Source organism: Psychrobacter piechaudii, from assembly GCF_900162825.1.
Classification (GTDB): domain Bacteria; phylum Pseudomonadota; class Gammaproteobacteria; order Pseudomonadales; family Moraxellaceae; genus Psychrobacter; species Psychrobacter piechaudii.
The window spans coordinates 1-48,086 of sequence record NZ_FUGE01000144.1; the positions used below are offsets into that span (position 1 = coordinate 1).

Sequence of the window (48,086 nt, forward strand, 5' to 3'; positions counted from 1 at the left end):
CGATGCAGGATGGTTTGAGCTTAAACGACAACTGGAATACAAATGCAAGTATGCAGGTTGTCAGCTTGAGATCGTAAATGAGAGCTACACTACCCAGACCTGCTCGTACTGCCTTGAAATAAGTGACAGTAGTCCGAAAGGTAGGGCAGGTCTTGGAATAAGAGGATGGACTTGTGCTGAGTGTGGCACATGGCATGATAGAGATATCAATGCTGCTAAGAACATCCTTGCGGTCGGGCTTGACCGTCTAGCTGTAGGAATCCCCTCGGTTTAGCGAGGGGAGGAGGTCAATGCAAGCGGGAAGGGATGTAGAGATAATACAGACTTACAGAAGATGGTGCGCTTGGCGGGAATCGAACCCACGACCCTCGGCTTCGGAAACCGATACTCTATCCAACTGAGCTACAAGCGCATATTTTGGCAATATTGAGTGAATTTCAGCTATCTAACTCAAAAATAATCTTTTTAATTGTTAACGATAACCGCACTCAAGCTCGCTAGTCTAGCAAAATCCATTAAAAAAACCAATGTTATCACGCTTAATAAATGACAAAGCCTACGAAAATTTGATACATTAGGCATCATTCGTAATAATTGGGTAACTTAATTAGGCTAAAAACTGCCTTTTGTCGTAAGAGTCACCATTGAAACATGGCTTTTAACCCCCTTTTCCCATTATAATATTAGGGATAAGAATTTATTACTGGTTTTATATTAAAAAGTTAAAACAATTCACTCAATCATACACGACATCTTGGGATTGCTTATATTTAGCGATAATCACCCAGAGAAGTCGCTCTAAAAAGAGATTGTGACGCATGAAAAAAATCGTGATGTTATCCGCCGCCGCCATCCTTGGTCTATCAGGCATTTCTTTAAGCCAAGCTGAAGACGCTGCTGCTCCAGCTGCGCAAACCACTGAAGCGGCTACTGCGACTACTGCGACTACTGATGCTAAAGCAGAAACCACAGATGCAGCAGCAGGTGAACAAGCTACTGATGAAGCTGCTGCTGATGCGACAGCTACTGATGGTGCGGCTACTGATGCAGCTGCTGCCGATGGAGAAGCTGCTGCTGCCCCTGCAGAGCCAGTGGAAGAAGAGCCTATTCCTGAGGAAACTCCTCAAGTTAAAAAGTTAATCGCTTTATATCCAAAACTTGTTGAACGTATTCAGCCTTACGGTAAAGTTTGCTTTGACGGTGATGACAACTGTGACATCACTTTAACTGCCTCAAGTGCCGGTGTTGAAGGTCAAGTTCGTGATGGTAAAGCGGTTTATGAAGCCATTTGTCAAACTTGTCATGGCAGCGGTGTATTAGGTGCGCCTAAGTTTGGTGATGCAGGTGCATGGGGTCCTCGTATCGCACAAGGTACGAACACGCTATATGATCACGCTATCAACGGCCTAAATGCTATGCCAGCCCGTGGTGGTGCAGATATCCCAGATGAAGAAGTTCAAAACGCTGTTGATTATATGGTTGAACAGTCTAGCTAATCTCTGAAGACTGAACAACTTTTATAACGGCTATTTGCGATAACCCAAGCTGATTAGCGCTCTATTACAGCCCTAATTGAAGCTTGGGTTAGGACCTTCTAACGCTAATAGCGTATAACGAAGACGCTTACTGTAAAGTGAGCGTCTTTTGTTGTTTCAATGATTGATTGAAATTATCAATGCCTATGTTTGCCTCAAGGTGGGTTTAAGAATAGATTTTCGGCACCATATATAGCCATTATCATCCCCACTATAAAAGCTAATGAAGATGTGAGTTTATGACTAATACAACGCCTGCATTACAGATTAATAATCTATCTAAAGTCTATGGCAATGGTTTTACTGCCTTAAAGAACGTGAATTTAACTGTACCTCAAGGCGGTTTTTTTGCTTTGCTAGGGCCTAATGGTGCTGGTAAATCAACCATGATCGGCATTATTAGTTCGTTATTTAAACCTACTGAAGGTAGCGTTAAAATATTTGGTACTGATTTATTACAAAACCCTTCAATTGCCAAGCAATACTTAGGTATCGTCCCGCAAGAATTTAACTTTAACCAGTTTGAGAAGGTTGAAGATATCTTAATTACTCAAGCGGGTTACTTCGGCATTGCTGCGAAAGAAGCTAGACCCAGAGCCAAAAAATTGCTGACCGCTTTAGGGCTTTGGGACAAACGTAATAATAAAGCCCGTGAACTCTCAGGGGGTATGAAGCGTCGGTTAATGATTGCCCGAGCACTAATCCATAAGCCCAAGCTTCTTATTTTGGATGAACCGACTGCAGGGGTGGATATTGAGCTGCGACGCTCAATGTGGGAGTTCATGCAGCAAATTAATGAGGAAGAAAAAACCACCATTATTCTGACCACTCATTACCTAGAAGAAGCAGAGCAATTGTGTCGCTATATCGCCATTTTAGACCATGGTGAAATCCGTGTTAACACTGAAATGAAAGAGCTACTAACCCAGCTGTCTATTGAGACCTTTATATTAGATTTCAAAAAGCCCGTGTCAGGTGAGGTGTCTATTAGCGGTATCACCTCTTATTCACAGCCTGATAATCAAACCCTTGAGGTTACCTTAACGGAAGGCGAGTCCTTAAACGGGGTGTTCCAACAATTAACACAGCAAGGCATCGAAGTATCAAGTATGCGCAATAAAGCCAACCGCTTGGAAGAACTATTTATGCGTCTGGTAGAACAAGGTATCCAAAGCAAAGATAGTATGAAGGAGGCTGGACTATGAGCAACATCAATAATCAACCTGTTAACAACGCCACAAATAATGACGGCTTAACTTTTGCTCAAAAATGGATTGCCTTTCGCACTATCTTGATAAAAGAAATTCGTCGTATTTTACGCATTTGGCCGCAAACCCTGCTGCCACCTGTGATTACCATGAGTTTGTATTTTATTATTTTCGGTAAAATGATTGGCTCGCGTGTGGGAGAAATGGGCGGTGTGCCTTACATGCAGTTCATTGTACCGGGTCTAATTATGATGTCGGTCATTACCAACAGTTACTCCAACGTGGTCTCAAGCTTCTTTAGTGCCAAATTTACTTCCAGTATTGAAGAGCTCTTGGTGTCTCCGGTTTCTAAACACTCCATATTAATTGGCTATATTGGAGGCGGCGTATTTCGGGGACTTATGATTGCGATTATTGTCTCTATTGTGGCTCGGTTCTTTACTGAGTTAGGGATCGAACACTTCTTTGTTATGGTGTTTACAGTATTAGGAACTTCTATTTTATTCTCATTGGGCGGATTTATTAACGCAGTATTTGCCCGCTCATTTGATGATATTTCGATTATTCCAAGCTTTGTGCTGACCCCGTTGACTTATTTGGGTGGGGTGTTTTATTCATTAGAGAACTTATCCCCATTTTGGCAAAACATATCGTTATTGAACCCGATTGTTTATATGGTTAACTCATTCCGCTACGGCATCTTGGGTTATTCTGATGTGAATGTCTGGTACTCAATGGCCGCAATATTCGTATTCTGTGCGATTTTTTATGCCATTGCTTATCGTCTACTGGATAACGGCTCACGCTTAAGACTGTAAACTTTTAATTTTATATTTAAGATAGGACTTACTTATGAGTATTCATGGTGTACTAGGGGAGAGCACCAGCTACCCAAAAACTTATCAACCAGATACTTTGTATGCAATCCCACGCTCAATGGGCCGTAACGAAATTAATTGGCAAGAGGATAAGTTACAGGTTGGGGTAGACTGGTGGCATGCCTTTGAAATGTCTTGGCTGAACTCCCAAGGCATTTCACAGATGGCGATTGCCCGCTTTGGTATACCCGCCAGCTCGCCCAACATCGTTGAGTCCAAATCCCTTAAGCTGTATCTAAATAGTTTAAACTTTACTGAATTTGACAGCTGGGAAACCGTTGAGCAAACCATAGCAAAAGACTTGGCGGCTTGTGTTGGAGCCGAAGTTCAAGTCTCACTGTTTGGTCTGGATGCCATTAGCTCTGGTAGGGAAGCTGACACAGGATTTTTAATTGCTCATCCTCAAGGCAAATGTATCGATCAGGCATTAGATAACTTACCAGGTAAAGTTGAGCTGGTTGAGCATCCTGATGCTAGCCTACTGGCAGAGGATGTAGACGTTAGTGCATCGCTTGATCAAGCAGAGAAACAGTATCAACTGTACTCAAACTTGCTACGCAGTAATTGTCCAGTGACCAATCAGCCGGACTGGGGGACTTTAGCGATAGATATCACCACCTCACAAAACATTGATGAAGCGAAATTATTAACCTACATTCTTAGCTTCCGTCAGCACAACGGCTTTCATGAGCAGTGTGTAGAGCAAATATTTGCTGATTTAAGCCAAAGATATAGTCCTTCAAAGCTGATGGTTCGTGCTTGGTATACTCGTCGTGGCGGCATTGACATTAACCCTTGCCGCGTTAGTGATAGTAGCTTACTGCCGCAACCTAGCCGTCTAGTACGTCAATAGGAGCGGTCTACCTTATAGAGTTTACTAAAGCTAAAAGAGGTCTGAAAAACAGCTAAGCTTATTGAGCTTTATCAGCGTATTTAAATACTAAACCTAAGAGCAATTTCGCTCTTGGGTTTTTTTATGTCCAAAAATTTATCATTTAATTCCAATTGATTAATTTAGGTATGGTGTCTCATGAATTAAATTTAGTTGACATAACTGGCAAAACAACGGATTATAGAATTATGATTAGTCGGTTAACCTTCTCTACCGAGTTAGTTAACTAAAAAGTAGCAACTATTGTTGGATTACCATTCACTTTAGGGTGGCTTCTTTTGATGTGATGAATTAGACAGTTTGCTTTTACTGTTATTAGTTCAGGGACTTATCGGTCTACAGCGACTAAGTAATCATTCTGAATAGCAGTCATAGCCTTATGATAGCTTCAGTTTGATGGGTATAATTTTTTATACTTTTTAACCCGATTTGTATGTTTCAATAGTGGCATTTAATCATGCAGCTTTGAGTCAATAGCACACCAATCTTGTTAAATTCTTAAAAATGCTCTTATTGGTCTTATAAGACATTGCTTTGTTAAGCGTCGTTTCGTCACCGTATTTTTAAGTTCCCATATCACATGGCTGATGCCTGTTGGTATTTTTTGTCGTGTCTGTAGGGTTATTTAATTTTATGGATATGAGCTGTAAATTATGAATAAAATGAAAGTTTGAATAGAGTTAAAAGTAGGTCAAGAATCTTTTAACAGACTATTTAAAGTATTAGGTGCATACCGTGAGTATGCTTTGCTGACCAGCAACTTTTATAATAAAAGCCTTATCACATCCCGCAATAAAATAGGTGATGACAGTGACTCAAACAACCCAAAGCCCTAATATGACAGGGCATACCCAAACCGCACACGCTGCCATTAACTTTGGTAAAAAGCGTGAACTTCTAGAAAATGGCGATGGGCCAATCATGCTCTCTGGCGGTGAAATGCTTGTCCAGTCATTAATTGACGAGGGCGTCGAGTATATTTTTGGTTATCCAGGTGGTGCCGTCCTACATATTTATGATGCTATCTTTAAACAAGATGCTATTGAACATATCTTAGTGCGTCATGAGCAAGCGGCGGGTCACATGGCAGATGCTTATTCACGTCGCACTGGCAAAACAGGCGTGGTACTAGCGACTTCAGGTCCTGGTGCAACCAACACGGTAACGGCCATCGCTACTGCGTTTATGGATTCAATTCCAATGGTCATTATTTCAGGTCAGGTACCTAAGCACCTAATTGGTGATGATGCCTTCCAAGAAACAGACATGGTTGGGGTTTCTCGTCCTATCGTTAAACACAGCTTCCAAGTACGCCATGCCAGTGAAATTCCTGAAATCATCAAAAAAGCATTTTATATCGCTCAGTCTGGCCGTCCAGGTCCAGTCGTTATTGATATTCCAAAAGACACCACTGCACCGCACGAGAAGTTTGAATATAACTATCCAGAGTCTGTAAATCTACGCTCTTATCAGCCTTCAGTAAAAGGTCATAGTGGTCAGATTAAAAAAGCGATTGAAACTCTATTAGCAGCCAAGCGCCCAATTTTATATTCAGGGGGCGGCGTTATCTTGGGTAATGCTCATGAAGAGTTAACCAAGTTAGCACGTCAATTGAACCTGCCAGTTACCAATACGCTAATGGGGTTAGGGGCTTTCCCAGGCTCTGATCGTCAGTTCGTAGGTATGCTAGGCATGCATGGCACTTATGAAGCCAACATGACCATGCATCATGCCGATGTTATTTTGGCAGTGGGTGCGCGTTTTGATGACCGCGTAACCAATGATGTGAAAAAATTCTGTCCAAGTGCCACCATCATTCATATCGACATTGATCCTGCGTCAATTTCGAAGACCATTAATGCCGATATACCAATCGTAGGTGATGTGAAATCAGTATTAACGGATATGCTTCAGCTGCTTGAGGGTGATGATAAACAGTTGGATCAGCCTGCCTTGCTAGACTGGTGGTCACAGATTAATGAATGGCGTAAGCGTCATGGTCTACGTTATGACACCAGTACTGACAATGGTATGAAGCCGCAAGCGGTTGTTGAAAAGCTATATGAAGTGACCAATGGTAATGCGATTATTACCAGTGACGTGGGTCAGCACCAGATGTTTGCTGCGCTTTACTACAAATATAATGAGCCTCGCCAGTGGTTGAACTCAGGTGGTTTGGGCACCATGGGTGTTGGCTTGCCGTATGCAATGGCAGTCAAATTGGTAGAGCCTGAGCGTGATGTGGTCTGTATCACCGGTGAAGGGTCGATTCAGATGAACATTCAAGAGCTGTCTACTTGTTTCCAGTATGGATTGCCAGTTAAGATTTTATGCCTAAACAATGCTCAGTTGGGTATGGTTAAACAGTGGCAGGATATGCTGTATGAAGGTCGTCATGCCTCTTCTTACATGGAGTCACTACCAGACTTCGTTAAGCTTGCAGAGAGTTATGGCCACGTTGGTATCAAAATTACTGATCCAGCCAAGTTAGATGAGCAACTGGCTGAAGCAATGGCAATGAAAGACAAACTTGTATTTATCGATGTTTACGTGGATCGTAATGAACACGTATATCCAATGCAAGTTGCAGGGCAGTCTATGCGCGATATGTGGTTATCTAAGGGGGAGCGTACCTAATGCAACACTTAATCTCTGTACTAATGGAAAACGAAGCTGGGTCGCTATCACGTCTGGTTGGGTTGTTTTCACAGCGTGGTTACAACATCGAAACCCTAAACGTAGCCCCTACTGAAGACGAAACGATTTCGCGTTTGACATTGACTACCAACGCCAGTGCCGACAAAATTGAACAGATCACTAAGCATTTGCACAAGCTAATTGAAGTGGTTAAAGTAATTGACTTGACAGATAATGCTCACGTAGAGCGTGAACTGATGTTGATTAAAGTACGAGCTACCGGCAGCGCTCGCGCGGAAGTTAAGCGCAGTGCAGATATATTCCGTGCTCAAATCGTAGATGTCACTTCAAGCCTTTATACCATTCAAATTGTTGGTGATGAGGCTAAGCTTGACGGCTTTATCGAAGTTATCGGCCGTGACCGTATCTTAGAAGTGGTCCGTTCAGGTGTGATTGGTATCTTACGTGGTGAGCGTACCCTTAGCCTATAGTTTTGTTTAGCAGTAGTTTTATTTGGTAAATTTGTTTTGTAATGGCTCAAGCTCTTGTCGATTTCAGTTTAAATGGTTATTTGCAAAGGCTTGAGCTAATCTGAAAGTTGTAAAATTAACAAGTTGAATTTCAACACCACCCTCTATTTTCAAAACTATTTGAAAGTATTTAAAAGGACTAAATTATGAACGTTTATTACGATAAAGATTGTGACTTATCAATCATCCAGGGCAAAAAAGTAGCTATTATTGGTTATGGTTCGCAAGGTCACGCCCATGCGCTTAACCTTCAAGACTCAGGGGTTGATGTAACTGTAGGTCTACGGGCGGATTCAGGCTCATGGAAAAAAGCTGAGAATGCTGGCCTAAAAGTAGCCGAAGTTGCAGAAGCGGTACAAGCTGCTGAAGTGGTTATGATTCTAACTCCAGATGAGTTCCAAAAATCTTTATACGAAGACGTTATTGAGCCAAACATTAAGGAAGGCGCCACTCTAGCATTTGCTCATGGTTTCTCTATCCACTATAACCAAGTAGTGCCACGTAAAGATTTAGACGTTATTATGGTTGCTCCAAAAGCGCCAGGTCACACAGTACGTTCTGAGTTCGTTAAAGGCGGTGGTATCCCTGATCTAATCGCTATTTATCAAGATGCTTCAGGTCAAGCTAAGCAAGTGGCTTTATCTTACGCAGCTGGTGTTGGTGGTGGTCGTTCAGGTATTATCGAAACTACTTTCAAAGATGAAACTGAAACTGACTTATTTGGTGAGCAAGCTGTCCTTTGTGGTGGTGCAGTAGAGCTGGTTAAAATGGGCTTTGAAACCCTAACTGAAGCAGGTTATGCTCCAGAAATGGCTTACTTTGAGTGCTTACATGAGCTGAAGCTTATCGTAGACTTAATGTATGAGGGCGGTATTGCTGATATGAACTATTCAATCAGTAACAACGCTGAATACGGTGAATATGTAACCGGTCCTGAAGTGATCAACGAGCAGTCACGTGAAGCGATGCGCAATGCTCTAAAACGCATTCAGTCTGGTGAGTATGCGAAGATGTTCATCAACGAAGGCGCTACTAACTATCCTTCAATGACCGCTCGTCGTCGTAACAACGCCGATCATGAAATCGAGAAAACTGGTGCTAAGCTACGTGCTATGATGCCTTGGATTGGTGGTAACAAAATCATCGATAAAGAAAAGAACTAATTTAGTTTTATTTGTTAGTTAAAAGTGCTGGCTAGGCTTAGATAGCTGTCATCACAGTTTATGTGATAAGCTGTGATGAAATAAGCAGGCCAGCATTGATTAAAGCTCATGTGTCTTAGACGCATGAGCTTTTTTAATGCTAGATTTTTTGATGCTTGGTTTTTGAGGTTAGGCGACGACCCCTTGAAGCAGTCAAAAAAATCGCTATATAGACTCTAATGTCTAAATTACTAAAAATCGAACAGAAAACAAAAAAGGAACGACTTAGATTATGGATACCCAGTGGCTTGCTAATATTAATCTTCCCTCAATTTATATAGCGCTGAGTGCAGGGGTGGCACTGTTAATCTGGATAGAGGGGCAGATGCTGAAAAAAACTGAGGGTAAGCTGCCAAAGTCAAAGTTTTTCCAGGTGAGCTCGGTAGTGGATACTTTATGGTTATTTGTCTCTATTGCGGTCGTTTACCTATTAGATTTTAAGTCTATTGAGATGACAGTGCCGGTAGCCTACTGGATTTATGCCCTATCTGGCTGGGTGTATGGCAGTCGCTTATTGAAACGCTCTGGATTGCCGGCCAGCCCGGAAGAGTTGGTTATACCTAAGCCCTATATAGCTTTCAGCCAGTCATTTTCGACGACCTTCTTTGCTTTATGTGTCTTTGTATTACTGTTTTCTAAGCCAATTAGTTAGTTAAAATTTACATTTTTTACATCAAACCAACCAAAACTACAGATATTGTTAGGACAAGACGTTTAAAGCTGTTATACTATCCCATAGTAAGTAAGTTACTTTTTGAATGAATAGCACAGCTACTGATTCAAACATGACTGCATTTAAACGTAGAAATGTAACCTAAGTGGCTATTTATTAGAGTGATGATTAGTCAACATTCTAATCAATACTACTCGATTTACGTTTTCTACCGGCTCGTTATCTACCCACTAGAGTAGAGCAAGTCTGTTAAAAGCATCATGACTATAGTTAAATCAATTTTATATTAGGAAAAGTTATGTCAGAACGTGTACAAGGTACTGTTAAGTGGTTCAACGAAGCTAAAGGTTTTGGTTTCATCGCACAAGACGATGGTGGTCAAGACGTATTTGCTCATTACAGTGCTATTCAAGGCAGCGGTTTCAAAACCCTAGCCGAAGGTCAAAAAGTTACTTTCGTATTAGGCCAAGGCCAAAAAGGTCCACAAGCTGAACAAATCGAATCAGCTGAATAATTTATTGTAGGCTTTGACCTACAAATAAGCGTGAATCGCCTAGAAAGGTGATAATGCTATAAAAAGACAACCAGTGGTTGTCTTTTTTTTGGCTAAAATTTATTATTTGATACTTGGATGGCCTAAAACAAACTAAAATAATAGGCAATATTGGTATTACTAGAGACGAAAAAAAAGAATTCTAGGTTAAAATAAATAAATATTGAAAAAATTTATGACCCTTTATTCACGGCAACGGCTTGACCTAATGGGGTTGGTCACGCAATATAAGAGTCGTTTGATAATAAATGTTTATTTGTATCCTGCTAAAACCAAAAAAATGGTTGTTCAATACAATCTTGGGTTTAGTAGAACTGATAAGGAGTGAATTAACGGGCCTAAATAGGGAATTAAATCTGTTAATTAAATCCTACAAATTGTTATATATATTGGCTCCTATATTGGCTAAGATGTATAAGAATTAATTTTTCGGTGCGAGATAAGATATACTTTGCACTGGGTTTGAAATCGTAAGTTTAATTATTCATAACATTAATAAACGAGGAACGTATGAAAGCATTAGTCGCTGTTAAGCGTGTGATTGACTATAACGTAAAAGTTCGCGTTAAAGCTGACAATTCTGGCGTTGATCTAAGCAACACAAAAATGTCTATCAACCCATTTTGTGAAATCGCTGTTGAAGAAGCAGTGCGCCTAAAAGAAGCAGGCGTGGTGGATGAAGTTATTGTTGCTTCTATCGGCCCTAAAGAAGCTCAAGAACAAATTCGTGCTGCTCTAGCACTAGGTGCTGACCGTGGTATTTTGGTTCAGACTGATGACAAAGCATACCCTCTACAAGTTGCTAAAATTCTTAAAGGTATTGCTGAGCAAGAAGGTACTGATCTTATTCTTCTTGGTAAACAAGCTATCGACGATGACAACAACCAAACCGGTCAGATGCTTGCTGCACTAATGGGTATCGGCCAAGGTACTTTTGCTTCAGAAGTTAAAGTAGAAGGCGATAAAGTAAACGTTACTCGTGAGATTGACGGTGGTCTTCAGACTGTTGCGCTACCATTGCCTGCAGTAATCACTACTGACTTACGTCTAAACGAACCACGTTATGCAAAACTTCCAAACATCATGAAAGCTAAGAAAAAGCCACTAGATGAGAAAACACCAGCAGATTTCGGTGTAGACATGGCTTCTAAGCAAGAAATTGTGAAAGTAACTCCACCAGCTGAGCGTTCTGCAGGTGTTAAAGTTGGTTCAGTGGATGAGCTAATTGACAAACTAAAAAATGAAGCAAAAGTTCTTTAATTCTTGAACTTAACTTCTAATAAATTTGATTAGTGTTGTTGGTTATCAGCCTGTCATAAAATGAATTAGAGTCAGTTACAGCTAATAGGGCAGGCGATAAAGAACAGTTACCAAATCACAATCTTCTATAATTATTTGAAAGGATAATAATCTCATGGCAATTTTAGTATATGCAGAACATGATAATGCCGAGTTAAAAAAGGCAACTCTAAGCACAGTTACCGCTGCAACTCAAATGGGTGGCGACGTTCATGTATTAGTAGCCGGTTCTGGTTGTAAGCCAGTAGCTGAGCAAGCTGCCAAAGTAGCAGGCGTTAGCAAAGTAATCTGTGTTGATAACCCAGCATACGAGTATCAATTGGCTGAAAACGTAGCTTTATTGGTTAAAGATCTTGCTGGCGATTATAGCCATATCGTTGCTCCAGCAACTTCAAATGGCAAGAACTTCTTACCACGCGTAGCGGCTTTATTAGACGTGAGCATGATCACTGACGTGATGCAAGTTATCGATGCCAACACCTTTGAGCGTCCTATCTATGCTGGTAACGCCTTAGCGACTGTTAAGACTTCTGAAGATAAAGTACTAGTTACTGTACGTGCTACTGCATTTGATGCTGCAGCTGCGGAAGGTGGATCAGCTTCTATCGAAGAGCTAGACAACGCTCAAGATGCTGGTAAATCAAGCTTCGTTGGTGAAGAGTTGGCTAAGTCTGACCGTCCTGAACTAACTTCTGCTGAAATCGTAGTATCTGGTGGCCGTGCATTAACAAACGGTGAAAACTTCACTAAATACATTGAGCCATTAGCAGACAAACTAGGCGCTGCTATCGGTGCTTCACGTGCCGCAGTTGACGCAGGTTATGTGCCTAACGATATGCAGGTTGGTCAAACTGGTAAAATCGTTGCACCAAGCCTATATATCGCTGCCGGTATCTCTGGTGCTATTCAGCATTTAGCAGGTATGAAAGATTCTAAAGTTATCGTTGCTATCAACAACGATCCAGAAGCACCAATCGCAACAGTTGCTGATTACTTCTTAGAAGCCGACCTGTTCGACGCACTACCAGAATTAACTAGCAAGCTGTAATTTCTTTACGGTAAGATAGTTTTTTAGTAGTTAAAAGCCTTCAACCCTAGGTTGAAGGCTTTTTTGATGCTTTTATAAAATCGTTTCTTTATCCTCTAGTCATAAGTATTTAAAGGATTTGCCCCCATGAGATATTATGAAATCCCTAATCTCTGCCAAATTACCACTGCAGACTGTGATCAGCATTTACTACGCCAAGTTGCTGAAATTGAGCAAATGATTCAATCAGATAATTGGAGTGAGCAACAGATTAGTGAGCTACTACAGCAAGATATTAATCAGTGTTGGGGTGTATTAGAAACTGACTTATCTCAGACTTCTGAAGAAAAAATAGTGGCTTATTGCATCATTAGTACCGTATTTGAGGTGGCGGAAGTATTACGGATAGGCACTCATCCCGAGTATCAACGTCAAGGTTTGGCTGCTTGTCTGCTACAAGCTTTAATTAAAGCTATGACACATAAGAAGTTAGAAAGAATCTTATTAGAGGTAAGGCAAGATAATGTGGCTGCTATCGCTCTGTATAAAAAAATGGGCTTTGAAGTGATTCATGTTCGCAAAGGCTATTACTCTATGCCCTCAAAGGAGGGAGAAGGGGAGGCCAAATGTGATGCACTGATTATGCAATATGAGCTAACAGCCTAATAACGAGCAAAGTTTTATTTATATCGTTTTGTTTATATCGGAAAATTTATAATCAGAAAAACTTTGCAGGTGAGGTATTAATTAAATTCAATACCTCATTGTGATCTGGTGTTTGTGAGAAATAAGTCCAGTGGTTGTTTATTAATAATTCAATCGGGGTGTAATCAGTTTTGTAGTTCATCTTTTTGACAGTAGGAATCCAAAAGCCCAGATATACGTAATCTAAGCCTAAGCTCTTAGCAGCCTCGATCTGTTTTAGAATACAGAGCACCCCAAGACTGCGAGAGTTATAACTGGAGTCAGGGTCAAAAAAAGTATAGATGCTGGATAATCCATCACTTAGTCGGTCGGTTACGGCCACAGCAATGAGTTTGTTATTGGGCTCTCTTACCTCCATAAATAAAGTATCCGTTGGACTGTCTACCAAAAACTGCTCGAAAGTATGTAAGCTGGGCGGGTACATATCTCCATCAGCATGGCGCCCAGAGATGTATTTTTGGTACAAAGAATAGTGTTCTTGCGTGGCTTGGGTAGCAGCAACAAATTTAACGCTTACTTCGCTGTTACGATTGAGTACTTTTCGATAGCGCCGAGAGGGCAGGAACTCTTTCACGACCACCCGACTGTAGATACACTGAGCACAGTTTTGACAGTTCGGTCGATAAAAAGCATTGCTACTGCGTCGAAAACCTTGAGTGCTTAGCTGAGTATATAGCTCAGAATCGATACTTTGATTCGGCTCTAGCAGCAAAAAAGTCAGCTGAGATACCTGGTAGGGAAGGTAGCTACACAGGCTTGGAGGAGAGAGATTAAAGCGGATGGGTTGCTCTAAACTCCCTTGATGTATTGTATTTTCACGGGTGACACTATTGTCTGCGTAAGGATACATTTTAGTTAATCCTTGCGGTTAGGGTGGGTAGCACTAAAGAAGGGAGCAGAAGCGGCATTGGGTGTCTGGCTAAGTATTGGCGCAGTTGTGTGCGCTAGCTGGTTAACTAAATATCGCTTGTCAGAAAATAACTGCCAATCTAAGCTGGGGCGGGATACCCAGTTATTTAACTTAGCTAAAAAAAGCTGTCTTGGCATAATACCTGCACCTAGGCTTTGTAAATGGGGATTAGGCAGCTGACAATCTATTAGCTCAACGTCCGTATGTTGGCAAAAATTATTTAATGCCCAAAAGGCAACTTTTGAGGCATTACTTTGACGATGAAACATCGACTCGCCAAAATAGATTTGACCGATTTTTAAGCCATATAGACCGCCAATCAAATTCTTATCCTCCCAAACCTCAAAGCTGTGTGCATAACCCAGCTTATGAAGCTCGGTATAAGCTTGTATCATCTCCTGATGAATCCAAGTATCTTCAGCATAACTACGGGGAAGGCTACAAGCATGAATAACTTCTTCAAAGGCACTGTTGACACTCCAGTGCCAGGAGCTGGCTTTGGCTAAGCGCTTTAAAGACTTGCTAGGAATAAAAGAGCTGGGGTCAAGCACACAACGCGGCTCAGGAGACCACCAAGCAATTGGTTCATCTTCATTAGACCAAGGAAAAAGCCCTTGCGAGTAAGCGGATAGCAGGGTTTCAGGGGACAGGTCAGCACCAATAGCCACTAGCCCTAAACCTTCAGGATCTGCCACATCAGGCTTTGGGAATAGGTAGTTACAGTTAAATAAAGCAGAGGTAATAGGTGAGTCTTGTCTACTTTGTGAAGGGAAGTTTGAGTCGCTTTGATAGTCTGAGGTCAAAAAGTTTATCCCATATCAAAAAAAGTAAATTAGTAAGTTATATCCGCTAAGATAGCACGATAGGGCCACGATTTATTAAGTATATCAATTGCATACGCATTGGCAATGATTACGATTTATTATTAACGTAAAAAAAGTGCCAATCAATATCTGATCAGCACTTTTGTGATTTCAGCTTAACTCATTATGTCATTATGGAAGATAAATTATGAGTTATCAGCTATGAGCTTAGGCTTGGTCGTCTGCAGTTAAAGTCGAGGCGTAAGTATGATCTTTGGCATTGGCTTCACCAACTGAGTCAAGATATTTCTCTGCATCTAATGCCGCCATACAGCCGGTACCTGCTGAGGTAATGGCTTGACGATAGACGTGATCTGCCACATCACCCGCCGCAAATACCCCTTCAATGCTGGTTCGAGTGGCATTGCCTTGAGTACCACTGTTAACGATCAAGTAGCCGTCTTTCATGTCTAATTGACCAGCAAACATATCCGTGTTGGGCTTATGGCCAATGGCCACAAACACACCCATCACGTCCAGCTGCTTAGTGCTGCCGTCTTGGGTTGACTCGATGATTAAACCGTTCACTCCCATATCATCACCCACCACTTCTTTTACTTGGTGGTTCCATTCAATGGTGATGTTGCCATTTTTGGCTTTTTCAAATAGCTTGTCTTGCAATATTTTTTCAGAGCGTAGGCTGTCACGGCGGTGAACTAAAATCACTTCTTTAGCAATATTTGATAGGTATAACGCCTCTTCAACGGCTGTGTTACCCCCACCGATAACCGCAACTTTTTGGTTTTTGTAGAAGAAACCGTCACAAGTGGCACAAGCCGATACCCCTAAGCCTTTAAATTTAGTTTCTGATTCAAGACCTAAATACTGAGCAGAAGCGCCGGTGGCGATGATTAGCGCATCACAGGTATAAGTACCGGCATTACCTTCTAGCTTGAAAGGACGCTCAGTCAGAGTTACGGAATTGATGTGATCATTGACGATTTCAGTGCCAAAGCGTTCGGCGTGTTCTTTCATGCGGACCATTAAATCGGGACCAGTCAAACCATGAGCATCACCTGGCCAGTTATCAACCTCTGTTGTTGTTGTAAGCTGTCCGCCGACTTGCATACCAGAGATAATTACTGGATTTAAGTTGGCTCGCGCTGCATAGACTGCCGCTGAATATCCAGCAGGGCCTGACCCTAAAATAATTAATTTTTCGTGGCGAGCAGCATTGGTGTCTTGTGTCATGTTTTTTCCTTATGTTTTGGCATATTTTATCAGAGGGCATCAGTTGAATAAGGGCGCAAATCACTGTGTTAATGCCCCTTTTTATCGACGTCTGTATTTATAAGAATGGGGGCATTTGTTTACAATAGCAAATGAGTTTAAGTTATCATGTTTATTTATATGATAAATAAGCCAGTCAAGGCTCGAAAATACAATGCAATTTGCTATTATAGTGGATTATACAGGCTAGGCTAATATTTTTGCCAAATGGCACCTATTCACAAACCACGAACGTCTACCTGTCACCATAGTTAAGTTTCAAATGTTGGGAAAAATTAATGATAACGGCACATCATCTTTACACGCTTAAAAAAATCGTTTTTACCTTGCTTGCCGTCCTCTTGTCTGCATTCTTGTTCGTTATCTTGGTTACTTACACCCCCAATGATCCCAGCTGGTCGCGTATCAGTAGTGACATGGGGCAGGTGAGTAATATGGGCGGCTCTGTTGGCGCTTGGCTGTCAGATTTGCTATATACCTTCTTGGGCTGGCCAGCTTGGTGGTTAATGGCGTTTTTGGCTTATGAGGCGATATGTCTTTGGTGGAGCCGGGAACAAGCATTTGGTCCTTTACGAGCCATAGCTTATGTGTTCTTGGTATTGGCCAGCTGTGGGCTTACCGCTATCACTCCACAGCTTTTAGATTATAGTACCGATAATGGTGCCCGTTTTGGCGGTATTTTAGGAGCAGAGGTTGCTACGCGCTTAGCAAGTCTGCTGACTATCTATGGAGCAGCAACATTTCTGTTGGCCTTTAGCCTAATAACCATTACCTTTGCTTTTGATATTCATTGGAAGCGGGTATTCAAACAGATCTTTAGTCTGTCATGGCTTGGTAGTGGTATACAGCGAGACTCTGCAGAGAAAGAGGAGCTTATTGAGGACAGCCCGGCTTTAACTGAAGAGGAATTACTGGCTTTACAACAAGCACTAAATGAAACCGAGGACTCTCAGACAGAATCGCCTTTATTTCAACAGCTAAAGTTATCCTTGCCAGAGAGTTCTGATGAGCAGGAAGCTGATGCTCACTCACAGCAGTCAGAAGCTACTCAGAAATCGGATCCCGCCTTAAGCAATGTATTGGATGATTTCTTAGTCAACTCAGGATTGACTGAGAGCATCTTGGCATTACGTGAGCAAGAGGCGCAGCAGGAGCAAGCTGAATCAGAAAGACAGCAAAAAGCTCAAGCTGGTCAGCAGCCCTCTATGACTGCAGCTGGCGCGAAAAAGCAAGAACCTAGCTTTGCGTGGAATGATCAAGAGGTGATTAATGAGCTGCTTGATGAACAAGCTTTGCCAGAGGCTGTGGCCAATAACCCTGAAACCTCAACTTCTGCTGCAGTACAAACACAAACCTTAGAAGAACAGTCTACCGAGTCAGTTGATGAAACCTCTGCTAAAGAGGCAGTTGGAAGTGAGTCAATGGTTGTAGAAGAAGCAGAGGATGACTTTGCAGATTCTCTAGCCACTGAGTTTGAGCCACAACAGTCAGAGGTTGCAGCAGCTATAGAAGCGGAAGATGTAGAGCAGCAACAGCCAAAACCAACTGCAACTGACACTGCTGATGTTGAGCAAGCTGATTTTGACGTTGTGGATGAGCCGGTAGTACAGGAAGAGTGGAGCAGCCAAGAAGACGAAGCTCTGCTTGATGAGGAAATAGATTTAACCCCGACCAACACCCCACCTTCTAATCCAAAAAAGCCGCATGAGCCTAGTAATGAGGACAGTCCAACTCGAGTGACGCCAACCATACGCTTTGCTACCCCAGAGGGTGATGCGAGCAATCACATCGAAGATATGGTACCTGATAGTGACGATGAAATAGACGAGCAGAGCGAGGTCAGCTTTCCTGAGATTCATGATGATTCGGCATTTGCCTCTAGCAGTCGTGCCATGCAGACCGCTAAGTATCGTGAAGGCTTATCGCCGATTCCAGAGCTGTCTATTTTGGATACGCCAGATCCAGATCGTAAGCCCAGCTATACCGAAGCTGAACTAAAGCAATTATCTGAACTGTTGGAAATTAAACTACAAGAGTTTAACGTAAAAGCAGAAGTGGTAAACGCCATTCCTGGGCCTGTGGTCACGCGGTTTGAAGTGGATTTAGCACCTGGGGTAAAAGCCAGTAAGGTGACCGGTATCTCACGAGATTTGGCCCGTTCGTTATCTATGGCCTCATTGCGTGTGGTAGAGGTTATTCCAGGTAAGCCTTACATTGGTATCGAAGTACCCAATAAAAAACGTGAAATGGTGCGTTTGGTTGAGTTGCTACAAACCGAAGATTATAAGAATCCTAAAGCACAAATCAGTATGGCCATGGGTAAGGATATTGGCGGTAAGCCTATTATCACTGACCTAGCACGTGCACCGCATATGCTTGTAGCTGGTACCACAGGTTCAGGTAAGTCAGTATTGGTTAACGCCATGCTGTTATCTATGCTGCTGAAATACAAACCGTCAGAGCTGCGTTTAATTTTAATTGACCCTAAGCAGCTTGAATTGGCCAACTACAATGATATTCCTCACCTACTGACCCCTGTGGTAACCGATATGAATGAGGCTGCCAGTAGCTTGGCTTGGTGTGTGGCTGAAATGGAGCGCCGTTATCAGTTAATGAGCTTGCTCAAAGTGCGTAAGTTAAGTGAGTTTAACAAAAAAGTCATCACTGCCGAAAAGGCAGGTAGACCAATGTTAGACCCTCTATGGCGTCCTAATGATAGTGTTAGCATCGATAAAGCACCTAAGCTTAAGACCCTACCGATGATTGTTATCGTAGCCGACGAATTCGCTGATATGATTATGCAGGTAGGTAAGCAGGCAGAAGAGCTGATCACTCGTTTGGCACAGAAGTCTCGTGCGGCCGGTATTCACTTAATGCTAGCCACTCAGCGCCCATCGGTAGATGTGATCACGGGTTTGATTAAAGCCAATATTCCAGTTCGAGCGGCCTTACGGGTTAACTCAAAAGTGGACTCTCGCACTATCTTAGATGCGGGCGGTGCTGAGGATATGCTGGGTAACGGTGATATGCTGTTCTTAGGCCCAGGTCAAATTGAGCCGGACCGTGTGCATGGTGCCTATGTCAGTGACGAAGAGGTTAACCGAGTTTGTGATGCTTGGCGTGAGCGAGGGGCTCCCGATTATATTGATAATATGGCAAGTAACTTCGATTTAACCAGCCCTAGTAGTAGTGGCGCTGGAAATACCTCTGGAGAGGATGATGCGCTTTATGATGAAGCAGTGGCTTTTGTCATGGAGACTCGAAAAGTATCAGCTTCGAGTATCCAGCGTAAATTTAGTATTGGTTATAACCGCGCTGCCCGCATTGTTGACTCTATGGAAGAAGCAGGTTTGGTAAGCTCTATGGGTAAAAGTGGTAAGCGTGAACTATTAATGTAGTAATTTAAAACAAATGTAGTTTATTAAAAAAAGGGGCTTCGGCTCCTTTTTTTATGGCAACTATCCAGATCATTTAATAGCCCCTTAACACTCCTTTTAACAGGTATTAAACTCTTTACATAATTAAATTTAAGTTAATAGTATGGATCATTGATTAAGATAATATTCATTATATAATAGCCTCATTAAAACAAGATACCGCTATAAAAATGAGGATTACCTATGAATACTATCGTACATAAAGCCAATACCCGTGGTGATGCAAATCATGGTTGGTTAAAAAGCAAACACACTTTTAGCTTTGCAAACTACTATAATCCTGAGCGTATGGGGTTTGGTGCCTTACGTGTCATTAATGATGACCATGTAGAAGGGGAATGGGCTTTGGTACTCACCCTCACCGTGATATGGAAATCATCTCAATTCCAACGGCAGGTAAATTGGCTCACAAAGACACTATTGGCACCAGTGGTATCATTGAAAGTGGCGAGATCCAGGTGATGTCAGCGGGGACAGGGATTGCTCATAGTGAAATGAATGGCAATGCGGATGTACCGGTTAAATTTTTTCAAATTTGGGTCATGCCAAACAAACAAGGGGTTGAGCCTCGTTATCAACAGTTAAAAATAGCAGATATGTTGAAGCCCAATGAATTTGGCCAAATCTTATCGCCAAACCCAGATGATGCTGGGGTATGGATTCACTAAGATGCGTGGTTCCATATGGGCAACCTTGATAAAGGGGTGAGTGCTAGCTATGAATTAAAAGGCAACCAACACGGTGTTTATGCCTTTGTCATCGAAGGTAAGATCAAAGTGGGGGATGAGGTATTAGATACTCGGGATGGTATGGGTATCATCGACACCACAGGCTTTGAAGTAGAAGCTTTAGAAGACTCTCGTGTTCTACTTATGGAAGTTCCTATGTAATCCCAGCAGCTAAACACGAGCCAACAAAAAAGCTAAACTTTCGGGTTTGGCTTTTTTGTTGGCTTTCATATAAGCTATCTACTTATGAATCCACACAACTGAGCAAGGAAGGCTATGTTTAAAGAATATCCACAATATGATGCCATCGGATTGGCAGAGCTTATCCAGTCAGGCGATATCAGTGCTAAAGAAGCCTTAGAAGCTGCCATCTATCAAGCCAATAGTTTAAATCCTAAGCTAAACGCTATTATCCACCGCTTTGATGAGCGAGCATTTAATGCTGCTCAGCAAGGTTTACTGCAGGGAATTTTTACCGGCGTCCCCTATCTACTAAAAGATTTAAACTACTTGTTTGCGGATGAGCCTATCAAGATGGGCAGTCGCAGTGTGCATATCGTGCCGGAGCAAGACAGCGAGATAGTGAAGCGGATGCGAGCAACAGGGGTTAACACCTTTGGTAAAACCAATACTCCAGAGTTTGGACTAATTATTACCACAGAGCCCAAGTTCTTTGGCCCCACTCATAACCCATTTAAAAAAGGCTATAGCAGTGGTGGCTCCTCCGGGGGTAGTGCGGCTGCAGTAAGTGCTGGTATTGTGCCTATGGCAGGTGGCGGCGATGGGGGTGGTTCAATTCGTTTCCCTTCTGCTTGGTGCGGCGTGTTTGGGTTAAAGCCTAGCCGCGGCCGTAACCCTAGTGGCCCTATCTATGCTGAGGGCTGGGAAGGGGCAGTGGCAGATCATGTGATTACTCGTAGTGTGCGTGACAGCGCTGCCATGTTAGACGCTACGGCTGGTAGAGAGGTCGGTGCTCCTTTTGTGACCGACGCCTCTAATAAAGGCCAGTTTTTAGAAGCCACCAAGACTCCGTGTAAACCATTAAAAATTGCTCTAATGGCAGAGCCATTGTTTCCGGGCGCTAAAGTAGATAAAGAGGTGTTGGCTGTATTAGAAAAAACAGGGCGACAGCTTGAAGATATGGGGCATAAAGTAGAATACGCTGCGCCAAAGATTGATAGTGATCGTATGTGGCGAGATTTCTTCACAGTAGTTTGCGCCCATACTGCCTATTTTGTAGAAGACTTATCTTTGCGTTACGGACCACAACAAGTGTCGAACTTAGAACCACAGACTCGTAATATGGCTATGATAGGGCGCTCACTAAGCGTGGTAGATCTGCTTAAAGCCAAGCAAGGCTGGCACGACGTACAGTATCAGACCGGACTTATTCTTGAAGAGTATGACATGATTGTGTGCCCGACAGTGCCAACTACTGCCGTCAAACACGGGGTGCTCCCTCCTAGCCGTATTGATGAACTACTGCTAAACGTAAGTGGCGTTATTGAAAAAGGAATTAATCTGGGCAAATGGATTTATAACTCAAGTTTGGTTGAGAAGCTAAGCTCACCTGTATTAAGCAAAATGGCCTTTACCACATTGGGTAATATCACAGGATTACCGGCGATGTCTGTTCCCTTAGGGATGAGCAATAAAGGCTTACCGATTGGGATGCAATTTATTGGACGTATGAATGATGAAGCAAGGCTTTTTGCTTTAGCAGCGGACTTTGAGCGGGCAGGATTATTTACCGATCCGGCTATTTAGTATGCTCTAAGTTAATTTTTTAAGCTAGCCAATATAAAAACAGCCTATTACGATAATGTAATAGGCTCCTTTTTATAGAGGGTTTAATAGGGCAATGATATAAATAAGTATGAGATTTTGTTCTGACTCTAAACTACCTCGCCACAAGCCTTACCACTGGCCCAAGCCCACTGAAAATTGTAGCCACCAAGCCAGCCTGTCACATCAAGCACTTCACCGATAAAATACAGGTTTGGTTGTAGCTTACTCTCAAAGGTTTTTGACGATACTTCATCAGTATTTACGCCACCCCGAGTGACCTCGGCAGTGCGATAGCCTTCGGTGCCAGAGGGCTTTATGGTCCAGTTGTTTATTTTATCGCCAATAGCTATTAAAGCTTCATCTTTAATATTTGCCAGCTCTTTGTCCTTAAAGTCTGACCAGTGCAGATTTTGTAACGCTAATAGCAGTTTTTTTGGGAAATATTCAGACAAGACGCTACGAATTAACTGTTTTGGATGCTGAGCTTTGGCCTGTTGTAATAACTCACCGATATCCACATTAGGCACCAAGTTAATATGAATCGCTTCACCCACTTGCCAGTAATTGGAGAGCTGTAACATCGCCGGCCCTGATAAGCCTCGGTGCGTAAACAACATAGGTCTAGGAAACGAAATCCGCTCATTAAAGGCAACGACATCTAAGCTAATACCGGCCAGTGAAGCAATCATGTCACCGACTTTATCGGTAAAGGTAAAGGGCACTAAGCCGGCTGAAGTAGGGATAATTTGATGCTCGAACTGCTGCGCTACCTCATAGCCAAATCCAGTAGCGCCCATAGTAGGAATAGACAAGCCACCGGTGGCTATAACTAGAGAGTGGCAATAAATCGCGCCTTTTGAGGTTTCAACAATAAAGCCTTGTTGGTCACTATCTTGTGACAAAGACTTAATAGCAATAATATCAGTTTTTAATTGGACTTTAGCGCCAGCTTCAGAGCATTCATCAAGCAATAGGTTTAGGATGTCTTTTGACGAGTCATCACAGAACAGTTGGCCATAATCACGCTCATGATAGGGGACACCATGCTTCTCAACCAGCCCAATAAACTCCCAAGGGTTATAACGGGTTAAGGCTGATTTACAGAAATGGCCGTTGTCACCGATAAAATTCTCAGGCTCCACCACATAATTGGTAAAGTTACAGCGACCACCGCCGGACATGAGGATTTTCTTCCCTGCTTTATTGGCATGATCAACGACCAATACCGAACGACCTCGTTGAGCTGCTGTCATTGCACAGTATAAGCCTGACGCTCCAGCCCCTATGATAAGAACATCAACGCTAGACTTAGCTGAGGAGGTAGGTGAGCTTGTGCTTAAGTCTTTGCCACAAGGCTTAATAGAAGGGGGATTAGAGTCAGAATTTTGGGTCATGGAATCAGCTTTTGTAATAATAATTGAGGGTGGATGAGTGGCTTAATAAGCCGTCAGTTCAGCCATTTAGTAGTGGGAAAACAGGAATGAGATAGGCTAATAAATTGCTTGTTAGAATTAAAAAATCATAACTTTTTTAGGAGTTTACACCAAATAGTAGTTTACAACTGTATCAAAATCTAGTAAAACTATGAGGGTACTACAGTCATAGGGAAAGGACTGAGTGAACGCATAGCATCTTGTATTAGATGAGGTTTATTTAGACTTCTAAGCACGTCACGGGCTATGGTCTTAATTAAACCCTTTCACATATTCTCTACGGTATTTAATCTCCCCCTCTTTGTCTTCTTCCCTATCCTATTTTATCATGATAACAGCCCAGAATTTCTTTGCTGTTATGGTTATCAGTGACTACTGGTGATTTCCAGGATGGATTCACATTAAAAAAAGGACTTTATATTATGAAAAAATTTCCAACCAGCTCTGAATTTGCAGCACAAGCCAATACCAACCCAGAAAAATATGCCCAGTTATATCAACAGTCTATTGAATCTGATGAAAGCAATGAGGCTTTTTGGGCCAAGCGGGCGGAGTTGGTTGATTGGATAAAAAAACCCACAAAAATTAAAGACATTAATTACGATCTTGATGATTTTAGAATCAAGTGGTTTGAGGATGGTGAATTAAACGTTTCAGTCAACTGTCTAGACCGTCATTTGGTTGATAATCCTTATAAGCCAGCCATTATCTGGGAAGGGGATCACCCTTCATTACACAAAATCATCTCTTTTAAAGAGCTGCACTCAGAAGTGTGTCGCTTGGGCAATGCCATGCGCAAGATGGGCGTGGGTAAGGGTGATCGAGTAGCGCTGTATTTGCCTATGGTGCCAGAAGCGGTGGTATCTATGTTGGCCTGTGCTCGAATTGGGGCAGTGCATACGGTAGTATTCGGTGGCTTCTCAGCTGAAAGTTTGGCCAGTCGTATTGTCGACAGCCAAGCGAAGTTGGTGATTACTGCTGATGAAGGGGTGCGCGGTAACCGATACAGCCCACTGAAAACCAATGTAGATAGAGCACTGGATGTTGATGGCACCGAGTGTGTTGAAAAGGTCATTGTGGTGCATCGTACTGGTAACTCAGTGCCTATGAGTGGTCGACGCGATGTTTGGTATCACACGGTTATTGATAACTCAAATGAGGATTGCCCTCCTGAGACCATGAATGCTGAAGATCCGTTGTTTTTATTGTATACCTCGGGCTCTACCGGTAAGCCAAAAGGGGTAGTCCACAGCACAGGGGGCTACCTAACGTATGCGCTTTCTACCTTTAGAGATGTGTTTGATGTCAAAGAAGATGACGTCTTTTGGTGTACAGCGGATGTGGGCTGGATTACAGGTCACAGCTATGTCACCTATGGGCCATTAGCTAATGGCACTACTACGGTTATGTTTGAAGGGGTTCCGCAGTACCCCACATGGGCCCGTATCGGTCAAATCATTGATAAGCACGACGTTAGTATTTTGTACACTGCACCGACAGCCATTCGGGCAATGATGAAAGAGGGCGATGCTTTTGTTCGTGAGTCAAACCGAGAAAGCTTACGTTTGTTAGGTACTGTGGGCGAGCCCATTAACCCTGAGGCTTGGGACTGGTATCATAGTGTCGTTGGTGAAGGACGTTGTCCTATCGTCGATACTTGGTGGCAAACTGAGACAGGCGGTATCTTAATGGCGCCTCTGCCAAACTCAGTGGATATGAAGCCGGGAGCCGCTATGAACCCTCTATATGGCATTAAGCCAGTTATTGTTGACTCTGATGGGGTTGAACTGGAAGATGCAGCAGCGGGCAACCTCATTATCAGCGATGGTTGGCCAGGTCAGATGCGAACCATTTATGGCGATCATAAGCGTTTCTTAGAGACCTACTATACCACCTATCCTGGTAGCTATTTCACTGGCGACGGGGCAATGCGTGATGAAGACGGTCATTATTGGATTACTGGTCGTGTGGATGATGTACTGAACGTGTCTGGTCACCGTATTGGCACGGCAGAGATTGAGAGTGCCTTGGTATCACACCCTGCTGCTGCTGAAACGGCCATTGTGGGTATGCCGCACGAGTTAAAAGGTCAAGGCATCTGTGCTTATGTCATCTTAAGACATGGTGAGGAAGATAGCGAAAGATTACGCGGTGAATTAAATCGCCATGTACGGGCAGAGATTGGACCTATTGCCAACCTAGACGCCATTTATGTTGTGGATGCTTTACCAAAAACTCGGTCAGGGAAGATTATGCGCCGTATCCTGCGTAAGCTGGCGGCAGGCGAGTTTGATGGTCTAGGCGATACTTCAACATTGGCTGAAGCGAGTGTGGTAGATGACTTAATCAAAACCGTAAAGTCCGCTTAGTGTCTTAACTTTCTAGCTTCTTATCTAAAGGGATTGGAAATAGAGAGGTGAATGTTAACGCCTTAAGTTAAGGTTGTAGGTATTTTCACTTCTTTAATAAATTTAAAACCACTGACTTATTGGGTCAGTGGTTTTTTTACACAATTAATAGGTCATAGCCTGTATCATTGGCTTAGAATTTGCCACACATTATCTGCTTGATATTCTCCTTCATCTTAAAAAAATACATTTAACTTATGACTATAAATCACGATACTTCAGTAGGGGCCGATGGCTCAGCGCACGACAGCAATTCAGCGACTCCTTCAGCCACAGCGACTAAAGTTGCTATTATTGGCGCTGGGATGACGGGGCTGATGTCTGCTCACTTATTAGAGCAAGCTTTTGCTAATTGTGGACAAGCACTAGATATCTCCATTTTTGAGAAATCAGCTGGGGTAGGGCGTTTAGCTACTCGTTATAAAAAACCAGATCCCCATAGCGAGCAACAGTGGCAATTTGATTTTGGCGCTCAGTTTTTCACTGCCAAATCAGAGGCTTTCCAAGCCTACTTACAGCCTTGGCTAGAGCAGGGTGTTATCAGGTATTGGCTTGCCACAACAGCAACGGCCAAAATTACAGGGCCAAAGCCAGACATTGAGCTAACCGGACATTGGGACAATGAGCAGCCGCGATATATTGCTAGTCCAAAAATGACCAGCTTTGGTCGAGCTTTAGCGGCTGAGTTTAAACATACTAAGCTTCATTATAGAACCCGAGTGGCACCCTTACGCTCTGATAACTCAGTCAATAAAAACTCAACTGACACAGCAGCTCAGACTACTTTATGGGATGATAAAGGCAATGAGCTAGGTAGGTTTGATTGGGTGGTATGTACCGCACCACAGGCTCAAGCCATCGAGCTTTTTGAGCAAGCCGACTTTGCTTTGCTCGATAAACTTAAGCTTCCAAAAATGCTGGCTTGTTATAGCTTGATGTTAGGCTGGGAGCAAGAGTCTACTTTACCCTCAGCTTTGAAAAAGGCCCATTGGGAAGTGCTTGAGGTGACGCAGGCAAACTCACCCCTTGGCCGTATATTCATTGAGCATCATAAGCCAGGTCGTGAAGCTATCTTGCCCAGTGTTACTATTCATGCCAGCAATGAGTGGTCTGAATCAAAGGTAGACGAAGCGATAGAGGAAGTTCAGCAACAGCTGCTCCAGGCAGCACAGCAACTGTTGGGCTGGGAGCATAGTACGGCCCCACAGTGGATAGACTGTCATCGTTGGCGTTATGCTGCTACGGCTCAGATAGAGAATGGTACTCCTTCACAATCTAGCTATGTTGATAGTAGTAAACAGTGGTTAGTGACGGGCGACTGGTGTGATGAAGGGAGGATAGAAAGCTGCTTTAAAGCCGCAACGCAAGTGGTAGAGACAATTGCCCCTTAAATAACAAAAAGTGCTTTAAAAAAATAACTCATGCTAAATCAGGTTTAAAAAAAGGCGAGGATATTTGATTATCCTCGCCTTTTTTAGAAGTGTTGATAAATAACAATTATTGGTCTTGATTGCGGCGCCATTCAATTAAGTCAATAACGTCTTGCTGAATGCCCGCTTTAAGTGCTTCTAAGCTTTCGTATTTACGTTCATCGTGTAAATAATGTAAGAATCTAACTTGCAGAGTTTTGTCATATAAATTACCGGAAAACTCTGGGAAAAAAACCTCAAGACGCCATTCATGAGGCTTATCTACTGAAGGACGGATACCGATATTAGCAGTGCCAAATAAACTATTCGGACGTAGCCCAGCAACGCCAACCTTCCTATCGTTAGCAAGGCTTGAAAAAGCATCTGCAATAACTTCTCCAGCTTCATCTAGTATCACCACGTCTACACCATAAACCCCGTGCAAAGCAGGACGCACCCTATTTAACTCGATATTGGCGGTCGGGAAGTCTAAAGTACGTCCGATTTTATCGCCTCCGACGACTTTACCGGTGATCGTATAGTCACGATCGAGTAGGCGGCTGACCGTATTCAGATCGCCTTGCGCCAATAGCTCACGAATTCTGGTCGAGCTGATGCGTTTGTCTTCAAGCGACGAGCTGTCCTCAACCCCTGCGGCATGGGTATCGGTAATGGTATGCAGATTGGTAACAGGCAACCCATAATTACGTAAAAACTCACTGTCTCCGGTACGATCATGGCCAAACTTAAAGTCATCACCCAACACCAGTGACTTCACATTCAGATGATGAACCAATATGTCTGCAAACTCAGAAGCTGACAAAGAGCGAAAAGCTTCATCAAATTTAGCGACAACGACCGTATCTATGCCGAACTTAGCCAGTAAAGTTAGTTTTTCATCTTGAGAGGTTAAGCGAGCAGGGGCAGATGAAGGGTCAGATTTTAGCTGAGCGAAGTATTCACGCGGCTGAGGCTCAAAGATCATGACCATAGTCTGCAGCTGCTGCTCGCTAGCACTTTGCTGCAGCTGTTTTAACATGGCTTGATGGCCTAAGTGCACCCCATCGAAGTTACCAATGGTTAATACGCTGTCAGCAGTTAGACTACTGCGGCTCTTGCCAGCAAGAATTGTGGCCAAATCTAAAAAAATTGTTTTCATAAAGCCTTATCGATAAGCACAAGGGTAGTTGTCAGCTACTTTCAAAGTAAGTAATAACCGGATAAATCATTAAACCGGTAATTTAGATAAATAAAAAATATAGCACAATAATGCAGATTGCAAATGGCCTTAAAAGGCGACTACTTTATAGATAACTTGTCTTCATTATAATGTAAAATTACAGTCTCTGAGACTCGAAATCAGCTCAATGCATTGTAATGAGAAAATAACACTATGGTTAGTTCCCTCAAGTTAGCTTCTAAAAATGTAACCTCACCTTTAAACCAGCATAGTATTCGTTTGGCTCAGCCCTCTGACTTACCCGATATTGTGAATATTTACAATCAAAGTATCGCTGGTAAAGCCTCGACAGCCGACTTAGAGTCAGTGACTATTGCCGATAGACAGGACTGGTTTGATGAGCATCTGACTCGACCCAATCGCCCTATTTATGTTGTGACCAATACTCAAGGTAGCATTATGGCTTGGGGCAGCTTTAGTGATGTCAAAAATCGGATAGCTTACCATATCAGTAGTGAGATTAGTATTTATGTCGCGGCACAATTCCAAGGCTTAGGTTTGGGCAGTTTGTTGCTGCAATGGATGTTAAGCCAAGCGCCACAACTGGGCATCCAAAATATCTTGGCGCTTATATTTGGCCATAATAAGCCAAGCCTAGCCTTATTCCAAAAGTTTGGCTTTGAGCTTTGGGGAAGATTCCCTAAGGTTTGTGACATGCAAGGTTTCACTGCCGATCTAGTCATACTGGGTAAAGCGTTATAGTCTTCTTATTAAAGACCATAACGCTTTTGGGTAAACCAAGACAGCTTACTTTTTATAAGGGTTATCATCTTCGGTAATGATAGGCTCATCCTTATCATGAGACAGAATGCCCAGTAGTCCCCCTTTCCTTTTGGACTTATGAATAGCTTTGTCTGTCTTATTATCTAGGTTAGCACCGGACTTTAGGTCAGCATCAGGAGGGATAGTCGCCTCTTTTCTTTGGTTATCCTCAACCACTTCGGCATCCGGGTCGTAAGCCTCTGCATCAAGGTTGTTGTCATCGGGTTTTAACGGGTCACTATTTTTTGCCTGTGTCTTTTTATCAGAGTCATCAAACATAGACTTGTTTGTCTCAACACCTTGACGCGGCAGGCTGTTTTCAAAGATATCTGCAAGAGGAATATCTAACTCATTTTTGGCATGTTGCTCAGTGTCTTTGAAGCGCTGAATTAATAAGCTTAACCAAGGCGTGTCCATATTGGCACTCATATCATCTAACTCATCTTTGATGGGCAGTGGATAGGGAAGAGTGCGGTAAAAATCCCACAAGGTAATATTATCTAAGTCTCTTTTTAGGACATAATTACCTTTTTCAGTAATGGTAACTAAGTTGCTGTCTAATAGGTAATTGAGATAGGTAAACCACTTAGGCAACTCTTTACGACCCAATACGCTACGTAGCTCCTCTTCACTGGTTGAGTTGCCATCTTGATAGCGATCATAAATCAGGTTCAGCATGTCTAATAGGCTGAGTAGCGGGTGACGAGGATAGACCTCTTTGGTCGCAAAGATAGTTAGGGTATAGCTTATCTCAACCCCAAGTAAGATTAGGTTCCAAGACAAATAAATCCATAATAGGAAAATAGGTAGGGCAGCAAAGGCACCATAAATCGCTTCATAACTGGTGAAGTTACTCATAATGATACCGAATGAGTACTTCAGTAATTCAAAAGTAACCGCCACAAAGACACCGGCTATTGCTGCATTTTTTAAAGGCACTTTGGCTTTGGGAATAAACCAGTACATGCCAATGAAACCTGCGATAGTTATCGCGAATGACACCAATTGAATCCAGAAGTTCCAGTCAATTCCATAACCGCCAATTTGCTGGTTTAAAAAGCTTAAGCTTTGAACCGTACTTGATACGATAAAAGCTGTCCCCAATACCAATGGACCTAGGGTTATAATGGTCCAGTAACGAACAATACTTTTTATGCCCCCTGAGCGATCTTCTACCCGCCAAATCTCATTAAAAGCACGTTCAATGGTGGTTAAGGTCATGATACTGGTGACAAATAACGCCATGGCACCAATCGCTGTTAAGTTACTCGACTTTTCGGCGAAGCTATCAAGATACTGTGATACTTGTAGCCCTGACTGTGGCAACAGGTTACTATAAATAATATTAGATATTTGATCGCGCACAGATTCTAAAGCCGGTATTGATGACAAAATCATCAATAAAACCGTTAAAATAGGCACGATAGATAATAGCGTGGTGTAAGTCAAAGAGGCCGCTTTTTGTTGGCCATTGTCGTTAATGAAGTTGCGAATCAAAAAGCGCAAGAAGTTAAACCAAGATTTGTCGTAAAATGGCAGCTTTTTTAACAGGTTTTCCATATTAGAATCGTTGTGTTAGGTTATCGAAAAGTAGAGTGGCTTATTGTATAAAGGTGGCATAGTTTATCAAATATTGATAATCAAAATGTGAAGAAAGTTTGTACCTAACTGATATGATACTGCTAATACACCAATTTCGGACTAAAATTTTTTCAAATTCAGTTTTAAAGCTTCAGCTATGGCAAAATGACTTCATGAAATGATCTACACTGGTTTTAGTGGTTTTCGTTCAGCGCCTATTGCCTTTAAGCTACCTTGTAATAGAAATTTTAAATATTTGGAAGTAACGTTTTATGACAATTGATAATGGCTCTAGCCAATCTATGGCAGACAACTATGTGTTGGTATTGTACTACTCACAATATGGGACGACTAAAGAGATGGCCTACGCCATTGCTCAAGGGATTGAGGAGGCAGGTATGACCGCGCGCATCCGTACGGTACCTAAGGTGGCTGCAGAGATTACAGTGGCTAAGCCGGCAATCCCAGATGAAGGTGATTTGTATTGCACCATGTCTGATCTAAAAAATTGTTCAGGTCTTGCCCTAGGCAGCCCTACCCATTTCGGTAATATGGCTGGGTCGATGAAGCACTTTTGGGACAGCACTGTAACCTTGTGGCTGGCTGGAAATTTACAAAACAAACCGGCTACTGTCTTTACCAGTACTGGCTCGATGCATGGCGGGCAAGAGACCACTTTATTGACAATGATGATGCCTTTGTTGCACCACGGTATGATGATCTTGGGAGTGCCTTATTCAAATCCTGAGTTAAATCGCACCAATCGTGGAGGCACGCCTTATGGCTCAACTCATGTCAGCGGCAGTGCTCACGACCAACCCATAACCAAAGATGAGCGCAGCTTAGCAATTGCTCAAGGTCGTCGTCTTGCCAGTGCTGCCAAAGCGCTAGCTAACGCTAAGTGGTTGTAATTCATGGCTAAAAGAGAGGTGCTGGATAGGAGTAGTCCAGAGAACATAGCGCTTATTGCTAAGTTACAATCAAGACTAAGAATGAGTTGGCTTGCTTGGCTGGTCTATCGAGGTGTCGGGTTACCTGTGCTGTTAGGGTCTTTATTGGCGACCCAGCCAGATGTTATCGGAGGTATCGCTTGGCAGCTGTTGTGGTTGATTCCGGCGCTTATCGTTACGCCTTGGGTAATAAAAGGAAAGTCGCCTTATGCCTTACTGATGAGTAGCATGCTGACCTTGGTTTACTTAGGTGCCAGCGGCGTTACTTTATTCTCTAGATTTTATGACAGCGGCAGTAGCGTGATGTGGGTTTATGCCATAGATTTGATACTTATTCTGCTTATCAATGTTTGGTTATTTAAATTATTGAAGCGCTTACCGTCCATGAACGGATAGCGACATGTTACAGCTTATAGCTACTATAATAAAAAACGCCTCACTAGATTTAGTGAGGCGTTTTTTTAGTCATCAATTTAGCAAAGCTGTATCATTTTTAGAAAATTAACGGACTTTGGTCAGTTTCATTTCCATTTTCTTGCCATCATTAATTTGAGTCACTTGTACAGGTAAATAGTCTAAGCTTGGAGCCAACCAGAAGCTGGTTGAACGGTCATTGTCATCATGAATACGGTCAACACGGATGGTATCAAAAGTACCTGCTGGGACTGTAATCTTAGTATTGCCTGCTTTTTTGAAAGGCGTTTTTTCTACTTTGTCTTTTTTGACCATGTAGTAGTTACCGGTGAACTTGCCAGTTAATAGGTCTTGTCTGATTTGGGCTTCTAGACTCAAATCATCAAAAGCTCTATTAGGGGCTGATAAGTTCACGGTCTTACCACGGTAAGTACTGGCCACTTTTTTACCAGAATTACTAAACTTCATACTATGGGTATTACCGATGCCAAATAATTTATAAGCAGTACTGGCACTGCTTGGGATAATATTATTACCACTTAAGCTAAAAGTACTGTTTTGATTGGCTGTAGCCACACCGGCCACTCTGGCATTCACTTTATAGTTCCAAGAGTTGCCTGACTTGGTTAAAGTACGGGTAGCAGTACCTTTATATTTGTTTTCAACCGTGAAAGAATAGTCTGCAGTTGAAGGGGTTAAGGCGGTTGAAGCCATACCTGCGGTTGAAGCCACTGCTGTTGCCGTTGCTAGGCCAACACCTGCTACTAATTTTTTTGCTTTTATATTTTTTAATTTGTTAAACATATTTTTGCCCTTAATTTATTTCTTTTCTTTGAGTTGTTATCAATGGGATACGCCTGTCATTGATAGAATCGTCTCTATCTAACTAAGCGAAAACCTATTAAAGCTAACTATACTCTATATATGGTTATACCTTGTTACATTTCCAAGGGCAGTATTGAAGGTGTTTTGTTAGCATTTCTTGCTAAGAGAGTTGTATGGTTATCTAGAGTAACCCGTTCAGAAAATAAAAAAGACAGCCTAAGCTGCCTTTTATATTAATGTTAATGCAATGGATGTATTGAGCGAATATTAAGCCTAGTGACCGCCACCGTTAATAGTGCGTACCATTTCTTCTACCATTTTCTTCGCATCACCGCAGATCATCATGGTCTTGTCTAAATAGAATAGGGGGTTGTCTAGTCCAGCATAACCGGTACTCATAGAGCGCTTGATCACCATAACTGTTTGCGCTTTTGAGGCCTCAAGGATGGGCATACCAAAGATTGGAGAACCTGGATCATCTTTAGCAGAAGGGTTAACCACGTCGTTGGCACCGATGATTAATACCACATCTGTACTTGGGAAGTCTGAGTTAATCTCATCCATCTCTAAAATGTCATCATAAGGCACATCTGCTTCAGCAAGCAATACGTTCATGTGACCTGGCATACGACCCGCAACAGGGTGAATGGCAAAACGAACATTGACGCCTTGTTCCTTTAGAAGCTCATAAAGTTCTTTTACCGCATTTTGCGCACGGCCTTGAGCCATACCATAACCTGGAACAATAATAACGTCACTGGCGTTACTCATTAAGAAGCCTGCATCTTCAGCAGAGCCAGACTTGTAAGTTTTTGGGGCACCATCATCGCTACCGGCGACAGCAGCGGTTGAACCCATGCCACCAAACAATACGTTTAATAATGAGCGGTTCATAGCCTTACACATGATGTAAGATAAAATCGCACCTGATGACCCTACCAACGAGCCGGCAATAATCAACATTGAGTTGCCTAAGGTGAAACCGATACCCGCTGCTGCCCAACCCGAGAAAGAGTTAAGTAGAGACACAACCACCGGCATATCACCGCCACCAATTGGGGCAATCCACATCCAGCCGAATAACACTGCAAATACAGTCATGGCATAAAATGCTGGCATAGACTCAGTGACGAAGTACCAGCCGCCACAAGCAACCATAGCCACAAAAAGAATCAACTGTAAGGGTTTAACCCAGCCGCCATTGACAGTTTTAGCCCATTTCTTAGCGCCTAATTTGCCGAAGGCAAACACTGAGGCGGAGAAAGTAATGGCACCGATAAAGCAACCAATGAACAGTTCAACACGAGCAATTGTGCTGTGTTCGTGTGTGCTGTTAAGCACAGTGGCTAAGGCGATAGCGACCGCAGCCAAACCAACGAAAGAGTGCATTAAGGCCACAGTTTCTGGCATTTCGGTCATGGCAACGGTTTTCGCTTTCCACATACCGACTAAAGCACCTAAGATCATCGCACCGATGATAAGCCAAAGTACAGGCCCTTCTGCTAAGAAGAAGGTGGTAATTACGGCAATGGCCATGGCAGCCATACCAAAACGGTTCCCACGAATGGCCGTTTTTGGACTAGATAGACCGCGTAATGTAAGAATAAATAATACAGCGCCTATTAAATAGAACCAATCAGCGTGAGCAGCAATCCAGTTCATTTGAGTTAATTCAGGATTCATGCGTCACCTCCTTTTTGATCAGCCGCTGTGTTTACTTTTTTCGCTTTAGGTTTGAACATGGCAAGCATACGCTCAGTTACTGCGAAACCCCCAAAAATATTAATGCTGGCTAAAAACACAGCGAAGGCACCCAATAAGCTGGTCACTGAAATGGCATTGCCATCAATATGAACCGTTTGTAGCATCGCACCCACGATAACGATACTGGATAAGGCATTGGTTACTGCCATTAAAGGGGTGTGAAGGGCAGGGGTAACGCCCCAAACGACGTAATAACCCACAAATATGGCCAATACAAAGATGGTGAATATGGCCACGAAAGGGGTAGCACCAGTTACGGCAACGCCCAGTGGTGCGGTTGCTAATAAGGTAGCAAGCATAATCTTCTCCTAAGATCTTTCTGAAATATTCATGTTTAGCTTTTTGGATTATTTTTGACAGCGCAGAGGCTTTAGTCAGCAATATTTGTCCGACTTATCAAGCCTTTATCTACGTTGTAAACGCACCTCACCACTATGGGTTACTGCTAAAGCTCCCTGAATTTCATCTTCAAGGTTAACCGTTAAGGCATTGTTGTTGTCTTTATCAAATAAAGTGGTAATAAAGTTCACTAAGTTATTGGCATATAAGTCAGAGGACTGCGCAGCTAAGCTTGCTGGAATGTTGGCGGCTCCGATGATACGTACGCCATTTTCTGTGATGATGGTCTCTCCAGAGACAGTACCTTCAACGTTACCGCCTGAGCTTGCGGCCATATCGATTAATACTGAGCCGGCTTTCATTTTGTCTAGCGTCATTTTATGCACCAATCTTGGCGCATTTCGACCTGGAATTTGAGCTGTGGTAATAACAATATCTGCATTGGAGACCGCTTTATCGACCACGGCAGCCTGATCTTTCATATATTGCTCAGAAGGGGTCCAAGCATAGCCACCTGTAGACTTGGCTTTTTCTTTTTCCTCATCGCTCATTGGTACATCTAGCCATTTACCGCCCAATGACTCCACTTGCTCTTTGGCGGCGGGACGTAGGTCACTGGCTTCAACCACAGCGCCCAAACGCTTAGCAGTAGCAATGGCTTGAAGACCAGCCACACCCACCCCTAAGATAACCACTTTTGCAGGCTTAACCGTACCGGCCGAGGTCATAAACATAGGGAAGGGACGAGCATATTCATTGGCTGCCATTAGTACTGCTTTATAACCGGCTAAGTTGGCTTGTGAAGACAGAACATCCATGTTTTGTGCGCGAGATAGGGTGCGGGGTAGCAGTTCCATCGCATAGGCAGTGACTCCTTGCTGTGCATAATTGTCCAGCTGATCATTGCGGTAAGGGTCAAGCATACCAATGACGATGCTACCGGCAGACAATTGGGCAATCTGCTCTGCAGTCAGGTTTTGAACCACACAAATAATGTTTGATTGAGACAGTACTTCAGATTCGCTGGCGACTTTAGCACCGGCATTGAGATAAGCAATGTCATCATAATAGGCATGTTGACCTGCACCAGATTCAATAATCACTTCATGACCAAGCTTAATAAGTTTCTTTACTGAGTCGGGCGTAATTGCAACGCGTCCTTCAAATGCCTGCTTGGCTTGGATTGTGCCTATTATCATGTTCGCTCCTAGCTTGATTAATTGATCTAAGTTTTGACTAAATTCACCCGATGCTGTCTAAACATCTAATATTCCGTGGTGAAAACATCTGGTTAATGATATTCAAACTAATGGTTATCAATTTAATAAATGGCTAACCGAATACCATCATGGGAATTTATTATAAGAATATAAATTAAAATAATTCATCGTAGAAATATGACCGACCAGTTAAATTTAATAACAAACTTTAATTTATGTGCTTTGCTAAAGTTAGATGGAAACATAACACAAGGTTATCTATAAATGCGAGAAAAAATTATCAGTGTTTCAAGATAAATTAAAATTAAGTTAGTGATTAGAGATTGGTCAGGAAGGGCTTAAACTTGTTAAACTATAGCGAGTCTAAGAATGAAACTAAGCTAGAAATAAAATAACTTGAGGATAAAGCGATGTACTTTGTATTGTCTCCAGCCAAAAGTCTAAATGAGAGCGATGAGGTTCCGGTCAATGTGGGAAATTATTATAGTCAGCCCCAGCTGATTGAGCATGCTCAAGAATTGATGAAAATATTGAAGTCTAAAGAGCCTGTAGATTTGCAGGAGCTGATGAGTATCTCTGATGATTTGGCGCAACTAAATGCGCAGCGTAATCAGGATTGGGCTTGGAGTGAACAAAAACTCTTTGATGAAACCAATGCCAAAGCCGCGGCTTATCTTTTTGACGGAGATGTTTATACCGGTCTTGATGTGTATAACTTAGATAAAGAGACGGTGGTTTATCTTAATGAGCATTTAGGTATTTTGTCAGGGTTATATGGGGTATTAAAACCTCTTGATTTAATTCAACCTTATCGCTTAGAGATGGGCACCAAATTAAAGAATGACCGTGGCGATAACCTGTATCAATTTTGGGGAGAAGAAGTCACTGAAGTTATCAATCAAAGAATGAGAGAGTCAAGCGGGCAAGGTGAAGACAATGTATTAATCAACTTGGCTTCTAATGAATATTTCAAAGCTGTCAAAAAGAAATCACTTAATGCCGAGATCATCACCCCACGTTTTGAAGATGAAAAAAATGGTAAATATAAAGTGATTAGCTTCTATGCCAAAAAAGCACGGGGTCTTATGGTGAAATATGCCGCGGATAACAAGATAACCAAGGCAGAGGAGCTAAAGAAATTTGATTTAGACGGTTATTATTATGTGGATGAGCTGTCTGATGAGCATAACTGGACCTTTAGACGGGATGAGGCGGATCAGTAACCTGTTGATTAACAGCTTTAAGATTTATAAGCGGTAATTTCTTAAGCTGCACCAGAAGAGCCTAAACAATAAAAAACCCCGATAAGCGGTTGCCTATCGGGGTTTTGTTTGCCAGTTACGCACTTAGCGTATCATGAGCAAGTAAGGGGAAGGGGGATGATTACATCATGCCGCCCATACCACCCATGCCGCCCATACCACCAGCACCCATGCCAGCCATAGCATCATTGTCTTCTGGCTTATCAGTGATCATCGCTTCAGTAGTAAGCATCAGACCTGCAACAGAAGCTGCGTGCTCTAGTGCTGAACGAGATACTTTAGCTGGGTCAAGGATACCCATTTCTAACATATCACCGTATACACCAGTGGCTGCGTTATAACCGTAGTTACCAGAACCATTCTTAACTTCGTTCACTACTACAGAGGCTTCATCACCTGCGTTGGTTACGATTTGACGTAGTGGCGCTTCCATCGCACGGCGTAAAATGTTGATACCTGCGTTTTGGTCGTCGTTGTCGCCTTGTAGGTCAGCTAGTGCATTTAAAGCACGAACCATAGCAACACCACCACCAGGTACAACACCTTCTTCTACTGCAGCGCGAGTCGCGTGTAGCGCATCGTCAACACGGTCTTTTTTCTCTTTCATAGCGGTTTCAGTAGCAGCACCTACTTTAATTACTGCAACACCACCTGATAGTTTCGCAACACGCTCTTGTAGTTTCTCTTTGTCGTAATCTGAAGTAGATTCTTCGATTTGACGGTTGATAGACTCAACGCGTGCTTCGATATCAGCTTTAGAACCAGCACCATCAACGATAACTGTGTTCTCTTTACCCACAGTTACTTTCTTCGCAGTACCTAAGTGTTCGATAGTTGCGCTCTCTAAGCTTAAACCTACTTCTTCAGAGATTACTGTACCGCCAGTTAGGATAGCGATGTCTTGTAACATGGCTTTACGACGGTCACCGAAACCTGGGGCTTTAACCGCACAAGTTTTCAGACCACCACGCATGTTGTTCACTACTAAGGTAGCCAGTGCTTCGTTTTCTACATCTTCAGCAATGATTAGTAGTGGTTTGCTTTGCTGCATTACTTGCTCAAGTAATGGCACGATTTCACGAATGTTGCTGATTTTTTTGTCAACAAGCAAAATGAATGGGTTTTCAAATTCAGCGGTTAAGCTGTCTTGCTTGTTAGCGAAGTAGGGGCTGATATAGCCACGGTCAAACTGCATACCCTCAACGACTTCTAGTGAATCTTCGAAGCCTGAACCTTCTTCAACAGTGATTACGCCTTTTTTGCCCACTCTTTCCATAGCTTCAGAGATTAGCTCACCGATTTTGGTGTCTGAGTTAGCAGAGATAGAGCCTACTTGAGCGATGGCTTTAGAATCATCAGCTGGAGTAGAGATATTGTGGATTTCTTGCACAGCAGCAGCAACCGCTTTGTCGATACCACGTTTTAGATCCATTGGGTTCATGCCAGCAGCTACTGACTTCATGCCTTCAACTAGGATAGCTTGAGCCAATACAGTTGCGGTAGTAGTACCGTCACCAGCTACGTCGTTAGTCTTACTAGCGACTTCACGTACCAGCTGTGCACCCATGTTTTCAAATTTATTTTCTAGTTCGATTTCTTTGGCAACTGATACACCATCTTTAGTGATTGCAGGCGCGCCAAAAGATTTATCGATAACCACGTTACGGCCTTTAGGACCTAAGGTTACTTTAACAGCGTTCGCTAGAATGTTTACGCCGTCCATCATCTGTTTACGAGCGTCAATGCCAAATTTTACGTCTTTAGCCATGAGAATACTCTCCAGTTATTTTAGTTAATGAGTGTTAATTTATTTTATTAGAGTTGATTGGAGCTTATTGGCTTAGCCAATCTGTTTTTGTAATAGTGGATTGCCTAAGCCAATAGAAGATTATTAATCCTTTAGATTAACCTTCTAAGACACCCAATACGTCAGACTCTTTCATAATCAATAGTTCTTCGCCGTCAACTTTTACGGTTTGACCTGCATATTGACCGAATAGAACTTTGTCGCCAACTTTAACGTCTAAAGCACGAACTTCACCATTTTCACGGATTTGACCGTTACCAACAGCCAAGATTTCGCCTTGAGATGGTTTTTCTTGCGCCGAACCTGGTAATAAAATGCCACCGGCAGTTTTTTGTTCTTCTTCCACACGGCGGACAACGATGCGGTCATGTAAAGGGCGAATATTCATTGTTCACTCCATTAAAAAATTAATTAAGTTGATAAAAGGGTACCCATATCACTCAAGAAGGTATTGTTATTTAGCAAAATTTCAAGGGTGTTAGATGAAATTTTGCTATGAGCTATGGGGCTGTCCTAAAAATGGGGTTAATGGACTAGATTTTCAACCTTAAACGAGCAAATTTTTTATTAAGTTGACTGACAAGTGGTCAACGGCTGTATAGACTATTGCCTGCGACGAACTTATGCTTTGTGTAAATAGTTTTATTTAACGGGCTATTTAGCCAATAACATCCTTTGAAAATCTGATTTACCCTTGTCTGGAGACTAGTAATGAATATGCTGATTCGCTTCTTTATAGTGATGGCGTTACTAAAACGTGAGCATTCTGAGTCGAATAAAAACTCGGAACAAAATAAGACCGCGCAGCAAGGGAGCGATAATACTGTAAAAGTCTCCACTGAAGATTTATTCCGTCCTTTTAGTAGAAGTTACCGGGTCTTACCGCATGACATGGGTTTTCGTGATCACTTACCCAATTATCGCTACTTATCTTTTATTGAAATTAACGTGACTGCTTGGCTGTATAAAATTCTAAAGCAAAATGGTTTTGGCGGGTTGAGTATAGATTGGATCATCTCTATGCAAGAGATGGTTTATTTAAAGGAAATTAAATTCTTAGATAAAATGACAGTAACCAGTGCTTTAGAGGGATGGGATGAGAAGTATGTCTATTTCCAGCATCACTTCTATGTCAAAGATACGTTAATGGCTGTGGGGCTTACTAAGTTTGTTTTATTTAATAAAAAGGGTAAGCAGTTACCCTCATGCATAGGAATGCAAGGTGAGAGCTTGACCGAAGTTATTGAAACTTGGAATGCCAACCAAATGGCGATTAAGTCTCAGTAAAGTTTGGCTTTGATAAAACTGGCTATATACATGCTTTCATATTTGTTAGGATTGAGGGTATACCAGTTTTAGTTCACGTATTACTAAAAAAATACTTTCATAAAAAGGAAATCACTATGAATCAGAAACTTAAATGGACCGACAGCTTAGATATCGCTATTGAACTTTATGAAAAGTTTCCAGATACAGATCCACAATACATTCGTTTTACCGATTTACACCGCTGGGTAACCGAGCTTGAAAATTTTGACGATGATCCAAATCGCTCGAACGAAGGCATCTTGGAAGCCATTCAGATGAACTGGATTGATGAAGCGGATTAATTTAGCTCTATAAAATCTAGTTTTATAAAATAAAGTCATTAAAAAGCCAGTTTCTTTTAAAGAAACTGGCTTTTTTAGGCCATGCTATTATCCATAAATATTAAGTATTGAGATTTTAATAAAAACAAGGATCATCTTTATAAGCAGACTCATTTAAACCGCCAATAGGTAGAGTGAGGTTCGCCGTCGGTGTTATAACAACGTTTTTACCTATGGTTTGACTTAACTCACTTTCAATACTGCTTTTTAAATCAGTGGATAACTTGTTATAAAAGCAAGCACCAACTTCAATTTTTGGCTCATGTGGTTTAGGAGTTATAAACACCATATCAGCATTATATTTCTTAATAATAGCTACAATGGCAGTCGCTTCTGATATAGGTGTGTTGTAAGCCCTTATAGTTTCCATTTTATTTATATTATCTGATGAAGTATTAGAATGCTCTGCTATGGATTGACAGCCTGTTATCGACAATATAGCGCTTATCAATAGATACGGTAAAAAATTAGAAATACCGTTCATACTACTTTTTCCTAGATTAGATTTATAGGTTGGTTTTTAAGTTTTGAGGCTGGTAAAGCGCACTAAAAAATAACCCTTCCTGTTCTTCTAACTTCTATATTAACTCCAGTTAGCTGTTTTAACTCATTTTCCATCTGTGCATGGTGAGCAGGTGTTAAAGGCTTTTCAAAATAACCGTCTACGGTGATTTTAAAGCCAATAGGTGTAAAGCCTAATCCTTGCATTTCTCCACCATATTTCTTAATAATTTTCTCGATTTTCTCTATATCTTCTTCGCTATCATAAACATCTAACATAGCCTCTTTACTTCTATCAGCTATAGGTAGTATCTCAAAATCTATGCTAAAACCTTTAGCCTCTCCAGTCTTAACCACATATTCATAACTCTCTGCAATAACATTCTGCCGAGTGACAATAAAATATTTTGGTACACCTTCACCATTACCATATATATCTACATAGCTGTCACCAAGCTGAGTCCTTATTTTATCAAGCACCTGCTCGACTTCTGGTGAGTCATAGACTGTCTGATGTCTATAGATATCAGCGACAGGTCTATTCACGGCTTTTGCGAGTTCTATCGTATGTCGTGGATAGTTAACCTCTTGAGGCCCGTTATCCTTTGGTACTTTTGACTCACTGTCAATTTTCGACCAGTCAATACGAATTTTTGATTGTTCGGCTACCTTATCAATAGGCTCTGAAGTTACTTGGTTATGTGAGGTAATGTTACAAGCATTTAATAACATGCTTATAGCAACTACTGAGGTCAGTAAGACAGGTTTTAGTTTAAGGTTCATAACATACTCCTAAGTAAAGTTGCTAATACTCTATTAAAGATTCTTTAATCCAACAACAACTCTTCTAGCATGCGTTCATAAATCTGCGCCAATTTACCTATATCATCAACTTCAACACGTTCATCAACTTGGTGGATGGTAGCATTACGTACACCCAGTTCAACCACTTGCGCACCAGTTGGGGCAATAAAGCGGCCGTCAGAAGTGCCGCCTGAAGTGGATAGGGTAGTGTCAATACCAGTCACTTCTTTAATGGCTACTTTACACGCATCGACAAGTTTACCCTCAGCGGTTAAGAAGGGATAACCTGATAATTTCCACTCAATCTCATAGGTAGCATCACAACCTGCAAAGTGCTTATCTAAGATTTCATGGGTTTTGGCTCTCAATTCTTCTTCTGTCGTTTCAGTCGAGAATCTAAAGTTAAATACCACTTCTACCGTTTCAGGAATCACATTATTGGCACCAGTACCTCCATTGATATTTGAAATTTGCATAGAAGTGGCCGGGAAAAAGTCGTTACCGCTGTCCCATTGAGTATTGGTAAATTCGGCTAATGCTGGCAAGAGAGCATGGATTGGGTTAATCGCTAAGTGAGGGTAAGCGACATGACCTTGTTTACCGGTGACCGTAAGTATGCCACCTAGTGAGCCACGACGGCCATTTTTTATGATATCACCTACAGTATCGGTGCTTGATGGCTCGCCAACCAAACAATAAGTAATTTTTTCATTACGAGCTTCTAAGGCTTCGACTACTTTTGCCGTACCATTTATCGAAGGACCCTCTTCATCAGAGGTAATCAGCATGGCAATTGAGCCGTTATGATTCGGATGATTTTTAACAAAGTTTTCTGCAGCGATAGTAAAGGCAGCGATACCCGTTTTCATATCGGCAGCACCACGTCCCCAAAGATAGCCCTCTTTGACAGTCGGCTCAAACGGGGGGATTTTCCAATTATCGACATTACCGGTAGGCACCACATCAGTATGACCAGCAAAACAAACTACAGGGTCTTGGCTTCCACGTCTGGCCCATAGGTTTTTTACCTGAGCATTTTGACCACCGGCTTGTTCATCACCAAAATACATAAACTCATGCTCGAATCCAATCGGGCTTAAACGCTCAACCAACACCTCCTGACAGCCTTTATCGAGAGGAGTAACAGAATCTCGGCGCATTAGCTCAATACTAAGCTCTAAGGTTTGTTGATGATTGGACTGCTCAGTGGTGTGGTTAGAACTCATAATTTCCCTTAAATATATGAAATAGAAAATAAAGACTGCTAGCGACTGGCCCTCAGAGAACCAATAGGCTCATATTTAATAAAAAGTAACAGCCTTATAAAGGCTCTGCAACTATCAAAGCTTCATCACTACGTAGCCAAGTGGCAATAGAGTAGCGTTGACGATGCGCTATCTCGACCTGATGCAGTAAATTACTGTCGAAAATAACTAATCGATTGGCTTTAGGCAGCAATTGGTAGCTTTGATTATGACTGTCTATAATAGAAATTTGACCCCCATCAGCATCCTCCCACTCATCATTGAGATAAAATACTGCCGAGATTACCCGCTCATCGCGTCCGATAGGGTTATCAGAATGCCATTTATAGCCAAAACCAGGTGGATAACAGGCGTAATGCGCCTCACTATGACGAATACCAGCAAACAAAGTACGGTTTAGGAAAAAAGCCAATTCATTGATACTTTGTAGATAATGATAGCCTGCATAAAAATCTTTGGTAATCCAGCGAATACGGTCTCCACGGATATCAGTCTTACGCACGCCTTCAGTCAGTTTTGCATCACGATAGTCGATGAAGCCACTTTCGGCTTGTAAGGCAAGTAGTGCGGTTTGAGAATACACATCGTCTAGAACGATAAACCCATCATGAATGAGAAGCTCTAAGGCTTTATCATCTATTCTTTGTTCCCATTTTGCTTCAAAATCAGATTGATCGAGAGTTTTTTGCGTCTCAGTTAAATCAATGTCGATTAAATGACTATGTTGTTGACTAAAAGTAGCATCGGGAGGCAGCTGCTGTAACGCTTGGCGAGCTTGCTCTTTAGAGGTCGCTAAATCTTCTGGAAGTAGCGGAGGAGGAATAGCCGCTGTGATTGGATCTTGGAAATTATAAGAGGTGGGGGTTAAGTTACTTTCAATAGTTGCGATGGTCGTCTTAACGACTTTAGTCATTGGTGGAATCTCTGAGGTTCGTTTTTATAGAGCCCAAGGATGAGCTTATGTAAAACTGACCAGATAGGGTATAAGTTAAAAGTCAGTTTAACAGTAAATTAATGGCAATGTTGGTGCCATAATGGGCTATTAACCATTAATATACTTATTTTAAACCAGCTTATGCTACCATAGAACTAATTTTTGAAAACAAACCTTTCTACACTAAAACAAGCTAACTTATGAATTACAAACACGCCTATCACGCCGGTAATTTCGCCGACGTTGCAAAACACATTTTATTGGTTCAACTGCTTAATCAAATGAGCACTAAGGGCAAACCTTATTACGCGCTAGACGCTTATGGCGGACGCGGTCTTTACTCATTAAGCAGTGAAGAGGCTCGCAAGACGGGCGAGGCCAAAGCAGGTGTGCAAAAGATTTTAGACGCGGATATCTCTGAAGCGCCTGATGCCGTGCGTCAGTATGTTGAGGATATTAAACAGGCGCGTCAAACTTATGACAGACATGTTTATCCGGGCTCTCCATGGTGGATTGCCAATCATGTTCAACAAAACCCTGAGATTGAAATAAGAGCCGAAGCGTTTGAGTTTAAAAACGCTGAATACGATGCGTTAAATTATCAGCTTTATCAATTGCCTATTGGCATTCATAACCGTGATGCTTTTGAAGGTATTCCTGCGGTTATTCCCCCAGTAGAGCGTCGTGGTGTCATTTTAATAGACCCTCCTTATGAGCAGGAACATAAAGACTTTACTCGTTTGATCGAGCTGTTGGTTGCGACGATGACTAAATGGCCACAAGGGGTTTATGCTCTTTGGTTCCCAATTAAAAATATTGAAGCCGTTGAGCTTTTTTATAAAAAAATGAAGCGTACAGGGATTCGTAAGCAGCTGTTATGTGAGCTTAATATCTACCCTAATGATGTGGCGGTAGGTCTGAATGGAACAGGTATGCTTATTATTAATCCCCCTTGGAAATTTGATCAGCATGCTCGTGAAATTCTAAATTTCATTCAGCCTTTAATGCGTCCAGAAGATGCTCCTGAATTACCTCAGAGCCAAGCAGTAAGTGTACGCTGGCTAGTAGGCGAGTAACGATTTACCAGGCTACTTGGTATTAAGCAATTCATGTTTAGGTTGTTTATTAACTAAGTGGCTTGGCTTTTGATCAATAAAGGATTTAGTATGAAGCCCCCACATCAATTGAGTTCAGAAGCTGTCAGATCAGAGGCAGCACAGCCTGATATATCTACTTCTACACGCCCTACTGATTCGGGTATAGAGGGTTTAGATGCCTTAACATTTGAAGTTGTTGAGCACGAAGTTGCTGATGGTAAACCTGTGGTCAGTCGCGGAGTTTATTTGGCTCCTAACTTGATTACCACGCTTTCTTTACTTTCTGGATTTTTCTCAATCCTATCGAGTACTCAAGGCGAGTTTTATAAAGCTTCATTGGCGATATTTTTGTCGGCTATTTTGGATGGGGCCGATGGGCGTGTTGCTCGCATGCTGAATGCACAAAGTCCTTTTGGCGAGCAGTATGACTCTTTGGCAGATCTGCTGGCCTTTGGGGTAGCTCCTGCTATATTAATTTATAGTTTTGCATTACAGCCTTTGGGTAGAGTAGGTATTGGCTGTGCCTTCATATTTACGGCTTGTGCGGCATTCCGTTTAGCTAGATTTAATGTGCAGATTGGTGAGGTCGATAAAAAATACTTTGTGGGCCTAGCCAGTCCGTTAGCGGCTATCTTAGTGACCAGCTCTGTCATGGTCGCTATCGATCACAATCAATGGATAGGCCAGTACGCTGGTCTAGTTATGGTTATCGCTGCTATTTGGGTCGTTATCTGCGGTTTATTAATGGTCAGTAATATTAAATACTATAGCTTCAAAGAGTTTGATAAAAAGAAAGTACCTTTTGTCGCCCTTATTATTGGTGTATTGGTTATGGCCATTGTGCTTTACGATATTCCAGTGGGTATTTTGGCGATAGGGATTATTTATGCTTTGTCAGGTATATTTACTACCATCAAATCTAAAGTGAGTCATTAATAGTAGTTATAACCTACTGCACTAATTTATGAATAAACCTCCCGCTTCCTCCTCTGCAAAAGCTTTATTACAAGCTACTCGTCCTCGAACCTTCCCTTTAGCCATTGCTAGCATTATTTGCGGCAATGGCTTAGCTTTATCACAACTTGCTTCATCCACTTCAATTAGCGGACATAACCTTGTGGTATTTGCTCTTACCTTATGGGTAGCGTTGGCGTTACAGATTTTATCTAATCTAGCCAATGATTATGGAGATGGGGTTAAGGGAACCGATAATTTTAGAGATGCTAATAGTCCTGAACGTATGACAGCACAAGGATTATTGCAACCGAGTCAGTTCAAACGTCTAATATTTGGATGGGCGTTAATCACTTTTGTTTCAGGGGTAGCCTTAATAGCGATTGGCTTTGATAATCTACGCGACTTTCTAATCTTTTTAGGTTTCGGAATATTGGCTATTATTGCAGCCATGGCCTATACCATGGGCAAACGACCATATGGCTATCGAGCTATGGGTGAGGTGGCTGTTCTTATATTTTTTGGTTGGCTTGCGGTGTTAGGAAGTATTTACCTGCAAACTGGTCAAATTCTATTAAATCACTTGGTGCCAGCGACTGGATGCGGTGGATTGGCAGCCTGCGTTTTATTTGTTAATAATATGCGAGATATCTATAGTGATAAGCAAGCAGGAAAAATAACCCTTGCTGTGTTGTTAGGTAGCAAAAGGATGAGGATGGGTTATGCACTATTAATGCTCTTATCTATCCTATGCTATTTGCTATACGGTGTTATCTATAACTCTTATAGCTTGTTATGGTTATTGGCCCTGCCTTTAATAGTTAAACACTTAGCAGTTATCTATTCTGCGAAGCCAGTAGATAATACTCCTGGTTTCACTACGGTTAATGATAATAGTAGGGTGAATACCGTGTTGATAGGTAGTCAATTAAAAGTAATCGTTAAGTTGACGCTTATCATTAACCTGCTATTTGTGCTTGGTATTGGTCTCAGACATCTGTTTTAAAATGAAGGTCTTAAAATAAATTCAAAAAACTTTAAAAGGCAGTTGACACAAAAAATAAGGGGTCTATAATACGCCCTCACTAAGACGGACATCGGGCAATAAATCGAGAGATTGAAAGCTAGTTCACTTAGAAAGAATTAAAATTAAGTGTTGACAACGATATTCAAATGTATATAATAGTCAGCCTGCTAAGCAATAACGTTGTTACTAATTAATAACAACCGAGCGAAGCGAAAGAATAAACTTAGACTTGGACGACAAGCTAAGCACTATTTAAAAGCTAAAATCAAAGAACAACTTGTGTGGATTTTTGCTGATTTAGGATGCTAAAAATTAAAGTTGGGCTTATCTCTTTTCGGGATGAGGA

The 48,086-nt window shown here is 42.1% G+C and carries 42 protein-coding genes, 1 tRNA gene and 1 pseudogene; 27 read left to right on the top strand and 17 right to left on the bottom strand.

Translation table 11 applies throughout. The features are described 5' to 3' along the window. On the top strand, positions 1-274 hold a 274-nt coding region (locus A1019T_RS07990), incomplete at its 5' end, for an RNA-guided endonuclease InsQ/TnpB family protein (protein WP_143514097.1). Positions 275-335: 61 nt separating this feature from the next. On the opposite strand, the gene A1019T_RS07995 is transcribed toward A1019T_RS07990, so the two are convergent. Further along, a tRNA-Arg gene (locus A1019T_RS07995) sits at positions 336-412 on the bottom strand. 406 nt (positions 413-818) lie between these two features. Here A1019T_RS07995 and A1019T_RS13410 point away from each other — a divergent pair. From A1019T_RS13410 to rimI, 12 genes are all read left to right on the top strand, one after another. Then, positions 819-1,496: a c-type cytochrome gene (locus A1019T_RS13410; RefSeq protein WP_208608052.1), complete on the top strand. Its 678-nt coding sequence runs from the start codon at positions 819-821 to the stop codon at positions 1,494-1,496. A 278-nt stretch (positions 1,497-1,774) separates the two neighbouring features. Further along, complete coding sequence (locus A1019T_RS08005) at positions 1,775-2,740, top strand: ABC transporter ATP-binding protein (protein ID WP_077451186.1); 966 nt, start codon at positions 1,775-1,777, stop codon at positions 2,738-2,740. Continuing rightward, positions 2,737-3,561, top strand: coding sequence for an ABC transporter permease (locus tag A1019T_RS08010; RefSeq protein ID WP_077451187.1), 825 nt, complete (start codon positions 2,737-2,739; stop codon positions 3,559-3,561). The genes A1019T_RS08005 and A1019T_RS08010 overlap by 4 nt, the downstream gene beginning before the upstream one ends. A 34-nt stretch (positions 3,562-3,595) precedes the next feature. Further along, a complete protein-coding gene (queF, locus tag A1019T_RS08015) occupies positions 3,596-4,474 on the top strand; it encodes an NADPH-dependent 7-cyano-7-deazaguanine reductase QueF (protein ID WP_077451188.1) in 879 nt (292 codons plus the stop codon). 960 nt (positions 4,475-5,434) lie between these two features. Then, positions 5,435-7,150, top strand: a complete 1,716-nt coding sequence (locus A1019T_RS08020) for an acetolactate synthase 3 large subunit (RefSeq protein WP_208608053.1) — start codon at positions 5,435-5,437, stop codon at positions 7,148-7,150. Continuing rightward, positions 7,150-7,641, top strand: a complete 492-nt coding sequence (gene ilvN / locus A1019T_RS08025; RefSeq protein WP_077451190.1) for an acetolactate synthase small subunit — start codon at positions 7,150-7,152, stop codon at positions 7,639-7,641. The genes A1019T_RS08020 and ilvN overlap by 1 nt, the downstream gene beginning before the upstream one ends. A gap of 185 nt (positions 7,642-7,826) precedes the next feature. Next, positions 7,827-8,843 (top strand): ketol-acid reductoisomerase, encoded by a 1,017-nt coding sequence (ilvC, locus tag A1019T_RS08030; RefSeq protein ID WP_077451191.1) that lies wholly within the window; start codon positions 7,827-7,829, stop codon positions 8,841-8,843. Positions 8,844-9,114: 271 nt separating this feature from the next. Beyond that, positions 9,115-9,534: a hypothetical protein gene (locus A1019T_RS08035; protein WP_077451192.1), complete on the top strand. Its 420-nt coding sequence runs from the start codon at positions 9,115-9,117 to the stop codon at positions 9,532-9,534. A gap of 319 nt (positions 9,535-9,853) precedes the next feature. Next, positions 9,854-10,069 carry a cold-shock protein gene (locus A1019T_RS08040; RefSeq protein ID WP_007394029.1) on the top strand — a complete coding sequence of 72 codons (216 nt, stop codon included), beginning with the start codon at positions 9,854-9,856 and terminating at the stop codon, positions 10,067-10,069. 549 nt (positions 10,070-10,618) lie between these two features. Next, positions 10,619-11,368, top strand: coding sequence for an electron transfer flavoprotein subunit beta/FixA family protein (locus A1019T_RS08045; protein ID WP_077451193.1), 750 nt, complete (start codon positions 10,619-10,621; stop codon positions 11,366-11,368). A 154-nt stretch (positions 11,369-11,522) separates the two neighbouring features. After that, positions 11,523-12,455 carry an electron transfer flavoprotein subunit alpha/FixB family protein gene (locus tag A1019T_RS08050; protein ID WP_077451194.1) on the top strand — a complete coding sequence of 311 codons (933 nt, stop codon included), beginning with the start codon at positions 11,523-11,525 and terminating at the stop codon, positions 12,453-12,455. A gap of 126 nt (positions 12,456-12,581) precedes the next feature. Next, positions 12,582-13,100 carry a ribosomal protein S18-alanine N-acetyltransferase gene (gene rimI, locus A1019T_RS08055; protein ID WP_077451195.1) on the top strand — a complete coding sequence of 173 codons (519 nt, stop codon included), beginning with the start codon at positions 12,582-12,584 and terminating at the stop codon, positions 13,098-13,100. Between the two features lie 52 nt (positions 13,101-13,152). Here rimI and A1019T_RS08060 read toward each other — a convergent pair whose 3' ends face one another. From A1019T_RS08060 to trxB, 3 genes are all read right to left on the bottom strand, one after another. After that, a complete protein-coding gene (locus A1019T_RS08060; protein WP_077451196.1) occupies positions 13,153-13,989 on the bottom strand; it encodes an arginyltransferase in 837 nt (278 codons plus the stop codon). A 5-nt stretch (positions 13,990-13,994) separates the two neighbouring features. Further along, positions 13,995-14,792: a leucyl/phenylalanyl-tRNA--protein transferase gene (aat, locus tag A1019T_RS08065; RefSeq protein ID WP_244156589.1), complete on the bottom strand. Its 798-nt coding sequence runs from the start codon at positions 14,790-14,792 to the stop codon at positions 13,995-13,997. 288 nt (positions 14,793-15,080) lie between these two features. Further along, on the bottom strand, positions 15,081-16,103 hold the full coding sequence (gene trxB / locus A1019T_RS08070; RefSeq protein WP_077451198.1) for a thioredoxin-disulfide reductase: 1,023 nt from the start codon (positions 16,101-16,103) through the stop codon (positions 15,081-15,083). Between the two features lie 317 nt (positions 16,104-16,420). On the opposite strand from trxB, the gene A1019T_RS08075 reads away from it, so the two are divergent. The 3 genes and pseudogenes from A1019T_RS08075 to A1019T_RS08085 all read left to right on the top strand — a co-directional run bounded on the left by A1019T_RS08075 (position 16,421) and on the right by A1019T_RS08085 (position 22,074). Next, positions 16,421-19,540 (top strand): DNA translocase FtsK, encoded by a 3,120-nt coding sequence (locus tag A1019T_RS08075; RefSeq protein WP_077451199.1) that lies wholly within the window; start codon positions 16,421-16,423, stop codon positions 19,538-19,540. A gap of 222 nt (positions 19,541-19,762) precedes the next feature. Then, positions 19,763-20,469: pseudogene (locus A1019T_RS08080) on the top strand (pirin family protein). Between the two features lie 114 nt (positions 20,470-20,583). Beyond that, a complete protein-coding gene (locus A1019T_RS08085; RefSeq protein ID WP_077451200.1) occupies positions 20,584-22,074 on the top strand; it encodes an amidase in 1,491 nt (496 codons plus the stop codon). A 128-nt stretch (positions 22,075-22,202) separates the two neighbouring features. Here A1019T_RS08085 and A1019T_RS08090 read toward each other — a convergent pair whose 3' ends face one another. Then, entirely contained in the window at positions 22,203-23,348 is a 1,146-nt protein-coding gene (locus tag A1019T_RS08090) for a BaiN/RdsA family NAD(P)/FAD-dependent oxidoreductase (protein ID WP_244156590.1), read from the bottom strand. 602 nt (positions 23,349-23,950) lie between these two features. Here A1019T_RS08090 and acs point away from each other — a divergent pair. Together acs and A1019T_RS08100 are read left to right on the top strand one after the other, a co-directional pair. Continuing rightward, positions 23,951-25,897, top strand: coding sequence for an acetate--CoA ligase (gene acs, locus A1019T_RS08095; protein ID WP_077451202.1), 1,947 nt, complete (start codon positions 23,951-23,953; stop codon positions 25,895-25,897). Positions 25,898-26,133: 236 nt separating this feature from the next. Further along, positions 26,134-27,327, top strand: a complete 1,194-nt coding sequence (locus tag A1019T_RS08100; RefSeq protein ID WP_077451203.1) for an NAD(P)/FAD-dependent oxidoreductase — start codon at positions 26,134-26,136, stop codon at positions 27,325-27,327. 106 nt (positions 27,328-27,433) lie between these two features. Here the strand turns inward: A1019T_RS08100 and ribF are convergent, their stop codons facing one another. Then, a complete protein-coding gene (gene ribF / locus A1019T_RS08105) occupies positions 27,434-28,504 on the bottom strand; it encodes a riboflavin biosynthesis protein RibF (RefSeq protein WP_077451204.1) in 1,071 nt (356 codons plus the stop codon). A gap of 234 nt (positions 28,505-28,738) precedes the next feature. Between ribF and A1019T_RS08110 the strand changes: the two genes are divergently transcribed. Beyond that, positions 28,739-29,287 carry a GNAT family N-acetyltransferase gene (locus A1019T_RS08110; protein ID WP_077451205.1) on the top strand — a complete coding sequence of 183 codons (549 nt, stop codon included), beginning with the start codon at positions 28,739-28,741 and terminating at the stop codon, positions 29,285-29,287. Positions 29,288-29,332: 45 nt separating this feature from the next. Here the strand turns inward: A1019T_RS08110 and A1019T_RS08115 are convergent, their stop codons facing one another. Then, complete coding sequence (locus A1019T_RS08115) at positions 29,333-30,907, bottom strand: YihY family inner membrane protein (RefSeq protein ID WP_077451206.1); 1,575 nt, start codon at positions 30,905-30,907, stop codon at positions 29,333-29,335. Positions 30,908-31,200: 293 nt separating this feature from the next. On the opposite strand from A1019T_RS08115, the gene wrbA reads away from it, so the two are divergent. After that, a complete protein-coding gene (gene wrbA, locus A1019T_RS08120) occupies positions 31,201-31,839 on the top strand; it encodes an NAD(P)H:quinone oxidoreductase (RefSeq protein WP_077451207.1) in 639 nt (212 codons plus the stop codon). A gap of 3 nt (positions 31,840-31,842) precedes the next feature. After that, positions 31,843-32,274, top strand: coding sequence for a hypothetical protein (locus A1019T_RS08125; protein WP_077451208.1), 432 nt, complete (start codon positions 31,843-31,845; stop codon positions 32,272-32,274). Between the two features lie 105 nt (positions 32,275-32,379). Here the strand turns inward: A1019T_RS08125 and A1019T_RS08130 are convergent, their stop codons facing one another. From A1019T_RS08130 to A1019T_RS08145, 4 genes are all read right to left on the bottom strand, one after another. Continuing rightward, positions 32,380-33,096: a DUF3108 domain-containing protein gene (locus tag A1019T_RS08130; protein WP_077451209.1), complete on the bottom strand. Its 717-nt coding sequence runs from the start codon at positions 33,094-33,096 to the stop codon at positions 32,380-32,382. 294 nt (positions 33,097-33,390) lie between these two features. Further along, positions 33,391-34,779, bottom strand: coding sequence for an NAD(P)(+) transhydrogenase (Re/Si-specific) subunit beta (locus A1019T_RS08135; protein ID WP_077451222.1), 1,389 nt, complete (start codon positions 34,777-34,779; stop codon positions 33,391-33,393). A gap of 17 nt (positions 34,780-34,796) precedes the next feature. Continuing rightward, a complete protein-coding gene (locus A1019T_RS08140; RefSeq protein ID WP_007394003.1) occupies positions 34,797-35,180 on the bottom strand; it encodes a proton-translocating transhydrogenase family protein in 384 nt (127 codons plus the stop codon). A gap of 105 nt (positions 35,181-35,285) precedes the next feature. After that, a complete protein-coding gene (locus A1019T_RS08145; protein WP_077451210.1) occupies positions 35,286-36,419 on the bottom strand; it encodes a Re/Si-specific NAD(P)(+) transhydrogenase subunit alpha in 1,134 nt (377 codons plus the stop codon). A gap of 431 nt (positions 36,420-36,850) precedes the next feature. On the opposite strand from A1019T_RS08145, the gene yaaA reads away from it, so the two are divergent. Then, positions 36,851-37,663 (top strand): peroxide stress protein YaaA, encoded by an 813-nt coding sequence (gene yaaA, locus A1019T_RS08150; RefSeq protein ID WP_077451211.1) that lies wholly within the window; start codon positions 36,851-36,853, stop codon positions 37,661-37,663. Positions 37,664-37,823: 160 nt separating this feature from the next. On the opposite strand, the gene groL is transcribed toward yaaA, so the two are convergent. Then, a complete protein-coding gene (gene groL / locus A1019T_RS08155) occupies positions 37,824-39,470 on the bottom strand; it encodes a chaperonin GroEL (RefSeq protein ID WP_077451212.1) in 1,647 nt (548 codons plus the stop codon). Positions 39,471-39,606: 136 nt separating this feature from the next. After that, on the bottom strand, positions 39,607-39,897 hold the full coding sequence (locus A1019T_RS08160) for a co-chaperone GroES (protein ID WP_028859774.1): 291 nt from the start codon (positions 39,895-39,897) through the stop codon (positions 39,607-39,609). Positions 39,898-40,220: 323 nt separating this feature from the next. On the opposite strand from A1019T_RS08160, the gene A1019T_RS08165 reads away from it, so the two are divergent. Together A1019T_RS08165 and iscX are read left to right on the top strand one after the other, a co-directional pair. Next, on the top strand, positions 40,221-40,796 hold the full coding sequence (locus tag A1019T_RS08165; protein WP_077451213.1) for an acyl-CoA thioesterase: 576 nt from the start codon (positions 40,221-40,223) through the stop codon (positions 40,794-40,796). A 116-nt stretch (positions 40,797-40,912) separates the two neighbouring features. Next, positions 40,913-41,119: a Fe-S cluster assembly protein IscX gene (gene iscX / locus A1019T_RS08170; RefSeq protein ID WP_077449753.1), complete on the top strand. Its 207-nt coding sequence runs from the start codon at positions 40,913-40,915 to the stop codon at positions 41,117-41,119. A gap of 115 nt (positions 41,120-41,234) precedes the next feature. Here the strand turns inward: iscX and A1019T_RS08175 are convergent, their stop codons facing one another. The 4 genes from A1019T_RS08175 to A1019T_RS08190 all read right to left on the bottom strand — a co-directional run bounded on the left by A1019T_RS08175 (position 41,235) and on the right by A1019T_RS08190 (position 44,641). Beyond that, complete coding sequence (locus A1019T_RS08175; protein WP_077451214.1) at positions 41,235-41,642, bottom strand: hypothetical protein; 408 nt, start codon at positions 41,640-41,642, stop codon at positions 41,235-41,237. Positions 41,643-41,704: 62 nt separating this feature from the next. Then, positions 41,705-42,442 (bottom strand): hypothetical protein, encoded by a 738-nt coding sequence (locus A1019T_RS08180; RefSeq protein ID WP_077451215.1) that lies wholly within the window; start codon positions 42,440-42,442, stop codon positions 41,705-41,707. A gap of 44 nt (positions 42,443-42,486) precedes the next feature. Continuing rightward, positions 42,487-43,689, bottom strand: coding sequence for a succinyl-diaminopimelate desuccinylase (gene dapE / locus A1019T_RS08185; RefSeq protein ID WP_077451216.1), 1,203 nt, complete (start codon positions 43,687-43,689; stop codon positions 42,487-42,489). Positions 43,690-43,783: 94 nt separating this feature from the next. Then, positions 43,784-44,641, bottom strand: a complete 858-nt coding sequence (locus A1019T_RS08190) for a 2OG-Fe(II) oxygenase (protein ID WP_244156588.1) — start codon at positions 44,639-44,641, stop codon at positions 43,784-43,786. A 221-nt stretch (positions 44,642-44,862) separates the two neighbouring features. On the opposite strand from A1019T_RS08190, the gene A1019T_RS08195 reads away from it, so the two are divergent. The 3 genes from A1019T_RS08195 to menA all read left to right on the top strand — a co-directional run bounded on the left by A1019T_RS08195 (position 44,863) and on the right by menA (position 47,719). Further along, a complete protein-coding gene (locus A1019T_RS08195; protein ID WP_077451217.1) occupies positions 44,863-45,738 on the top strand; it encodes a 23S rRNA (adenine(2030)-N(6))-methyltransferase RlmJ in 876 nt (291 codons plus the stop codon). Between the two features lie 90 nt (positions 45,739-45,828). Continuing rightward, complete coding sequence (gene pssA / locus A1019T_RS08200) at positions 45,829-46,695, top strand: CDP-diacylglycerol--serine O-phosphatidyltransferase (RefSeq protein WP_077451218.1); 867 nt, start codon at positions 45,829-45,831, stop codon at positions 46,693-46,695. A 28-nt stretch (positions 46,696-46,723) separates the two neighbouring features. Further along, a complete protein-coding gene (gene menA, locus A1019T_RS08205) occupies positions 46,724-47,719 on the top strand; it encodes a 1,4-dihydroxy-2-naphthoate octaprenyltransferase (RefSeq protein WP_077451219.1) in 996 nt (331 codons plus the stop codon). Positions 47,720-48,086: the final 367 nt, after the last annotated feature.

Bases quoted from the DNA above. Each gene is read 5' to 3' on its own strand.
- A1019T_RS13410 (WP_208608052.1), top strand. From the start codon at position 819: ATGAAAAAAATCGTGATGTTATCCGCCGCCGCCATCCTTGGTCTATCA.
- A1019T_RS08005 (WP_077451186.1), top strand. From the start codon at position 1,775: ATGACTAATACAACGCCTGCATTACAGATTAATAATCTATCTAAAGTC.
- A1019T_RS08010 (WP_077451187.1), top strand. From the start codon at position 2,737: ATGAGCAACATCAATAATCAACCTGTTAACAACGCCACAAATAATGAC.
- queF (WP_077451188.1), top strand. From the start codon at position 3,596: ATGAGTATTCATGGTGTACTAGGGGAGAGCACCAGCTACCCAAAAACT.
- A1019T_RS08020 (WP_208608053.1), top strand. From the start codon at position 5,435: ATGCTCTCTGGCGGTGAAATGCTTGTCCAGTCATTAATTGACGAGGGC.
- ilvN (WP_077451190.1), top strand. From the start codon at position 7,150: ATGCAACACTTAATCTCTGTACTAATGGAAAACGAAGCTGGGTCGCTA.
- ilvC (WP_077451191.1), top strand. From the start codon at position 7,827: ATGAACGTTTATTACGATAAAGATTGTGACTTATCAATCATCCAGGGC.
- A1019T_RS08035 (WP_077451192.1), top strand. From the start codon at position 9,115: ATGGATACCCAGTGGCTTGCTAATATTAATCTTCCCTCAATTTATATA.
- A1019T_RS08040 (WP_007394029.1), top strand. From the start codon at position 9,854: ATGTCAGAACGTGTACAAGGTACTGTTAAGTGGTTCAACGAAGCTAAA.
- A1019T_RS08045 (WP_077451193.1), top strand. From the start codon at position 10,619: ATGAAAGCATTAGTCGCTGTTAAGCGTGTGATTGACTATAACGTAAAA.
- A1019T_RS08050 (WP_077451194.1), top strand. From the start codon at position 11,523: ATGGCAATTTTAGTATATGCAGAACATGATAATGCCGAGTTAAAAAAG.
- rimI (WP_077451195.1), top strand. From the start codon at position 12,582: ATGAGATATTATGAAATCCCTAATCTCTGCCAAATTACCACTGCAGAC.
- A1019T_RS08060 (WP_077451196.1), bottom strand. From the start codon at position 13,989: ATGTATCCTTACGCAGACAATAGTGTCACCCGTGAAAATACAATACAT.
- trxB (WP_077451198.1), bottom strand. From the start codon at position 16,103: ATGACACAAGACACCAATGCTGCTCGCCACGAAAAATTAATTATTTTA.
- A1019T_RS08075 (WP_077451199.1), top strand. From the start codon at position 16,421: ATGATAACGGCACATCATCTTTACACGCTTAAAAAAATCGTTTTTACC.
- A1019T_RS08085 (WP_077451200.1), top strand. From the start codon at position 20,584: ATGTTTAAAGAATATCCACAATATGATGCCATCGGATTGGCAGAGCTT.
- A1019T_RS08090 (WP_244156590.1), bottom strand. From the start codon at position 23,348: ATGACAGCAGCTCAACGAGGTCGTTCGGTATTGGTCGTTGATCATGCC.
- acs (WP_077451202.1), top strand. From the start codon at position 23,951: ATGAAAAAATTTCCAACCAGCTCTGAATTTGCAGCACAAGCCAATACC.
- A1019T_RS08100 (WP_077451203.1), top strand. From the start codon at position 26,134: ATGACTATAAATCACGATACTTCAGTAGGGGCCGATGGCTCAGCGCAC.
- ribF (WP_077451204.1), bottom strand. From the start codon at position 28,504: ATGAAAACAATTTTTTTAGATTTGGCCACAATTCTTGCTGGCAAGAGC.
- A1019T_RS08110 (WP_077451205.1), top strand. From the start codon at position 28,739: ATGGTTAGTTCCCTCAAGTTAGCTTCTAAAAATGTAACCTCACCTTTA.
- A1019T_RS08115 (WP_077451206.1), bottom strand. From the start codon at position 30,907: ATGGAAAACCTGTTAAAAAAGCTGCCATTTTACGACAAATCTTGGTTT.
- wrbA (WP_077451207.1), top strand. From the start codon at position 31,201: ATGACAATTGATAATGGCTCTAGCCAATCTATGGCAGACAACTATGTG.
- A1019T_RS08125 (WP_077451208.1), top strand. From the start codon at position 31,843: ATGGCTAAAAGAGAGGTGCTGGATAGGAGTAGTCCAGAGAACATAGCG.
- A1019T_RS08130 (WP_077451209.1), bottom strand. From the start codon at position 33,096: ATGTTTAACAAATTAAAAAATATAAAAGCAAAAAAATTAGTAGCAGGT.
- A1019T_RS08135 (WP_077451222.1), bottom strand. From the start codon at position 34,779: ATGAACTGGATTGCTGCTCACGCTGATTGGTTCTATTTAATAGGCGCT.
- A1019T_RS08140 (WP_007394003.1), bottom strand. From the start codon at position 35,180: ATGCTTGCTACCTTATTAGCAACCGCACCACTGGGCGTTGCCGTAACT.
- A1019T_RS08145 (WP_077451210.1), bottom strand. From the start codon at position 36,419: ATGATAATAGGCACAATCCAAGCCAAGCAGGCATTTGAAGGACGCGTT.
- yaaA (WP_077451211.1), top strand. From the start codon at position 36,851: ATGTACTTTGTATTGTCTCCAGCCAAAAGTCTAAATGAGAGCGATGAG.
- groL (WP_077451212.1), bottom strand. From the start codon at position 39,470: ATGGCTAAAGACGTAAAATTTGGCATTGACGCTCGTAAACAGATGATG.
- A1019T_RS08160 (WP_028859774.1), bottom strand. From the start codon at position 39,897: ATGAATATTCGCCCTTTACATGACCGCATCGTTGTCCGCCGTGTGGAA.
- A1019T_RS08165 (WP_077451213.1), top strand. From the start codon at position 40,221: ATGAATATGCTGATTCGCTTCTTTATAGTGATGGCGTTACTAAAACGT.
- iscX (WP_077449753.1), top strand. From the start codon at position 40,913: ATGAATCAGAAACTTAAATGGACCGACAGCTTAGATATCGCTATTGAA.
- A1019T_RS08175 (WP_077451214.1), bottom strand. From the start codon at position 41,642: ATGAACGGTATTTCTAATTTTTTACCGTATCTATTGATAAGCGCTATA.
- A1019T_RS08180 (WP_077451215.1), bottom strand. From the start codon at position 42,442: ATGAACCTTAAACTAAAACCTGTCTTACTGACCTCAGTAGTTGCTATA.
- dapE (WP_077451216.1), bottom strand. From the start codon at position 43,689: ATGAGTTCTAACCACACCACTGAGCAGTCCAATCATCAACAAACCTTA.
- A1019T_RS08190 (WP_244156588.1), bottom strand. From the start codon at position 44,641: ATGACTAAAGTCGTTAAGACGACCATCGCAACTATTGAAAGTAACTTA.
- A1019T_RS08195 (WP_077451217.1), top strand. From the start codon at position 44,863: ATGAATTACAAACACGCCTATCACGCCGGTAATTTCGCCGACGTTGCA.
- pssA (WP_077451218.1), top strand. From the start codon at position 45,829: ATGAAGCCCCCACATCAATTGAGTTCAGAAGCTGTCAGATCAGAGGCA.
- menA (WP_077451219.1), top strand. From the start codon at position 46,724: ATGAATAAACCTCCCGCTTCCTCCTCTGCAAAAGCTTTATTACAAGCT.